Annotated in this window: 41 protein-coding genes and 2 pseudogenes (1 of these 43 running past the window's edge); 26 read left to right on the top strand and 17 right to left on the bottom strand. The window is 74.8% G+C overall.

The window, feature by feature from the left end; translation table 11 throughout:
- Positions 1–543, top strand: partial view of an SDR family NAD(P)-dependent oxidoreductase gene (locus ACFWPI_RS27795; protein ID WP_380373715.1) — the 3' portion only. The gene continues 204 nt to the left of window position 1, outside the view; only the last 543 of its 747 coding nucleotides appear in the window; its start codon lies beyond the left edge, outside the window; its stop codon occupies positions 541–543.
- A gap of 49 nt (positions 544–592) precedes the next feature.
- The gene (locus tag ACFWPI_RS27790) at positions 593–1,246 is read left to right on the top strand and encodes a GntR family transcriptional regulator (protein WP_380373712.1); all 654 of its coding nucleotides are present in this window, start codon (positions 593–595) and stop codon (positions 1,244–1,246) included.
- A gap of 25 nt (positions 1,247–1,271) precedes the next feature.
- Here ACFWPI_RS27790 and ACFWPI_RS27785 read toward each other — a convergent pair whose 3' ends face one another.
- Both ACFWPI_RS27785 and ACFWPI_RS27780 read right to left on the bottom strand, forming a co-directional pair.
- Positions 1,272–2,009, bottom strand: coding sequence for an MgtC/SapB family protein (locus ACFWPI_RS27785; RefSeq protein WP_380373709.1), 738 nt, complete (start codon positions 2,007–2,009; stop codon positions 1,272–1,274).
- A gap of 113 nt (positions 2,010–2,122) precedes the next feature.
- Positions 2,123–2,782, bottom strand: coding sequence for a ScbR family autoregulator-binding transcription factor (locus ACFWPI_RS27780; protein ID WP_380373706.1), 660 nt, complete (start codon positions 2,780–2,782; stop codon positions 2,123–2,125).
- A gap of 114 nt (positions 2,783–2,896) precedes the next feature.
- On the opposite strand from ACFWPI_RS27780, the gene ACFWPI_RS27775 reads away from it, so the two are divergent.
- Both ACFWPI_RS27775 and ACFWPI_RS27770 read left to right on the top strand, forming a co-directional pair.
- Positions 2,897–3,856, top strand: coding sequence for a ScbA/BarX family gamma-butyrolactone biosynthesis protein (locus ACFWPI_RS27775; protein WP_380373703.1), 960 nt, complete (start codon positions 2,897–2,899; stop codon positions 3,854–3,856).
- Positions 3,857–4,106: 250 nt separating this feature from the next.
- Positions 4,107–4,799, top strand: coding sequence for an HAD family phosphatase (locus tag ACFWPI_RS27770; RefSeq protein WP_063345846.1), 693 nt, complete (start codon positions 4,107–4,109; stop codon positions 4,797–4,799).
- Positions 4,800–5,031: 232 nt separating this feature from the next.
- On the opposite strand, the pseudogene dhaL reads toward ACFWPI_RS27770, so the two are convergent.
- Positions 5,032–5,679, bottom strand: a pseudogene (dhaL, locus tag ACFWPI_RS27765) (dihydroxyacetone kinase subunit DhaL); the annotation flags it as partial.
- Positions 5,676–6,713: a dihydroxyacetone kinase subunit DhaK gene (locus ACFWPI_RS27760; RefSeq protein ID WP_063345848.1), complete on the bottom strand. Its 1,038-nt coding sequence runs from the start codon at positions 6,711–6,713 to the stop codon at positions 5,676–5,678. The gene ACFWPI_RS27760 and the pseudogene dhaL, both read right to left, overlap by 4 nt.
- Before the next feature lie 351 nt (positions 6,714–7,064).
- Between ACFWPI_RS27760 and ACFWPI_RS27755 the strand changes: the two genes are divergently transcribed.
- The 5 genes from ACFWPI_RS27755 (at position 7,065) to ACFWPI_RS27735 (ending at position 12,794) form a co-directional block, all read left to right on the top strand.
- Complete coding sequence (locus tag ACFWPI_RS27755) at positions 7,065–7,157, top strand: Ms4533A family Cys-rich leader peptide (RefSeq protein WP_317620150.1); 93 nt, start codon at positions 7,065–7,067, stop codon at positions 7,155–7,157.
- A gap of 144 nt (positions 7,158–7,301) precedes the next feature.
- Positions 7,302–9,020, top strand: coding sequence for an ABC transporter substrate-binding protein (locus ACFWPI_RS27750; protein ID WP_380373698.1), 1,719 nt, complete (start codon positions 7,302–7,304; stop codon positions 9,018–9,020).
- Between the two features lie 32 nt (positions 9,021–9,052).
- Entirely contained in the window at positions 9,053–10,096 is a 1,044-nt protein-coding gene (locus ACFWPI_RS27745; protein ID WP_380373695.1) for an ABC transporter permease, read from the top strand.
- Positions 10,093–11,082 carry an ABC transporter permease gene (locus ACFWPI_RS27740; protein ID WP_363622942.1) on the top strand — a complete coding sequence of 330 codons (990 nt, stop codon included), beginning with the start codon at positions 10,093–10,095 and terminating at the stop codon, positions 11,080–11,082. Before ACFWPI_RS27745 ends, ACFWPI_RS27740 begins: the two co-directional genes overlap by 4 nt.
- A gap of 11 nt (positions 11,083–11,093) precedes the next feature.
- Complete coding sequence (locus tag ACFWPI_RS27735; protein WP_380373753.1) at positions 11,094–12,794, top strand: ABC transporter ATP-binding protein; 1,701 nt, start codon at positions 11,094–11,096, stop codon at positions 12,792–12,794.
- Positions 12,795–12,871: 77 nt separating this feature from the next.
- Here ACFWPI_RS27735 and ACFWPI_RS27730 read toward each other — a convergent pair whose 3' ends face one another.
- Complete coding sequence (locus ACFWPI_RS27730; protein ID WP_063345851.1) at positions 12,872–13,399, bottom strand: NUDIX hydrolase family protein; 528 nt, start codon at positions 13,397–13,399, stop codon at positions 12,872–12,874.
- 286 nt (positions 13,400–13,685) lie between these two features.
- On the opposite strand from ACFWPI_RS27730, the gene ACFWPI_RS27725 reads away from it, so the two are divergent.
- The 4 genes from ACFWPI_RS27725 to ACFWPI_RS27710 all read left to right on the top strand — a co-directional run bounded on the left by ACFWPI_RS27725 (position 13,686) and on the right by ACFWPI_RS27710 (position 18,273).
- Positions 13,686–14,504, top strand: coding sequence for an AfsR/SARP family transcriptional regulator (locus tag ACFWPI_RS27725; RefSeq protein ID WP_363586377.1), 819 nt, complete (start codon positions 13,686–13,688; stop codon positions 14,502–14,504).
- A 91-nt stretch (positions 14,505–14,595) separates the two neighbouring features.
- Positions 14,596–15,384 (top strand): SDR family NAD(P)-dependent oxidoreductase, encoded by a 789-nt coding sequence (locus ACFWPI_RS27720; RefSeq protein WP_063345853.1) that lies wholly within the window; start codon positions 14,596–14,598, stop codon positions 15,382–15,384.
- A 62-nt stretch (positions 15,385–15,446) separates the two neighbouring features.
- Entirely contained in the window at positions 15,447–17,765 is a 2,319-nt protein-coding gene (locus ACFWPI_RS27715) for a condensation domain-containing protein (RefSeq protein ID WP_380373689.1), read from the top strand.
- Between the two features lie 28 nt (positions 17,766–17,793).
- The gene (locus ACFWPI_RS27710) at positions 17,794–18,273 is read left to right on the top strand and encodes an SRPBCC family protein (protein ID WP_380373686.1); all 480 of its coding nucleotides are present in this window, start codon (positions 17,794–17,796) and stop codon (positions 18,271–18,273) included.
- Between the two features lie 138 nt (positions 18,274–18,411).
- Here ACFWPI_RS27710 and ACFWPI_RS27705 read toward each other — a convergent pair whose 3' ends face one another.
- Positions 18,412–19,989 (bottom strand): FAD-dependent monooxygenase, encoded by a 1,578-nt coding sequence (locus ACFWPI_RS27705; RefSeq protein ID WP_380373683.1) that lies wholly within the window; start codon positions 19,987–19,989, stop codon positions 18,412–18,414.
- A gap of 76 nt (positions 19,990–20,065) precedes the next feature.
- Between ACFWPI_RS27705 and ACFWPI_RS27700 the strand changes: the two genes are divergently transcribed.
- Together ACFWPI_RS27700 and ACFWPI_RS27695 are read left to right on the top strand one after the other, a co-directional pair.
- A complete protein-coding gene (locus tag ACFWPI_RS27700; RefSeq protein ID WP_380373680.1) occupies positions 20,066–20,608 on the top strand; it encodes a CGNR zinc finger domain-containing protein in 543 nt (180 codons plus the stop codon).
- Between the two features lie 482 nt (positions 20,609–21,090).
- A complete protein-coding gene (locus tag ACFWPI_RS27695) occupies positions 21,091–22,656 on the top strand; it encodes a glycosyl hydrolase family 18 protein (RefSeq protein WP_380373677.1) in 1,566 nt (521 codons plus the stop codon).
- A gap of 335 nt (positions 22,657–22,991) precedes the next feature.
- Here the strand turns inward: ACFWPI_RS27695 and ACFWPI_RS27690 are convergent, their stop codons facing one another.
- Together ACFWPI_RS27690 and ACFWPI_RS27685 are read right to left on the bottom strand one after the other, a co-directional pair.
- Positions 22,992–23,939, bottom strand: coding sequence for a hypothetical protein (locus tag ACFWPI_RS27690; protein ID WP_380373674.1), 948 nt, complete (start codon positions 23,937–23,939; stop codon positions 22,992–22,994).
- 273 nt (positions 23,940–24,212) lie between these two features.
- A complete protein-coding gene (locus ACFWPI_RS27685; protein WP_380373672.1) occupies positions 24,213–25,598 on the bottom strand; it encodes a rhodanese-like domain-containing protein in 1,386 nt (461 codons plus the stop codon).
- 249 nt (positions 25,599–25,847) lie between these two features.
- Here ACFWPI_RS27685 and ACFWPI_RS27680 point away from each other — a divergent pair, with 249 nt between their 5' ends.
- From ACFWPI_RS27680 to ACFWPI_RS27665, 4 genes are all read left to right on the top strand, one after another.
- Positions 25,848–26,246 carry a rhodanese-like domain-containing protein gene (locus ACFWPI_RS27680; protein WP_380373670.1) on the top strand — a complete coding sequence of 133 codons (399 nt, stop codon included), beginning with the start codon at positions 25,848–25,850 and terminating at the stop codon, positions 26,244–26,246.
- Positions 26,243–26,992: a sulfite exporter TauE/SafE family protein gene (locus tag ACFWPI_RS27675; RefSeq protein WP_380373668.1), complete on the top strand. Its 750-nt coding sequence runs from the start codon at positions 26,243–26,245 to the stop codon at positions 26,990–26,992. The genes ACFWPI_RS27680 and ACFWPI_RS27675 overlap by 4 nt, the downstream gene beginning before the upstream one ends.
- Before the next feature lie 293 nt (positions 26,993–27,285).
- Positions 27,286–29,766 carry an RICIN domain-containing protein gene (locus tag ACFWPI_RS27670; RefSeq protein ID WP_380373666.1) on the top strand — a complete coding sequence of 827 codons (2,481 nt, stop codon included), beginning with the start codon at positions 27,286–27,288 and terminating at the stop codon, positions 29,764–29,766.
- 107 nt (positions 29,767–29,873) lie between these two features.
- Complete coding sequence (locus ACFWPI_RS27665; protein WP_380373663.1) at positions 29,874–31,949, top strand: hypothetical protein; 2,076 nt, start codon at positions 29,874–29,876, stop codon at positions 31,947–31,949.
- Positions 31,950–31,985: 36 nt separating this feature from the next.
- Here the strand turns inward: ACFWPI_RS27665 and ACFWPI_RS27660 are convergent, their stop codons facing one another.
- Entirely contained in the window at positions 31,986–33,173 is a 1,188-nt protein-coding gene (locus ACFWPI_RS27660) for a saccharopine dehydrogenase family protein (RefSeq protein ID WP_380373661.1), read from the bottom strand.
- A gap of 70 nt (positions 33,174–33,243) precedes the next feature.
- Positions 33,244–34,263, bottom strand: a complete 1,020-nt coding sequence (locus tag ACFWPI_RS27655) for an alpha/beta hydrolase family protein (RefSeq protein ID WP_380373659.1) — start codon at positions 34,261–34,263, stop codon at positions 33,244–33,246.
- A gap of 67 nt (positions 34,264–34,330) precedes the next feature.
- Between ACFWPI_RS27655 and ACFWPI_RS27650 the strand changes: the two genes are divergently transcribed.
- A complete protein-coding gene (locus tag ACFWPI_RS27650; protein ID WP_380373657.1) occupies positions 34,331–35,176 on the top strand; it encodes a PaaX family transcriptional regulator C-terminal domain-containing protein in 846 nt (281 codons plus the stop codon).
- Here the strand turns inward: ACFWPI_RS27650 and ACFWPI_RS27645 are convergent.
- Positions 35,166–36,452, bottom strand: a complete 1,287-nt coding sequence (locus tag ACFWPI_RS27645; RefSeq protein WP_380373655.1) for an MFS transporter — start codon at positions 36,450–36,452, stop codon at positions 35,166–35,168. The two genes, ACFWPI_RS27650 and ACFWPI_RS27645, sit on opposite strands and share 11 nt — an antisense overlap.
- Positions 36,453–36,506: 54 nt before the next feature.
- Between ACFWPI_RS27645 and ACFWPI_RS27640 the strand changes: the two genes are divergently transcribed.
- The 6 genes from ACFWPI_RS27640 to ACFWPI_RS27615 all read left to right on the top strand — a co-directional run bounded on the left by ACFWPI_RS27640 (position 36,507) and on the right by ACFWPI_RS27615 (position 48,094).
- A complete protein-coding gene (locus tag ACFWPI_RS27640; RefSeq protein ID WP_380373750.1) occupies positions 36,507–37,247 on the top strand; it encodes an AraC family transcriptional regulator in 741 nt (246 codons plus the stop codon).
- A gap of 62 nt (positions 37,248–37,309) precedes the next feature.
- On the top strand, positions 37,310–38,053 hold the full coding sequence (locus ACFWPI_RS27635) for an SOS response-associated peptidase (protein WP_380373653.1): 744 nt from the start codon (positions 37,310–37,312) through the stop codon (positions 38,051–38,053).
- Positions 38,054–38,255: 202 nt separating this feature from the next.
- Positions 38,256–38,825, top strand: coding sequence for a hypothetical protein (locus ACFWPI_RS27630; RefSeq protein WP_380373650.1), 570 nt, complete (start codon positions 38,256–38,258; stop codon positions 38,823–38,825).
- Positions 38,826–39,121: 296 nt separating this feature from the next.
- A complete protein-coding gene (gene fxsT, locus ACFWPI_RS27625; RefSeq protein WP_380425106.1) occupies positions 39,122–45,808 on the top strand; it encodes an FxSxx-COOH system tetratricopeptide repeat protein in 6,687 nt (2,228 codons plus the stop codon).
- 4 nt (positions 45,809–45,812) lie between these two features.
- A complete protein-coding gene (locus ACFWPI_RS27620; protein ID WP_063345885.1) occupies positions 45,813–47,069 on the top strand; it encodes a CHAT domain-containing protein in 1,257 nt (418 codons plus the stop codon).
- A complete protein-coding gene (locus tag ACFWPI_RS27615; protein WP_363376373.1) occupies positions 47,066–48,094 on the top strand; it encodes a hypothetical protein in 1,029 nt (342 codons plus the stop codon). The genes ACFWPI_RS27620 and ACFWPI_RS27615 overlap by 4 nt, the downstream gene beginning before the upstream one ends.
- 80 nt (positions 48,095–48,174) lie before the next feature.
- Here the strand turns inward: ACFWPI_RS27615 and ACFWPI_RS27610 are convergent, their stop codons facing one another.
- The 6 genes and pseudogenes from ACFWPI_RS27610 to ACFWPI_RS27585 form a co-directional block, all read right to left on the bottom strand.
- Entirely contained in the window at positions 48,175–48,705 is a 531-nt protein-coding gene (locus ACFWPI_RS27610) for a SagB family peptide dehydrogenase (protein WP_380373643.1), read from the bottom strand.
- 329 nt (positions 48,706–49,034) lie between these two features.
- A pseudogene (locus ACFWPI_RS27605) lies at positions 49,035–49,835 on the bottom strand (thiopeptide-type bacteriocin biosynthesis protein); the annotation flags it as partial.
- Between the two features lie 28 nt (positions 49,836–49,863).
- Complete coding sequence (locus ACFWPI_RS27600) at positions 49,864–51,768, bottom strand: TOMM precursor leader peptide-binding protein (RefSeq protein WP_380373640.1); 1,905 nt, start codon at positions 51,766–51,768, stop codon at positions 49,864–49,866.
- Complete coding sequence (locus ACFWPI_RS27595) at positions 51,765–53,531, bottom strand: hypothetical protein (RefSeq protein WP_380425103.1); 1,767 nt, start codon at positions 53,529–53,531, stop codon at positions 51,765–51,767. Before ACFWPI_RS27595 ends, ACFWPI_RS27600 begins: the two co-directional genes overlap by 4 nt.
- A complete protein-coding gene (locus ACFWPI_RS27590; protein ID WP_380380973.1) occupies positions 53,528–54,691 on the bottom strand; it encodes a hypothetical protein in 1,164 nt (387 codons plus the stop codon). The genes ACFWPI_RS27595 and ACFWPI_RS27590 overlap by 4 nt, the downstream gene beginning before the upstream one ends.
- A gap of 94 nt (positions 54,692–54,785) precedes the next feature.
- Entirely contained in the window at positions 54,786–57,503 is a 2,718-nt protein-coding gene (locus ACFWPI_RS27585; RefSeq protein WP_380380975.1) for a lantibiotic dehydratase, read from the bottom strand.
- Positions 57,504–57,671: the final 168 nt, after the last annotated feature.

Raw genomic sequence — 57,671 nt, 5'->3', positions numbered from 1 at the left:
GTGCGCACCGCCGTCGACCTGCACGGTGGCGTCGACGTGCTGTTCAACAACGCCGGGATCATCCGCCGGTCCACCGTCTGCGACATCGCCGACGACGACTGGGACCAGGTGATGGCCGTCAACGTCCGCTCCGTCATGCTGCTCAGCGGGCTGGTCGTGCCGCTGATGGCTGCGAACGGCGGCGGCAGCATCATCAACACCGGCTCCGGCTGGGGCATCCGGGGCGGCGGCCGGGCCGTCTCCTACTGCGCCTCCAAGGGCGCCGTCGTCAACATGACCCGGGCCATGGCCATCGACCACGGCCCCGACAACATCCGCGTCAACTGCGTGTGCCCCGGTGACACCAACACCGGTATGCTCGCCGAGGAGGCCCGCCAGCTCGGCGAGAGCCCGGACGCCTTCTACGCCGACGCCGCCGACCGACCGCTCGGCCGCATCGGCCAGCCTCGGGACATCGCCCAGACGGTCGCCTTCCTCGCCAGTGACGCCTCCACGTTCGTCAGCGGCGCGATCATCGCCGTGGACGGCGCCGGGACCGCCTGACCAGTCGCCCGGCCGGTACGCTACGGACCGAGGAAGAAGGGAAAGCCCGATGGCGATCGAGCGGCGTCCGCTGCGCGAACAGGTGAAGGACGAACTCCTGGAGCGGCTGAGCCACGGCCGGTTCACCCCCGGCGAGTCGATCAACGAGGTCCACCTCGCGGAGGAACTGGGCGTCAGCCGCACCCCGTTGCGCGAGGCGCTGATCAGTCTGGAGCGCGAAGGCATCATCACCAGCGAGCGCGGCAAGGGCTTTCGCTTCGCACCCACCGGCCGACAGGAGTTCCTCGACCTCACGGCCATCCTGATCGCCCTGGAGTCGCTGGCGCTGCGGACCTCCGACCGCGCGCACCTCTCGGCCATCGCGCCCCGGCTGCTGGCGGAGGCCCGCGCCTTCTCCGCGCCCCAGGCCCCGCACGGCACCATAGAGCGCTACGACGACGCCTGGCACGCGCTGTTGCTCTCCGGCTGCTCCAACGCCCGGCTGCGCGAGCTGATCGACTCGCTCAAACTCACCCTCCACCGCTACGAGCGGGTGGTCGTCGGCGACCACGAGATCCTCGAACGCGCCGCCGAGGAGCACGAGCGGATCGCCCAGTGCCTCCTCGACGACGACATGGAGCAGGCCGTCGCCGCCCTGGAGGCGAACTGGACCAGCGGCATGGAACGGATCATGGAGCGCCTGCCGGCCCTCGGCGCCCGCTGACGCGCTCTCCCCCGCGGCCGGGACGTCACTCCTCGTCGGACCGGCCGCGGACGCAGGTCAGCACTCCCGCCACGGCCGCGAGCTGCGCGGTGAGCCCGCCGGCGTCGCCCTGCCCCTGCACCGACAGGGCGACCTCGACGGGCTTCTCGGAGACCTCGCCGGGGAGTTCCCCGTCCGTGCCGGACAGCGTGCGCAGCTCGAAGACGGCGAAGCCGGCCCGGGTGCACTGGTCCAGCACGTCCCGCAGCACCCCCCTGCCGGGACGGTAGACGATGCGGTACGAGACCGCGGGCCGGTGCAGCGCGGGCAGGCGGTTGAGCAACGGCCTGATCGCGTAGGACGCGAGGAAGTACGCCGCGACGGTCAGCGCCGCGAGCAGCGGCAGGCCCGCGGCCGCGGCGGAGCCCACCGCCGCGGTGAGCCAGATGGTGGCCGCCGTCGTCAGCCCCTGCACCCAGCCCCGGTGCACGAAGATCACCCCGGCGCCGATGAAACCCAGCCCCGACACGATCTGCGCGGCCATCCGCGACGGGTCCAGCTCGACGGTGCCCGCGCGCATCACGTCGGCGAAACCGTACTTGCTCACCAGGGTGAACAGCGCCGCGCCGCTGCCCACCGTCGTGTACGTCCGCAGGCCCGCGGACTTCTGGCGGATCTGCCGCTCGACCCCGATCAGGCCGGAGAGCAGGAAGGCGAACAGGAACTCCAGTACCTGGACCGACCCCTGACCGGACGGCCCGGCCGCCCATTGAACCGCTGCCATAGCCCTGACGCCTCTTCTCCGCCGCACCGCCGGCCCCGGACGTGGTGATTCATGCTAGGGCCCGGTGCGCAGCGGCGCGGCCTCCTCCCGGAAGGCGGGGGGTCGATTCCGCGTCAATTCCCGCCGGTTTCCCACCCGTCGGCGCGCGCGGACGGCCTGGGCCGGACCGAGGCGAGCAGGGCGGCCGGGTCGGGGTTCTTCTGGAGCCCCGGCAGCAGCAGTTCCCACAGGTCGCACAGGCGCTCCTCGATGGTGCGCCGTCCGTCGATCGCGTCGGAGACGGTGTGCAGCCCGAAGAAGGCGCAGATCACGCCGTGGGCCGTGGTCGACGGGTTGACCCGGGCGGCGAGCTCGCCCTCGCTGCCCGCCCGTTCGAGCAGGACCCGGACGGTGTCGATCCACCCCACGAACGGCACCGGGAGGTCGGCGTCGATGGCCGCGCGCTCGGACCAGAGCCGGGCGCCGGCCCTGACCACGACGTCGTCGCGGAAGGCCCGCGCCACCGCGAAGCTCAGCCGGACGAGTTGCTCCAGCGCCGGCACCGGAGTGCGGGTGTGGCGCGCGACGAGCTCCGGCCAGGTGGCGAAGTGCGCTTCGATCACGGCGCGGGCCAGGTTCTCCTTGCTGGTGTAGTGGAAGTAGATGGCCCCGCTCGTCCTGCCGGAGGCCGCGCTGATGTCGCTGATGCTGGTGCCCGCGTACCCGCGTTCGTCGAACAATCGCGCAGCTGATTCGAGGACTGACCTCCGTGTCGTCTCCGCCCGATTCTGCACGCGCCTCTGCCTTTTCAAGATCACCCCGGCTTTTCGCACGCACTGTAGTGATCCGCGGGCCGGAGCGCCAACTGACGACATGCGAAACCAAGGAGATTGATATTTTCTGTAAATATGAAGATGCTGGATTTCCTCCCCTCCTCGGCGGCCCGGCATCCTGCCCGACCGCTCAGCTGGTCCCGCACGGTCCCCCGCGAACTGGTCCACCGCGCCGCCGTGGCGGAGGTGCTGCTGACCGACGTCCGGGCCCGAGGCGGCGACCGCTTCGAGGCGGCGGCCCAGTGGCCCCGCTCCCACCCCACCTTCCCGCGCGGACGCGGAGAGCGGCACGACCCGCTGATCGCCGTGGAGACCGCCCGCCAGCTGGGCATCTACCTGCCGCTGCGCCACTACGGCGTGCCGGCCGACACGCACCTGCTGATCACCGACGTGTCCTGCCGGGTCGACCCGGCGGCCGAGCCGCGCGGCGACGGCCCGGCGGCGGTCCTCTGCCGGGCCCAGGTGCACGGCCTGCGGACCTCGGCCGAAAACCACCGGCCCACCGGCATGCGGCTGCGGGTCGACTGCTCCGCGCGGGGAGTGGTGTTCGCCCGGATCGAGGGCGGCACGCGCTTCGTCGAACGGCCCGCCTACCCGGCCCTGCGCGGCACCGCGCTGGCCGGGGATCCCGCGGACTCCGGCCCGCCCCCCGACCCCCCGTCACCGGCGGAGGTCGGCGTCTCCCTGCCCTCCGACGTGCTGGTGACGCGCGCGGGCGGCGGTTCGCGGGCGAGTGACGGTTCGCGGGCGGACGACGCGCTCCTGATCTGCCCGGCCGACCCGGCACACCCGTTCTTCTTCGACCACTCGTCCGACCACATGCCCGGCATGGTGCTGCTGGAGGCGGCCCGGCAGGCCGCGGCGCTGCGCAGCGCGGGGCGGCTGTCGCACCCCGTCGACTACCGCATGAAGGCCGTGCGGTTCACCGAGTTCGCCCCCCTCCCGGAAGTCGACATCACCGAGTACGAGCATTTGTGCGTTTTTCATATTCGTCAGAACGGTCATATCACCGCCGCGGGGTCGTTGGGCTATTGAAGTAAAGACCCGGCAAATCTAGGGCCGCCAAGTTTGACCGCGAAACATATCGATCGTAACGTTGCGATCGTTATGTTCCGGATCGTTTTCTCCGATCCGGACGCCGAGGCGCGTCGTTCCGCCGCACTCCAGATTCCGGCCCCGGACAGGTCGGCAAGCGGCCACGGCCCCGGGCCGTGGCCGGCCCCCCTCGTCCCGACGCACACTCCGGCGAATCCCACAAAGCCAATCCCACCTGAAGGGCGTAGGCATGACCGTGGAGAGAATCAACGACTGGACCCCTGCAGCCGTCGTCTTCGACTGCGACGGCACGCTGATGGACAGCGAGTCGCACTGGCACCAGGCCCGTGCGGAGGTGCTGCGAGGCTACGGACTCACGGCCGGACCGGAGTTCACGGCGCGCGCGGCCGGGTTGCACTACTCCGACTGCGGGCGGCTGATGGCCGAGACCGCCGGCGACCCCTCGCTGGCGCCGGAGCTGACCGACCGGCTGCTGGTGAGCTTCCGGGCGCTCGTCGACGCCGACCCGGTCCCGATGCCGGGCGCGGCCGAACTGGTCGGCCGGCTCAGCGGGTTCGTCCCGCTGGCGGTCGCCAGCAACTGCCCGCGCGACGTGATCGAGGCCGGACTCGGCGGCGCCGGACTGCTCGAACACTTCGAGCACATCGTGGTCCCGGCCGAGGGGATCGGGCCCAAGCCGGCGCCGGACGTCTACCTGACCGCCGCCCGGCTGTGCGGCGCCGAGCCCACCGACTGCCTCGCCGTGGAGGACACCTTCTGCGGCATCCGCTCGGCCGTCCTGGCGGGGCTGCGGGTGATCGGTGTCGGACCGAACCCCTCGGCCGAGGCGCGGGAGGCGGTCGACCTGTGGGTCGCCACCCTGGGCGAGCCGGGACTGCTCGACTGGGTCCGGCGCCGGAGCGCTCTCGCCCTCACCAGCTGAGCAGCCCTCGGCGGGGCGGCCCCCGGCCGAGCAGCGCCCGGCGGAGCGCAAGCCGGCCGGGGAGCCGGCTGGGCGCCACCCGGCCGGGGCCGGGCGGTCACGGGCCGGCGGGGGCCGGCTCGGGCCCGCACAGCGGATCGGGCCCGTCGAACGCGGTGTCGGTGGACGCGGTGTCGGTCGGCACGGTGTCGGCGGACGCGCTGTCAGCAGCGCTGTCACCGAGCAGCACGCCGTCCAGCGTCCGCGGCACCGCGTGCGCGGAGGCGAACAGCAGCGCGATGCCCACGGCGCCCGGGTCGGGCACTCCCGAGGCCCGTTCGCCGAGGTAGCTGGCCCGGCCGCGGCGGGCCCGCAGGGCCCTGGTCCGGCGGACGCCCGCCGCGGCCGCGGCGGCGGCCGCGGCGAGGCAGTCGTCCGGGCGGGCATCGGGAGTGCAGCCGCGCAGGGCCAGTGCGGCCGGGTGCAGGGCGTCGACGAGCGTCTTGTCACCCGGCCGCGCCTCTCCCACCCGCTGGACGGCCTCCAGCGCCGCCGTCGCTCCCCGGGCGAGGGCCGGGCCGGTCAGCGGGCCGGCGCCGACGGCCGCCGCCAGCTCCTGGAGCACCAGGCCGAACAGCGGCCCGCTCGTCCCGCCGACCTCGTCCAGGAAGGCGCCCGCCGCCGCGCCCAGCGGTACCGCGGCGGCCTGGCGCCCCGGCGGCAGCCGGTCCAGCGCGGCCAGGGCGCACCGCACGCCGGTGAGCAGGTTGACGCCGAAGTCGCCGTCCCCGGCGGCCTGGTCGAGCCGGGTGAGCTCCTCCTCGGTGACCGCGACGGTCTCGGCGAACCGTCGCATCCAGCCCGCCGTGAAGACGCCGTCGAAGGCCTTCGTGCCCGTCATCTCCTGACCTCCTGGTGACCGGGGGCCGGCGCCGATTGCGCGACCGGCCAGGCCGCCGTGTACGCGGGGGCGTCGAGCAGCGCGAGCGTCTGTTCGTCGGCGGCGAGCAGGGTGATCGAGAACCCCCGCATGTCGAGGGCGGTGACGTAGTCGCCGACCAGGCTGCGCGCCAGGCGGCGCCCGCCGGCGTCCAGGACGGCGGCCAGTTCGTACAGGACCGCGTACAGCTCCAGGCCGGTGGTCGCGCCCAGCCCGTTGACCAGCGCGACGAGGGGGGCGCGGGCCGGGCGCAGCGCCTCCAGCAGGCGCAGCGCCATCCGGCCCACCAGGACGGCCAGCGGTTCGCACTCCAGGGAGAGTTCGGCCCGTTCGCCGTGGATGCCGACGCCGAACTCGACCGTCCGGTCCGACACCTCGAAGGCCGGCCGGCCGGTGGCCGGGGAGGTGTGTGCGGCGCCGGCCACCGCGATGCTGCGGCAGCGCCCGGCCAACTCGGCTCCCAGCAGGGAGAGTTCCGCCAGTCCGAGGCCGAGGTCGGCGGCCGCTCCGAGGATCTTCTGCACCAGGACGGTGGCCGCCGTCCCGCGCCGGCCGGCGGCGACGGACTCGGACTCGGAGGCGAGGTCGTCGTCCACCAGGACCCTGGCGCACGGTATGCCCTGGCGGTGCAGCCGTTCGGCCGCGATGCCGAAGTTGATCCGGTCGCCGGTGTAGTTCTTCACGATGTGCAGGACGCCGTCCTCGCCGGCGACCGCGCGCGAGGCCTCGAAGATCTGCCGGTTGTGCGGTGAGGCGAAGATCCGGCCCGGGCAGGCGGCGTCGAGCATGCCCCGGCCGACGAATCCGACGTGCAGGGGCTCGTGCCCGGAGCCGCCGCCGGAGAGCAGTCCGACCCGGCGCCCGGGGGCCCGGTCACGGGCGCGGACGAATCCGAGGTCGGGGTCGTGGACGACGAGCGATGGGTGGGCCCGGGCGAATCCGGCGAGTGCGCTCGCCACCAGGGCGTCCTGATCGGTTTCGAGGTAAGGGGCCACGTCCGGCTCCGCTCGGTAGGGCGGCCGCGCTGCGCGCGATCGCCGATCACGTTCACCCATGCTTGGGCAGGCGCCCGCGCGCGGCAACCCGCAGACGGAAGTGCGCGAGGGCCCGGGACGGCCGCCCGGCGGGCGGTTCGGGGCCTTCGGGGCGCCGGCGCTTCGCAGGGGCGCGGCACCCACTCGGGTGATGTCGCGCCCGCCGGTCCGGCGGGCCCGGGCCCCGGGTTTCCCCCCGCTTCCGCACGGTCTCCCGGTGTCCGGGCCGTAATCCGTTCCCGGAGTTCCGGTGGCGGCCGGATGGTATCCGGAGTTTTGACATTCCGCTTAAAGTCATACAGTCTTCTCGGCATGTCTGACCGTCACCCGATCGAGTGCGCCGCCATCGAGCTGGCGCTGATCGGCGTGGCCGCGCACTGCGTTTCCGACAATCTCTGTCGCTGAATCCGCCTGTCCCGACGCGTAGCGGTGATCGCCGCCCCGGGACATCGCCCCTCCCTGCGGGCGCGGTGCCGCTCACTCTCCTCACGGCCTCACTGTCGCCCGCCTTCCTCCGTACACCATCGGTAGCGAAAGGCCCCCTTTCCGATGTCTCGAACCACCTTCACCCCCCGCCGCCTCGCCGCGGCGACCGTCACCGTCGCCCTGGCCGTCGGAGTCGCGGCGTGCGGACCGAAGGGCGACGGCGGTGGAAGCACCGGCAAGGACGCCGCACCGCAGCAGGGCGGCACCCTCACCGTCCTCAACCAGAACCCGCAGGACCAGTTCGACCCCGCACGGCTCTACACCTCCGGCGGCGGCAACGTGCCCTCCCTGGTCTTCCGCACCCTCACCACCCGCAACCGGGCCGACGGCGCGGCCGGCACCAAGGTCGTCCCGGACCTCGCCACCGACACCGGCACCCCCTCGGAGGGCGCGACGGTGTGGACGTACCACCTCAAGGACGGCCTGAAGTACGAGGACGGCTCGGCGATCACCACCGCCGATATCAAGTACGGCATCGAAAGGTCATTCGCCCCCGAACTCTCCGGCGGGGCGCCATTCCTGAGGGACTGGCTGGTCGGCGCCGCCGACTACCAGGGCCCGTACAAGGACGGCCGCGGTCTGGACGCGATCGAGACGCCGGACGAGAAGACCATCACCTTCCGCCTCAACAAGCCCGAGGGCGACTTCCCGTACCTGGCCACCCAGACGCAGTTCGCCCCCGTCCCGAAGGCCAAGGACACCGGGACGAAGTACCAGGAGCACCCCGTCTCCTCCGGCCCCTACCAGGTCGTCAAGAACGAGAACGACGGCGCACACCTCGTCCTCAAGCGCAACCCCAACTGGTCGGCGGCCAACGACGACCAGCGCAAGGCGTACCCGGACACCGTCGACGTGCAGTCCGGGCTCGACCCGGCGGTGATCAACCAGCGGCTCTCCGCCGGCACCGGCGCCGACGCGGCCGCCGTCACCACCGACACCAACCTCGGCCCCTCCGAGCTCGCCCAGGTGAAGGACGACAAGGCGCTCGCCGCCCGCGTCGGCACCGGCCACTTCGGCTACGTCAACTACCTGGCGTTCAACCCCAAGGTCAAGCCCTTCGACAACCCCAAGGTCCGGCAGGCCGTCGCCTACGCGCTCAACCGCACCTCGGTCGTCAACGCCGCCGGCGGCTCCTCGCTCGCCGAGGCCGCCACCACCTACCTGCCCACCCAGGAGACCTTCGGGTACACGCCGTACGACCCGTTCCCGGCCGGCGCCACCGGCAACCCGGAGAAGGCCAAGGAGCTGCTGAAGGAGGCCGGCTACCCGGACGGCCTGACCATCACGCTCACCCACTCCACCGAATCGGGCAAGGGCTACGGCCCGAACCTGGCCACCGCCGTCCAGGACGGCCTGAAGGCGGCCGGGATCACCGTCCAGCTCGACGCCCTGGACTCCACCAGGTACTCCAAGACGATCCACACCGTCAGCACCGAACCCGGCCTCTTCCTCTCCGGCTGGGGCGCCGACTGGCCCTCCGGCGGCCCGTTCCTCGCGCCGATCTTCGACGGCCGGCAGATCGTCACCGACGGCTACAACTTCAACTCCGCGCAGCTGGACGACCCGTCGGTGAACGACGAGATCGACCAGATCAACAAGATCACCGACCACGCCGAGGCCGCCAAGCGCTGGGGCGCCCTGGACAAGCGGATCGGCGACCAGGCCCTCACCGTCCCGCTGTTCCACCCCGTCTACAAGCGGCTGTCGGGCAAGGACGTCCGCAACATCGTCATCAGCGACTGGACCGGCGTGCTCGACATCTCCCAGGTCGCGGTCAAGTAGCGGGCGGGATCGGACGGATCGGTCAGACAACCATGGCTCCACAGGAACCCCAGGCCGGGGAGGCCCTCGCGGCCGCCCCGGCCGCCGGGGGCCGGACGGTGTGGCGGCGGCTGCTCGCACGGCGCGCCGTCCTCGCCGCCGGCCTCGTCATCGCCCTGCTCGCCCTGATCGCGGCAGCGGCACCGCTGCTCAGCGCGATCGAGGGCCAGGACCCCACCAGCTACCACAACGACCTGCTCGACTCGGCGGCCGGCGGAGTGCCCACCGGCTCCTTCGGCGGCGTCAGCGCCGAGCACTGGCTCGGCGTCGAACCCGGCACCGGGCGCGACGTGTTCGCCCGACTGGTCCACGGCGCCCGGATCTCGCTGCTCGTCGCCGTCGGCGCCACCCTCGTCCAGGTCACCATCGGTGTCCTGCTCGGCCTCGCCGCGGGCCTCGGCAGCCGGCTGCTCGACCAGCTGATCGGCAACACCACCGAGGTGATGCTCGCGCTGCCCTCGCTGGTCTTCGCCATCTCGCTGATGGCGGTCGTGCCCTCCGACTTCCCCCGCCCGCTCCTGCTGACCCTGGTCATCGGGCTGCTCGGCTGGGCCGGCACCGCCCGGCTGGTCCGGGCGCAGACGCTCAGCCTCCGCCAGCTCGACTACGTGGCCGCGGCCCGGCTCGCCGGCGCCACCCGCTGGCAGATCGCCCGCCGGGAGCTGTTGCCGTCCCTGGCCGCGCCGGTCATCACCTACGCCGCGGTGCTGCTGCCGTCCAACGTGATCGCCGAGGCCGGGCTGTCCTTCCTCGGCGTGGGCGTCAAGCCGCCGACCTCGTCGTGGGGCCAGATGCTCTCCGGCGCGACCACCTGGTTCCGCGCCGACCCGATGTACGTGCTGCTCCCGTCCGCACTGCTGTTCGCCACGGTGCTCGCCTTCACCGTGCTCGGCGACGCCGTCCGCACCGAGCTCGACCCCCGCGCGGCCTCCCGGCTGCGGGTCGGAACGGCGCGCGGCGCCGGCTCGTCGGGCAACAGCTCGCCGGACTCCGCCCGCCCCGGCCCGTCGGCCGCCGCCGAGGAGGCCCCCGCATGACCCGCTTCCTGCTCCGCAGGGCCATCGGCATGGTCGGCGTCCTGCTCGCCATCTCGCTGATCGTCTACGCGGTCTTCTACATCGCCCCCGGCGACCCCGCCCAGCTGGCCTGCGGCGAGAAGTGCAGCCCCGCCCAGGTCCTCCAGGTGCGCGAACGCCTCGGCCTCGACGCACCGGTCTACCTCCAGTACGCCCACTTCCTCCAGGGCGTCGTCGCCGGCCGCGACTTCAGCGCCGGAACGGGCCTGCTGCACTGCCCGGCGCCGTGCCTGGGCGTCTCCTACCGCAGCGGCGAGCAGGTCACCGACATGATCGCCGCCCGGCTCCCGGTGACGGCCTCGCTGGCGCTCGGCGCGATGGTGCTCTGGCTGGCCCTCGGGGTCGGCACCGGGCTGCTCTCCGCGCTGCGCCGGGGCCGGCTCAGCGAGCGGCTGCTGACCGCGCTGACGCTGGCCGGCAACTCCATCCCGGTCTTCGTCATCGGCCTGGTGCTGCTCATCGTCCTGTGCGCCCAGCTCCAGTGGCTGCCGTTCCCGAGCTACGTACCGCTCACCGAGGACCCGCAGCAGTGGTTCTGGGGCCTGCTGCTGCCCTGGGTTTCGCTCGCGCTCATCGAGTCCGCCAAGTACGCCCGGCTGACCCGCTCGTCCATGCTGGAGACCCTCGCCGACGACCACATCCGGACCTTCCGGGCGTACGGCGTCAGCGAGCGGCGCCTGGTGACCAGGCACGCGCTGCGCGGCGCGCTCACCCCGGTGATCGCGCTCACCGCCATGGACCTCGGGACGATGTTCGGGTCCGCCGTGCTGACGGAGTCGCTGTTCGGGCTCCCGGGGCTCGGCAAGCTGCTGGTCAGCTCGGTCAGCCTGATCGACCTGCCGACCGTCGTCGGCCTCACCCTCGTCACCGGGTTCGCCGTGGTCCTCGCCAACGTCGTCGCGGACGTGCTCTACGCGGTGACCGATCGAAGGGTGGTCCTGACGTGAGCGCCGAACCCCTGGCTCCTCCCCTGGTCGACGTCCGGGACCTGGTCGTCGACTTCCCGGTCGGCGACGGGCACGTACGCGCCGTCGACGGCGTGGGCTTCACCCTGGAGGCCGGGCAGGCGCTCGGCATCGTCGGCGAGTCCGGGTCGGGCAAGAGCACCGTCGCCTACGGACTGCTCGGCCTGCACCGCGGCACCGGCGCCCGGGTCGGCGGCTCCGTCCGGGTCGCCGGCGTCGACGCCGTCACCGCCGAGGGCGACGAACTGCGGCGGCTGCGCGGCGGGTTGGCGGCCATGGTGTTCCAGGACCCGCTCTCCGCCCTCGACCCGTACTACGCGGTGGGCGACCAGATCGCCGAGGTCGTACGCGTCCACCGGGCCGTCTCCCGCCGGGCCGCCAGGGCCCGGGCCGTCGAGGTGCTCGGCCGCGTCGGCATCCCCGATCCGGCGCGTCGCTCGCGGTCGCGCCCGCACGAGTTCAGCGGCGGCATGCGCCAGCGGGTGCTGATCGCGATGGCCCTGGCCTGCGAGCCGCGGCTGCTGGTCGCCGACGAGCCCACGACCGCGCTGGACGTCACCGTCCAGGCCCAGATCCTCGACCTGCTGCACGAGTTGCGGGCCGAGACCGGGGCCGGGCTGGTCCTGGTCACCCACGACCTCGGGGTGGTCGCCGGGAGCGTCGACCGGGTGCTGGTGATGAAGGACGGCCGGGCGGTGGAACACGGCCCGGTCACCGAGGTGCTGGGCGCGCCGCGCGAGCCGTACACCCGCGCGCTGCTGTCGGCGGTGCCCCGGGTCGACGCTCCGGGCGCTGCTGGCGCTGCGCACACCGGGTCTGCCGGGCCTGCCGGAGGCGCCGCCGCCGGGCGCACCGACGGCGACGTCCTGCTCGAAGCCACCGACCTGCGCCGGGAGTTCGCGACCCGCGGCGGCCTCACCCGCCGCACGGCCCCCGTGGCCGCCGTGGACGGCGTCTCGCTCACCGTGCGTGCGGGCGAGACGCTGGGCATCGTCGGCGAGTCCGGCTCCGGCAAGACCACGCTCGGGCGGATGCTGGTCCGGCTGCTGGAGCCGACCGGCGGCCGGCTGCACTACCGCGGCCGGGACATCGGAGCGCTCGGGGAGAATGAACTGCGCCCGCTCCGGCGGGAGTTGCAGATGGTCTTCCAGGACCCGGTGTCCTCGCTCAACCCGCGCCGCAGCATCGGGGAGTCCATCGCCGACCCGCTGCGCATCGCCGGTGAGAGCGACGATCGCCGCATCCGCGCCCGGGTCGGCGAGCTCCTCGAACGGGTGGGCCTCGACGCCAGCTGGTACCACCGCTACCCGCACGAGTTCTCCGGCGGACAGCGCCAGCGGGTCGGCATCGCGCGGGCGCTCGCGCCGCAGCCGCGACTGATCGTCTGCGACGAACCGGTCTCCGCACTGGACGTCACCACCCAGGCCCAGGTGGTCGCGTTGCTGGGCGAGTTGCAGCGCGACCTCGGCCTCGCGCTGGTCTTCATCGCCCACGACCTGGCCGTGGTCCGGCAGGTGAGCGACCGGGTCGCGGTGATGCGGGCCGGGCGGATCGTCGAGCAGGGCGACGCCGACGCCGTGTACGACTCCCCCCAGCACGCGTACACCAAGGGCCTGCTGGCGGCCGTGCCGGTGCTGGACCCCGTCGAGGCGACCGCCCGGCGCACCGCCCGGCTGGCATCCGCCGGGGCCTGACCGGCTCCCTGACCGATCCCCTGACCGGCTCCCGGCCGGGGCCCGCACCTCGCCGGTGCGGGCCCCGGCCGGAGTGCTCAGCTCAGGCAGCCGACGTGCGCCAGGGCCCGCTTGAGCAGCGCCCCCTGACCGCCGGGCATGTCCTGCTGCACCAGCGGGGAGGCGGCCTCCTGCGGGCTGAACCAGACCAGGTCGAGCGCGTCCTGGCGCGGCCGGCAGTCGCCGACCACCGGCACGACGTACGCCAGCGACACCGCGTGCTGGCGCGGGTCGTGGAACTCGGTGATCCCCAGGGTCGGGAAGTACTCGGCGACCGTGAACGGTTGCAGCGAGGCGGGGATCCGGGGCAGCGCCACCGGGCCGAGGTCCTTCTCCAGGTGCCGCAGCAGGGCGTCGCGGATCCGCTCGTGGTGCAGCACCCGGCCGGAGACCAGCGTGCGGCTGACCGTCCCGTCCGGTCCGATCCGCAGCAGGAGACCGACCTGGGTGACCTCGCCGGCGTCGTCGACGCGGACCGGCACGGCCTCGACGTACAGGATCGGCATCTTGGCGCGGGTGGTCTCCAGCTCCTCGGGGGCGAGCCAGCCTGGCGTGGTTTCCGTCATGTCAGCCATTCGCCGATGGTACGTTCCCGGGCCCCGTCCGCGCCGGGCGCCCCGCCCGTCACACCGTCGAGCGCCGACCCGCCGCGCCGACCCGCCGCACCGGTCTGCCCGGAGGTGCCCCACCAGAGCGCCCGGAACCGCGCTCGACGGGCACTTGAGGAATCCGGCCCCCGCCCCTCGGCCCAACTAGGGTGCGACGCGTCCGCCCCACCATTCCGTCGACCCGAACAAGCAGCCGAATGACGCCCACCCGAGCGGACGCCCCGCGCCCGAGAGGAGAACCGCCATGCACCTCAAGGTCCTCGGCCCCCTCACCGCCGACCTCAACGGCATCTCCGTCGTCCCCACCGCCGCCAAGCAGCGCCAGATCCTGGCCCTCCTCGCGCTCTACCCGAACCGCATCCTGCCCACCGCCACCCTGATCGAGGAGATCTGGGGCGACGACCCGCCCAGACAGGCGCTCACCACCATGCAGACGTACATCCTGCAACTGCGCCGCCGGATCACCCACGGCCTCGGGCCGACCCCGCACATCACCGCCAAGGACATCCTGACCACCCGGCACGGCGGCTACCAGCTCACCACCCACCCGGACAACCTCGACGTCCACACCTACAGCCTGCTCACCACCCAGGGGCAGCACGCCTTCAACCACGGCCACGACCACCAGGCCGCCACACACTTCCGGCAGGCCCTCGCGCTCTGGCACGGCCCGGCCCTGGTCGACGTGCGGCCCGGACCGATCCTCGCCATCGAGATCATGCGCCTGGAGGAGAGCCGCCTGATCACCCTGGAACGCCGCATCGACACCGACCTGCGGCTCGGCCGGCACAACGAGCTCATCCCCGAACTCACCCACCTCACCCACCAGCACCCGCACCACGAGGGCCTGCACGCCCAGGCCATGGTCGCGCTCTACCGGGCCGGCCGGCAGACCACCGCCCTCGCCACCTACCACCACCTGCGGCACCGCCTCACCACCGAGCTCGGCATCCAGCCCTCCCCGCACCTGCAACACCTGCACCACGCGATCCTCACCCTCGACCCCACCCTCAACACCCCGACCACGGCCCACCCGACCACCTACAACCTCTACCCGGCCTGAGCTCCCGCCCCGACCACCCCACCGACCCCCGACCACCGACCACCCACCACCGGCCCGAGCTCCCAGCCCGCCCTCACCCCCAGGACCCGCCATGACCACCGCACCCGAGCAACCCCTCGCCCTGATCACCGGCGGCACCCGCGGGATCGGCCTCGCCATCGCCCGCGAGCTCGGCAGCCGCGGCCACCGCCTCTTCATCTGCGCCCGCACCGGCCCGCACATCACCGAGGCGCTGGCCACCCTGCGCGGCGAGGGCCACCAGGCCGACGGCACCACCTGCGACGTGCGCGACCCCACCCAGGTCAGCGCGCTGATCCGGCACGTGGTGGCCGAGCACGGTCCGATCACCGTGCTGGTCAACAACGCCGGCCGCACCGGCGGCGGGCCGATCGCCACCACCACGGACGACCTCTGGTACGACGTCATCGACACCAACCTCAACGCCGTCTTCCTCGTCACCCGGGAGACCCTCAAACACGGCCACCTCACCGGCACCGCGCACCCGCGGATCATCAACATCGCCTCCACCGCCGGGAAGCAGGCCGTCACCCTCGGCGCCCCGTACACCGCGAGCAAGCACGCCGTGATCGGCTTCACCCGGGCACTCGCCAAGGAACTGGCCCCGACCGGCACCACCGTCAACGCCATCTGCCCGGGCTACGTGAACACCCCGCACACCACCCGGATCCACCACGAGTACGCCACCGCCTACAACACCACCCCCGAGACCATCCACCAGCACTTCCAGACGCACATCCCGCTCGGCCGCTACACCACCCCGGAGGAGGTCGCCTCGCTGGCCGGCTACCTCACCTCCCCGACCGCCGCCAGCATCACCGCCCAGGCACTGAACGTCTGCGGCGGCCTCGCCACCCAGTAACCCCGGCGCAACCCTGGCCGGCCCACGGGAAGGAACCGGGCTCCGGTGCCCGCTGATCAGCGATGACGAACCGTCACTTCTCCAGCGCACCCGTCACCCTGCTGGTGGCCGGCGCCCCGTCGCCCGAGCCCTGCCTGCCCGCCGCCCGCCCGCCGAGACGGCTCGACACCGGCGCGGTCAACGCCGCGCTGGCCCGCACCGCCACCCGCCGGTGGCGGCCGCCACAGCCGCGCGGGGCCGGCCGGCCCCCGGAGTTCCTGCTGGTCGAACTGCAGCAGACGTACGAGGCCGACGTGCTGCGCGCCGCCCTGCGCGCCGTCGACGCGGCCGGTCCCGCGCCCCAGGACCGGGCGGACGCGCTCTGGGAGCGCACGGTGGACGGCCCCGACGGACTCGACCGGGTCCTGGCCGACCTCGGACGCGCCCTCGCCGCCGGGGCACGGCTGCGCGCCGTCCTGGTCGAGGACCGCCGGGACGGCCTCCGGCGCCTGTTCGTCGGCATCGCCGCCGGACCGTCCGCGCGCGCCGCCGAACTCGTGGAACGGCTGCGGGAGGCACTGGCGCACCCGCCGGAGCCCGTCACGGTGCCGACCAGCGCGCTGCAACGGGAGATGCTGCGCCAGGTCATCGGGCGCGCCGACCACGGCGGGCGACACGTCGAACAGCTGTCCTGGAACTGGCACGGGCCGCTGGACACCGACCGGTTCGCCGCCGCCTGGCAGTCCGTGTTCGACCACGAGACGGTGCTGCGCGCCGCCTTCGACTGGGACGACACCGCCGGCGACCCCTGGATGGTGCTGCACGAACGCGCCGTCCCCGACGTCACCCGGCACCCGCACGGCGCGATCGGCTGGGACGACCTCCTGGAAGCCGACCGGCACCGCGGCTTCGACCTGCGCCGACCCGCTCTGCTGCGCGCCACCCTGCTCGACTCCGGGCCGCAGGACCAGGACGACGGGCCGGTCACCCGGGTCCTGCTCACCTACCACCACGCGATGCTCGACGGCTGGAGCGTGCGGCTGCTCCTCCAGGCCTTCTACCGCGCCTACCTGACCGGCGGCGTCCTGCCCGGCGGCGAGCGCCGCCCCGACGTCCGCGACCACGCCCGCTGGCTCGACGCCCAGGGAAGCGACGCCGCCCGGCAGTTCTGGGCCACCCGGACCGCCGCCAGCGCCGTCCTCCCGCTCGCCCCCGACCCGGCCCGGCACGGCAGCGGACGCGCCCGGCGCCGGCTCACCCCATACGAGGCGGTCCGGCTGCGCGGCTGGGCGGCCACCTGGGGGGCGGGCGAGAGCAGCGCCCTCCAGGCCGCCTGGGCGCTGCTGCTCTACCGCGCGGCGCAGTCCCACGAGCAGCGCCCACCGGCCCGGGCGGTACGGGTCGGCTTCGCGGTGACGGTCTCCGGGCGGGGCATCCCGCTGGACGGCATCGACCGACTGCCCGGCGCGCTGCGCAACCCGCTGCCGATCTCCGTCCGGGTCCACCCGAGCACGACGGTGCCGCAACTGCTCGCGGCCCTGCGCGACGACGTGCTCGACCTCGCCGCCTACGAGTGGATCTCGCCCGGACAGGCCCACCGCTGGAGCGCCACCCCGCGCGGGCAGCGGCCGCACAGCCTGGTCGTCCTGGAACACCAGCCGACCGCCCCGCACCACCTGCGGCTGGAGACCGACCTGGCCGCGCACGGCATCCACGTGGAGAACCCCGTGCCGACCGGCACCTTCACCTCGTACCCGATCACCCTCGCCGCCCACTACGACGCCACCGGCGGACTCGTCCTCACCACCACCCACGACCGCGCCCTGCTCGCCGACCGGGACGCCGTCGAACTCCTCAGCCAGAGCGCCCACCTGCTGCGCACCTTCCCCGACCTGCCGAGCGGCCTCAGCACCTCCGAGTTGCTGCGCTCCACCCTCGCCGGACACCCGGCGCCCCGACCCGGCGGGCCCGCCGACCACCCGCCGGCCCCGGACGCACCGGCGGACGCACCGACGGACGGCCCGGCCGTCCGGCTGGAGGTGCTGCGCCGGGCCGCCCGCCCGGGCGCGGGCTGGGTACTGCTGCTGCCCCCGCCCGACGCCCCGCACACCCGCTACCCCGGCACCGCGCGCGGCTGGCCGGGCCCGCAGGCCCTCGGCGTGCTCCGCCCGGCCGCCGGCCCGCCGTCACCGGCCGCCTACCGCCCGGTCCTCGCCCCGCTGCTGGAGTCCCCGGCCCCGGTCGCCCTGGTCGCCGCGCACGGCAGCGGCGTCACCGCCTACGAGGTCGCCCGGCTCGGCCCGCCGGCCCGCCCCCCGCTGGTCGTCCTGCTCCCCGACGACGCCGCCCCGTCCGACCTGTTCGCCCTGGCCCCCCTCCTCGCCGGCCCGCCCCCGCCGTGACGCGCCGCTGGCAGCCGTACCGTGAGGCATGGCCCGCTTCGTCCTGACCCGCCGTTCGCCCCTGCCCCCGGCCGTCTGCTGGGAGCGGCTGACCGCCTGGCCCCGGCACGGGGACCGGGTGCCGTTCACCCGGGTCACCGTGGTGCGGGGCAGTGGCGGGCGGGCGGGGGACGCCATCCTGGCCCGGACGGTCATCGGGCCGTTCCGGTTCGACGACCCGATGGAGATCGTCGCTCTGACCGCCCCCTCGGCCGGGCGCGACGGGCTGTGCCGGCTGGAGAAGCGGGGCCGGCTGGTGCTCGGCTGGGCCGAACTGCGCGTGCGGGCCCCCGGTCAGGACGCCGGGCAGGCCGGGGAGACCGGCGAATCCCAGGTGAGCTGGACGGAGGAACTCCGGGTCGCTGGCCTGCCCGCGCTGTTCGACCCGCTCGTGGCCCGCGCCGGGCGCCTGGTCTTCGGCCGGGTGCTGGACCAGCTGCTGGAGCCGGAGGCGGCGGCTACGGCCTGACGTCGCGCCAGAGCCGGTCCTGCCGACGGACGTATCCGCGCGGGTCGGCGTCGACCGTGACGCGGTCGTGTTCCGCCGGCGTCTGGTGACGGTCCCGACCAGTGGCGCCGGATCAGCCGATGGCGTCGGGTCGGCCGCCTACGCCGACAGGATCCGCCGCAGGACTTCCCGCAACTCGGTGTCGTCGGCGGGCGGGTGGGGCGCCTGCCAAGCGATGTGGCCGTCGGGGCGGGTGAGGAGAGCGCCCGTGGCGGGGAGGCCGGAGAGGCCGGGCCAGTCGGCGGCGGGCAACGGCCGCAGCGCGACGGGCAGGCCTGACGCTGCGGCGGTGTCGGCCTGGCGTTGCCAGGCGGGGTCGCCGGCGGCTGTGAGCAGGGTGAAGCCGGAGCCGATGAGGTCGAGCGTCGATGCCGCCCCGGGGAGTCCGGCCGGGCGCAGGTGCGGGAACCGGCCGCCGGGCCCGCCGTCGGGGTGCTCGCCGTCCGGGTCCAGCGGCGGGCGGGCGGGGGCGTCGGGGTCGGCGTGGACGGCGGTGGAGCGGTAGGCCGCGGTGAGCAGCAGCTCGTCGTCGATCCGGTAGCCGGTGCGGGCACGGGAGTTGGCGAGGGACAGGTCGATGACCTGTCGGGCGACGGGGCGGCGCTCGGCCTGGTAGGTGTCCAGCAGCGCTTCGCCGGCCGACCCGGCCACGACAGCGGCGAGCTTCCAGGCCAGGTTGTCGGCGTCGCCGATGCCGGTGTTCATGCCGTGCCCGCCGGTGGGGGGCGTCACATGGGCCGCGTCGCCTGCGATCAGGACCCGTGACCGGCGGTAGGTGTCGGCGAGTCGGGCGTCCAGGCGCCAGGTCTGGGTGTCCTGGACGGTGACGTCGAGGTCGGGCAGTCCGGCGGCGTCGCGCACCAGCCGGGCCAGCTGCCGGTGGTCGCCGAGGAGGTCGGCGAGGTCGTCGCGCCTGGGGTCGTAGGGGTGCTGGTAGATCCAGTGCCGGTCGTTGTCCACGGCCAGGAAGCCACCGCGGCCGGGCTCGGTGAGGAAGTAGGACGCGCTGGCCCGGTCGGCGACGACCTCGCCGAGCGGCGCCTCGAAGCGGATGCTGAGGAAGTGGCCGAGGCCGGTCGGCCCTGCCATGGCGATCCCGGCGCCGGTGCGGACGGTGCTCGCCGCGCCGTCGCAGCCGATCAGCCAGTCGGCGCGCACGGTGTGCCGGTCGCCGGTGGCGCGGTCCTCCAGCACCACGTGCACGCCCTCGCCGCCGCCTGCGGCTGTGGTGGCAGCGGCAGTCTCGGCAAACGAGAGCAACCGGGTGGCGAACCTGACCCCGTCCGGCGCGAGTTCACGGGCCCGGCGCAGCAGCACGGCCTCCAGGGCGTCCTGCGAGCAGACGAGCCCCGGCGACGGGGTGCGCTCGGCGCCGCCGTCCGGGGCGGCGGCCACGCCGGTGCGTACGAAGTCCGGGTCGACGAGGTCGCGGCCGCGGTAGAAGAAGACGTGCGAGGCCGGGAGCCCGGCCTGCCGGATGTCGGCCTCCAGTCCGAGCCTGCGGAAGATCTCCATCGAACGCGCGGACACGCCACGGGCCTTGGGGTGGCGGGAGGTGCCCTGGTGCGCCTCGACGAGCAGGTGCGGCACGCCGTACCCGGAGAGCAGGAGCGACATGGTCAGGCCGACCGGGCCTGCGCCGACGATCAGGACGGGCGCCGTTGCCGGGAATCGCATACCACTCCTTCGTAACGCCTAATATTGGATTTCGACGTTACCATGGGGTGCGCAAACGATCGGAAGGGGCACACCCATGACCCAGGACCACGACGGCGGCAACCCCCGCGGCCTCCACTTCGTCACCGAGCTCGCGAACACCGTCCGCGCCGAGCCCGAAGCGGGCGCCGCCGACCTGCAAGCCCTCCTGGAACGCCACGGAGGCCCGCCCTTCCGCCTCACCGACGCCGACGCCCGCGAACTGCGCGAGGCCACCGCCCCGCTGATCGGCATCCTCGCCCTCCACGACGAGGACGAGGCGGCCGAAGCGATCAACACCCTGCTCGACCGCTACCCGGCCCGCCCCCGACTCGTCCGCCTCCCCGGCCGCCCCTGGTCGATGCACACCCAGGCACCCCCGGCCGCCGGCCTCACCCACTGGCTGCTCTCCACCTCCGCCCTGGCCCTCGGCCTGTGGCTCAGCGAGCGCGGCACCTGCGCCTGGGGCGAGTGCGCCGCCCCCGACTGCGACTGGTTCTTCGTCGACACCGGCCGCCGCACCCCGCAGCGCTTCTGCACCCCGCGCTGCGCCACCCGGGTGCGGGTCGCCGCCCACCGGGCCCAGCGCGCCACCGGCTGACGGCCCGCCCGCCAAGGGCACCCTGATCCCAAGCAGTCCGGTCCAGCAGGAAACCAGCAGCTTCCCGACGAAGTCCGACTGTCCGCCGCCGCTTACCCGGCCACGACGCGTGGCGGTGAGTGATCAACGTGGTGCACCGGCCATGGGAACGACAGCCGGGGCCTCACCCGTTCGAGTGAGGCCCGGCGGCCGGTCACGTGGCACGGCTGCACCGTCGGCATGATCGCGGAGGACTACGGACGAGAAGCTGCCCGACGCGCAGCGTGCACCGGCACGTTCCGAAGGTCGACAGCGACGTGCAACGGCGGCTCCTCATCCGAGGCCTTCCCACCGCTGGTGATCGAGCCGATCACGATGAAGTTCCCAGGGGCAGACGCGGGCGGGGACCGGACTGACTCGGGGAACACGGCGCGTACCTCGCGGTCTGCTCGAAGTAGGCGAAGGTCGACCCTCCACATGTCCGCGTCACTACACTCTGCCGCATGACTGAAGATCAGAAAGTCCTTCTGCAGGCAGATCTGTTGACCACGGATACCTACGAGGCTCACGGCTACAAACCGGAGGGGACAGGGACTGCCCTGTCGTACACCTCGACCCGGGTGTGCGTCCCGGCCTACAACGGGTACGACTCCGAATCACCTGAGAGCGCCGGCATGCGGCTCTCGGCGTACCTGGCCTCCGGGTTCCACTACGACGGGCGGCTGGCCCCTGAACGGCTGGGTGACGCGAGCTCGGATGACGAGAGGCCGGATGAGCCGGGCTACGGCTTCGACCTGGTGGGCATCCCCGCGACTGCGTACGACCGCATCGTCTTCGGACACCTGGCGGTACTCGGCGACGTCGAGCCGCAACAGCCGCAGGTAGCCGCGGTCAGGGACGGCTGGAACTCGCAGACCGACGGGCAGGAGCCGATCGGTTCGGGGCACGTCGTACCCGTTGACCCCTTCGGTGACCTCGGCGTGACACGGAACGTGGACCTGCCGGCCTCGGACCGCCGGGACGCTTCCTACAAGACGTTCCTGGCGTACTACAACCAGGAGGCTGCGTCCGGCGTGCTGGGAGGCCTGCGCAACCTGCAGCAGCGTGCGAAGCGTGCGGGCCACAAGCTGGAGCTCGCGTTCAGCATCACCGATGCCGGCCCCTCGGGCACTCTCGCCTCTGTGGCCGGCGACGCGCAGAAGCGGGCCGCCTTCACCGCCGGCGTCGTCGACTTCTTCAACCGGTTCCCCATGTTCAGTGAAGTGGAGCTGGCCTGGGACAGTGTGGACGGGAAGGCTCGCACTCTCCCGGACACGGCCACGCGAGACGCCTACGCCCTCGTCGTGAGGGAACTGCGGCAAGCCTGCGACAGGGCCTTCGGGACAAGGAGGCGCAAGTCGATCAGCATCGCGGTTCCCGCCGCCGAAATCGACGACCTGCGTGCCGCGCGCCTGGGAGACCTCGTGCGTGTTGGCCTGGACTCTGTCTCCCTCAAGGCCGTCGACTTCTTCCAGGGCGGAGAGAAGGAACCGCTGGGCCACCTTGCCAACCTGACGTCCCGAAACACGGACCAGGTGTCGGCGCAGAAGCTGGTCGAGTACCTCGTCCAGGAAGAAGGCATCCACCCAGGGAAGATCCACCTCGGGTATGCGTGCTACGGCCGTGCTGTCACCAACGCGGACCCCGCCACCGGGACGCACGCCGGCACGTCGGCCGCGCTGGGAACGTTCGCCCACGGCGTCGTCGGCTTCTATGACGCCGTCGCCAACTACCTCGACCTGGAGCACGGCCGGGCCGCCGGGAAGAACGGCTTCGCCCTGCTGACCGACCAGGAGGCCGACGCCGACACACTCCTGGCCAACGGCCACTACATCTCGCTCGACACCCCGCGCAGCGTCATGCGCAAGGGCAAGTTCGCCGCCACGACCGGTCTCGGCGGACTGTGCGCATGGTCGGCCCACCAGGACAACGGTCTGCTGGCCAACGCCGCCCGGGAGGGCCTCGGATACGTCGCGGCACCGAGCCGAGAGTTCACCCCCATGGCCCCCCTGTACAACCCCGGCGCCTGAGTCCGGTCGGGAATCTCCGTTCCTTTCCTCTCGACTGCTGCTGTCTGACTGGACGAAGCAGTGCGGTCACGACCTTCTTGTCCGGGAGGCCGGGGCGCCCGTACGGACGCCCCGGCCTCCCGGTCCACCTGCGCCGGCATTCGAAGACGGCAAGGAAGAGCACAGTGCACGCCCGAAGTACGTGCCACAGGGCTTCTTTCCACCAGTACAGGTGTACCTCGACGCGCTCGCCGCCCATGACCCCGGCGTGTTCCGGGCCCGAGCACCGTACCGAGTGGCCCCGCAGCCCGCGCAGGCTCTAGTCGGGTCGCGAGCGCGGGCCGGGTCGGCTGGGCTCAGCTCGTTGTGACGCTGGCGACCTTGTTGACGTTGCCGTAGGTGGTCCACACCTTGTTGTCGGGGCCGGTGGTGAGGTAGCTCGGCCCGGCGTTCGCGGTGGGCGGGCTGTACTGGGTGACGGTGCCTGCGGGGGTGATCTTCCCGACCTTGTTGTTGCCGGGCTCGGTGAACCAGAGGTTGCCGTCCGGGGCGCTGGTGATCTCCCCAGGCGCGCTGACGTTGTACTGGGTGATGGCGCCCGAGGGGGTGATCTTCCCGATCTTGTTGGCGCCGTACGCGGTGAACCACACGTTGCCGTCCGGGCCGCCGGTGATCCCCTGCATGTAGGACTGCCAGGTGATGTTGGGCACGGTGTACTTGGTGGTGACGCCCGCGGTGGTGGTCTTCATGAGGCCGCTGTTGTTGGGAGCGGTCCACCACAGATTGCCGTCCGGACCGGTGGTGATCTCGCCCGGGTAATAGGCGATGGCGTACTCGGTGATGACGCCCGACGGGGTGATCTTCCCGATCTGGTAGTTGTTGCAGTCGATGAACCACATGTTGCCGTCCGGCCCGGCGGTGATGCCGTTGGGCTCGGGCGAGTTCTGGCCCTGGGGCAGGTTGTACTCGGTGATGGCGCCGGCGGGGGTGATCTTCCCGATCTTCTGGCCGTCGTACTCGGTGAACCAGACGTTGCCGTCCGCTCCGCCGGCGATCGCGGTCAGGGTGGCGTTCTGGGTGGGCACCTGGTACTCGGTCACGGTCCCCGCCGTGGTCATCTTGGCGACGTTACCGACACCCGGCTCAAGGAACCACAGGTTGCCGTCCGCCCCCTTGGTGATGGCACCCGGGCTGTTGGGCGTGTTGTGCTCGGTGAAGGTCACCGCCGCGGTGGCGGGCGAAGCGCACAGGACCACCATCGCCACCGCCAACGACCCGACGGTCCGCTTCTTCCCACGCTTCATGGACTCCACGCTCACGGCTGTCTCTCTTCTTCTGGCACTGTTCCCGATCCGGGATCAGCGTCAGCAAAGCGCACCCCAACGCCACGAAACGGCACAACATTCGCATTTCACTCACATGGGCGCCATATCGAACATGCAGCGAAAGCATCGAATCTCCGATTGATGAAGCCCCAGGCCGAGGCCGTTCGCAGCATCCGATGAATGTTGCATCGGATGCGATACCGCTCGTCAGTCCAGGTAGATGCCGGCGAAGGTGCGCCGAGAGGGCTGGGTTCAGTCCAGGGTGGGGTGGGTGAGGGTGTGCCAGGCGGTGTAGCCGCCGAGGAGGTCGGAGACGTCGGTGTGGCCGTGGTGGCGCAGCAGGCTGGCGGCGATGGAGGAGCGGTGGCCGCCGGCACAGTGGACGACCAGGGGGTGGTCGGTGGGGATCTCGTCGAGGCGGCTGGGGAGTTCGGTCAGGGGGATGTGCAGGGATTCTTCGATGGAGCCGGTTTCGCGTTCGCCGCAGGTGCGGACGTCCAGGACGGTGGGGGGCTGTTCGGTGGCGAGGGCGGTCCGGAGTTGGTCGGCGGTGAGGCGGCTGGCGGGGGTGAGGTCGTCGGCGAGGGCGGGCAGGGCGGTGTCGGGGTTGCTCAGGTAGCCGGCGATGTGATCGAAGCCGATGCGGGCGAGGCGGGTGATGACCTCGCCCTCGCGGTCCTGCGGGGCGATGATCGCAAGGTTGCCGTCGGGGGTGAGGACGGTGCCGGCCTGTTCGGCGAAGCGGCCGTCGAGGGGGACGTTGAGGGCGCCGCGGAGGTGTCCGGCGCCGAACTCCTGGGGGCTGCGGGCGTCGAGGACGACGGCGCCTGCGGTACGGGCCTCCTTGAAGCCTCCGGGGCACAGCGGGCGGGCGGGGTTGGTGCGGTCGAGCAGCGGGTGATCCTGCCGGTTGAGGGCGGCGTCGTGGCCGAAGTAGGCGGGGGCCACGGACTGGCCGGCGGTGACGATGCGGACGAAGGTGTCCTGGTCCATGGGCTGGCAGGCGTAGTTGGTGGCGCGCTCGCGGCCGATGGTGGACCGCTTCTCGGTGGAGAGGTTCTTGCCGCAGGCGGAGCCGGCGCCGTGGGCGGGGAAGACGAGGGTCTCGTCGGGCAGAGCGAGCAGCTTGCGGTGGACGCTGTCGTACAGCATGGCGCCGAGTTCGTCGGCGGTGACGCCGGACGAGGCGAGCAGGTCGGGGCGGCCGACGTCGCCGATGAACAGGGCGTCGCCGGTGAGCACGCCGTACGGGACGGTGTCGTCGGGCTGCTCGTAGACCAGGATGCTGATCGATTCCGGGGTGTGGCCGGGGGTCTCCATGATTTGGAGGGCGACGTCGCCGAGTTCGATCCGTTCGCCGTCGGCGAGCTTGCGGATCGGGTACTCGGTCTCGGCCCGGCGGCCGTAGCCGATCCAGGCGCCGGTGCGGTCGGCCAGTTCGAGGTGGCCGGCGAGGAAGTCGGCGTGGAAGTGGGTGTTGATGACGGCCTCGACGGTCAGGCCGCGGGCCTCGGCATCGGCGACGTACTCGTCGACGTCGCGGCGGGGGTCGACCACGACGGCGCGGCCGGTCCGCTCGTCGGCGATCAGGTACGAGGCCTGGGAGAGGCAGTCGAGGTAGAACTGGGCGAAGTACACGGGGAACCTCCTGGGCGGCGTCGGGCGCCTCGGCGTGATCTCAATACCCCCTCCGGTATGAGCGACAGCATACGGCCCCACGGTCGATACGGGGCGGGGTGTCGCCGAACGGAGTCGATAATACCCCCGGGGGTACTATGGTGGACATCGCGCGGGACCGGCCGCCACCGTCGGAGACGGGTGGCGCCGAGGAGGCGCCCACGCCTCCGGGACGCCCGCCCGGCCCACACCGGACCATCGGAGAACCACATGCCCCCGCTGCCGCCCAACCCCGGGCAGACCACCCCCGCTCAGGCCCACCAGCTCGCCCGCGCCGGCGCAGCCGTCCTGCTCGACGTCCGGGAGCGCGGCGAGTTCACGGCCGGCCACGCCCCCGGCGCCCTCCACCTGCCGCTGATCGCCCTGGCCGCCCGCGAACCGCTCCCGCCCGAGGCGGGCGGACGGCTCGTCCTGGCGATCTGCCACTCGGGCAACCGCTCCGCACGGGCGGCGCAGCTGCTCGCCGAGCGCGGCGTCGAGGTGCTGAACGTCGTCGGCGGCATGACCGCCTGGAAGCACGCCGGACTGCCGGTCACCACTCCGGGCGACAGCAGCAGCGGCGACATCGGCAGCGGCGGGAGCTCCAGGGGCGCCGGGGGCGCGATATGACCGCGCTGCTCCTGGCGCTGGCCGCCGGGGCCGTGGTCGGCCTCGCCCTCGGCGGCCTCGGCGGGGGCGGCAGCATGCTCGCCGTCCCCGCGCTGGTCTACCTGCTCGGCTTCAGCCCGGCCCTGGCCACCACGGCCGCCCTGGTGATCGTCGCCGCGACCTCGCTGACCGGCCTGCTCGCGCACGCCCGGGCGGGCCGGGTCCGCTGGCGCACCGGCGCGCTGTTCGCCGCCGCCGGGCTGCCCGCCGCCACGGCCGCCGGGGCGCTCTCGGCGCACCTGCCCGGGGCGCTGCTGACCGGCGCGTTCGCGGTGCTGGCGGGGCTGGCCGCCTGGCGGATGCTGGTGCCGCCGAAGGCCGCCGCGCAGGAACGTTCCGCCGCCGGGTGGGGCCGCTCGACGGCGACCGGCGCTGGGCTCGGCGCGGTCACCGGGCTGCTGGGGGTCGGGGGCGGGTTCCTCGCCGTCCCCGCGCTGGTCTCGGTACTCGCCTTCACCATGGCCGAGGCGGTGGGCACCAGCCTGCTGGTGATCACCGCCAACGCGCTGGCCGCGCTGCTGCCCCGCCTCGGCGCGACCGGCGCCATCGACTGGGCCGTCGCCGCCCCCTTCACCGGGGCCGCAATCCTCGGCGCCTGGGACGGCAAGCGGCTCGCCGACCGGCTCAGCGGGCGCACCCTGCAACGGGCCTTCGCGTTCGCCCTGCTCGGCGTGGCCGCGCTGATGCTGGTCACCGCCCTGCGCTGATGCCGGTCATCTCCCTGCACTGATGCCGTTCACCACCCTGCACTGACGCTGGTCACCGCCCCGCCCTGACGCCGGGCGGGCCCCGGCTCCCGGCGCGCGAACCCGGAGAACGAGCGAGGACGAGTCCGGAGGGCGGCAGCCGACCGTGCGCCGACCGTTGACGCGGCTCGGATGGGCATGTGACATTGCACATGTCACTCAGCGCCGCTCAAGGGATTTGAACGTTCAAACCCCTGCCCGCGCACGCCGCCCCGCCCCTGACGCACCGCCAGCCGTCCGACAGGAGAGCCCCCATGCCCCCCACCCGCGCCCCGCGCCGCCGACCGGTCCGCGCCCTGCCCTCGGGCTCAGCGGTCCTGGCTGCCCTGGCCGTACTCGCCGTCCAGGCCGTCGGCGCGGGACCGGCCCGAGCCGACGGCCCGGCCGCGCTGGTCGACGGCGGCGGCTACGTCCTCGGCTCCGTCCTGGACGGCGGCTGCCTCGGCCCGCAGTACGCGCAGCCGGCGGCCGGCACGCCCGTCGTCGGCGCGGCCTGCCAGGGGCTGCTCAGCCAGCGCTGGCAGCTGCACCGCACCACCGACGGCTACCGGCTGGTCAACGCCGCGAGCGGACGCTGCCTGACCCTCGACGGCACCGGGCGGCATCCCGGCACGGCCGACTGCGGCGCCGATCCCGCCGCCGAGACCTTCGCCATCTCCCCGGCGCCGGGCGGGAGTCACACCCTGGCCGCGCACGGCGCCTGCCTCACCACGGCAGGCGACCACAGGCAGAACAGCGCAGCGGATCGCGAGCAGGACGGCGCCGCCGAGCGCGAGCAGAGCAGCGCAGCGGACCACGAGCCGAGCAGCGCCGCCGACCGCCGGCGCTGCGACGCCCGGCCCGCCCACCGCTGGACCCTCACCCGCAGCGAACCGCTCACCCTCGCCGACCCCGGCTTCGAACAGGGCACGAACGGCTGGACGTTCACCGAGCACACCGGCGTCGCCACCAACAACCCGCACGGCGGCACCCGCCTCGCCTACCTCGACGCCGGCTCCGGCCACCGGATCGCCCAGCAGGTCACCGCCGTCACCGCCGGCAGCTACGACCTGTCCGCCTGGATCGCCACCGGCGGCGCCGGCGGCACCTTCTCGGTCAGCGTCAACGGCACCGTGGTCCGCTCGCTGACCCTGCCCGAGCAGCCCGTCTACGCGAAGTACACCCTGCCCCGGGTGCACGTCGCGGCCGGCGACCGGCTCACCCTCGGCATCGGCTCCTCCCCCACCGGCTGGGTCAACGCGGACGACGCCGCCGTCGCCCCGTCCGCCCCCAGCGACCCGAGGATCAGTTCCTCGGACCCGGAGGTCGTCGCCCTGTTCGACTGGGCCAAGACCAAGGCCAACAGCTGGGTGCAGCAGGCCGGCACCACCGGCGTGCTCAACCAGGACGAGAACAACCCCGGCGGCACCGGCACCACCACCTACGACACCACCTACTGGGCCGGCTACCCGTTCCGCTCCGACTTCTACAGCCGCGACTTCGCCCACCAGCTGGTCGGCGCCCACCTGCTCGGCCTGGACGCCGAGAACAAGACCATGCTGCGCGGGTTCGCCGCCTCCGCCACCGAGACCAACAAGCTCTACCCGGTCTGGGCGCTCAACTTCGACGCCAGGACGTACGGCAGCATCGACTACCGGAGCCCCGACCGCTTCGTGCGCGAGCTGCCCGCGCCGTTCGAGCTGGTCGAGAAGGCCGGCGAGGCCTACCGGTGGACCGGGGACCGCGACTACGCCGACGACCCCGCGCTGAGCGGCTACGTCCGCAACACCCTCGGCCCCTTCATCGCCCAGCACCCCGGCCCGGTCGACAACGGCGGCCTCCCCATCCCCCAGGCCACCAGCCGCAGCATCTTTTCCGGCACCGCGAGCTACGCCGAGAACGCCACCAGCACCTACGCCGAGGCCGGTGACGCGATCGGCGCCCAGTACCAGGCGTACCTCGCCGCCGCGACCCTGGCCACCGCCCAGGGCGACACCGCCGCCGCCACCGGCTACCGGCAGGCCGCCACCGCGCTGCGCGACTACGTCAACACCACCTGGAGCGTGGACCGGCAGCAGCCCGGCGAGGTCGTGCACGGCTACGACACCACCGGCAAGCCGGTGACCGGCTGGGGCTACGAGTCCAGCGTGCTGATGCCGGTCAAGCAGCTGCTCGACCCCGGCCCGCGCCGGGACGCCCTCCTCGCCGCCATCGACGCCGCCGACTCCGGCCCGCAGCGCTCGACCAACCTGGAGGCCTACACCTACCTGCCCGACGCCTTCTTCGCCAACCATGACGGCGACACCGCCTGGAAGTGGATGCGGCAGATCTACCAGGGCGTCGACCAGCTCCACGCCACCGGACGGCTGCTCAACGGCGACTACCCCGAGGTCCCGTTCACGCTGCTGAGCCAGACCGTGCAGGGCCTGCTCGGCGTCGAGCCCGACGCCGCCGCGCACACCCTCGTGATCGCCTCCCGGCTGCCCGCCTCGATGGGCTGGCTGGAGGTCGCCGACATCCCGGTCGGCGCGGGCTCGGTCACCGTCCGGCACGACGGCCACCGCAGCAGCACCGTCACCAACACCGGCCGTACGCCGCTCACCTGGGAGGCCCGCTTCGCCGGCCCGCACGGCGGGATCACCGTCGACGGCAAGGCCCGGCCCACCCGCACCAGGACCGTCGACGGCGTGAGCTACACCTACGCCACCGTCACCGTCGCCCCCGGGCGCACCGCGAGCGCCGCCGTCACGGACTGACCCCCCCCAGCGCACCACCCTTCCGGCCGACCGGCCCCCAACCGGTCGGCCGCACACCCCGCTCCACCCGACGCACCGTCACCACCCCCACACCCTCAGGAGCGCGCATGCGCCACATCCCCCACCGCCTCGCGGCACCCGTGCTCGCGCTGGCCCTCGCCGCCACCGGCCTCGGCGCCCTCACGCTCGGCACGGCCGCCCCCGCCGCCGCCCTGGGCAACGGCAACGCCCTCACCCCGCCGATGGGGTGGAACTCCTGGAACTCCCTCGGCACCGAGGTCACCGAGGACCAGGTCGTCCAGACCATCGACTTCATGGCCGCCAACGGCCTGGTGGCGGCCGGCTACGACACCGTCACCATCGACGACGGCTGGTCGCTCTGGCACCGCGACGGCCAGACCACCGACCTGGTCCGCAACGCCGACGGCGGCCTCCAGCTCCAGGACGCCGCCGGGAACCCCGTCAGCGGCACCGACGGCACCGGCAACGACCCCACCACCGGCCACCTCCTCCCCCGCCCGGACCACTTCCCCGCGCAGACCGTCAACGGGCGGACCGTCAACGGCATCGAGTACCTCGCCCAGTACGCGCACGGCAAGGGCATGAAGTTCGGGCTCTACGCCACCGACACCTACCTCACCTGCCAGATGCACCCCGGCAGCCTCGGCCACGAGAGCACCGACGCGAGCGACTTCGTCTCCTGGGGCGTCGACTACGTCAAGTACGACGACTGCCCCTACGGCCCGCAGATCACCGGCCCGGACGGCCACAACTACTACACCCAGGGCGAGGGAAAGGAACTCACCCGCTCGATCTACGCCCGCGTCCAGACCTTCCAGCGCGCCCTCGACGCCGCCTCCGCCGCGCAGGGCCGGCCCAAGGTCACCCTCAGCGTCTCCGCCCAGCCCGCCCACACCGGCGTCCCGTACCTGCTCGCGGCCGACGACCCGGCGCGCACCGACCCGGTCGTGCAGGCCGCCGGCACCGCGCCGTTCCAGGCGCCCGGCTACGCGCCGACCGGCGTCTGGTGCGGCCAGGTCGCCAACCTCTGCCGGATCGGCGGCGACCGCGACAGCGAGCTCGACGGGGTGCTCTGGAACGGGCAGTTGCAGACCGCGCTGCAGTACCCCGGCAACGTGCGCCCGGGCAGCTGGAACGACCTCGACATGATGTTCACCGGCTGGCAGGACGTCTACGGCGCCTGGGGCACCACCGACACCTGCACCTGCCACAAGCCGTTCACCGACGACGAGTCCCGCACCGAGACCTCCGTCCTCGCGATGCTCGCCGCCCCGCTGGTCTCCGGCGCCGACCTGCGCACCGCCGCACAGTCCCAGCACAGCGCGGACGGCCACACCTGGTCCACCGGGATCGACGCCGCTAGCCTGGCGGTCCTGAAGAACCGCGACGTCATAGCGATCGACCAGGACGCCCTGGCCAAGCCCGCCACCCTGGTCGGCGCCAAGCCCGCGAACGCCACCGCGCCGGTCGTCCTCCAGCGGCGGCTGGCGAACGGCGACACCGCCGTGCTGCTCGTCAACCAGGACCCGGCCGCGAGCCGCACGGTGAGCACCAGCCTCGGCGAACTCGGCCTCACCGGGCCCGGCTACACCGCCAAGGAGCTGTGGACGGGCGCGAGTTCGACCGTCACCGGCACGCTCGGCGCCTCGGTGGCCCCGCACGGCGTGGCGCTGTACCGGCTCAGCGCCCGGCCGGCCACCGGGCCGGCCGCGGTGGTCGACGACGGCCGCTACCACGCGATCGGCGCCGGCGGCGGTGGCGGCCTGGTCCTGGAAGTGGCGGGGACCTGCAGCTCGCCGCTCGGCGCCGTCGCCGACGTCAACACCTGGTGGCCCACGCACACCTCCGAGCAGTGGACCTTCACCAGCAACCCGGACGGCACCGTGCGGATCGCCGACAACTGCGCCACCGCCACCCACGCGCACACCGTGCTCGCCGCCGGCACCGACCCCGGCAACAGCGCCTACCTGCTCGGCTACTCGCCCGGCAACCGCTGGCAGGAGTGGCGGGTCACCCAGGACGGCGCCACCGGCAAGCTCACCATCACCAACGTCGCCACCGGCCTGGTCCTCAACGCCCGCACCGGCACGGCGGGTTCGACCGTGACCACGGACGCGGCCGACGGCGCCGCCCCCGGACAGGGCTGGGGCGTCGTGTCCTGACCTCCCGGGTGCCCGCGTCCTGACCGCATCACCTGATCACGCTCCCGGGCGCTCCTCCTCCACCACGACGCCGACGCCCGGCCAGTGGCGCGCCAGGTCGGCGAAGAAGCGCTCGGCGTCGATCGCCGCCTCGGGCGGGTGGACGCCCGGGGCGCGGACGCCGCCGTCCAGGAGCTGGGCGAGGCCGAGGGCCGCCGGCACGCCGGTGCTCTCGGCCATGTCGCCGAGCAGGGCCTCGGCGCCGGTGAGCCGGGCGAGGACGGTGACCGGCCGGCCCTCGCGGCCGCCTGTGGCGGCGGCGAAGAAGCCGGGGAGGCTGCCGGGGCCGGGGAAGCGGGCCGCGCGGGCGGCGGCCCGCAGGGTGCGGCGCAGCGTGGGGCGGTCGAGGTCGACGGCGGCGGTCTCGTTGCCGAGGCGCCCGGCGTCGAGGTCGTCCCGCAGGACGTCCAGGTAGGCGGCCGTCCTGGCGGTGACGACCATGAGGTTGGCGGCCGCGCCGCCGGGCCGCAGGCTGCGGTGCAGGGTGACCGGTTCGGGGTGGCCGACGGTGTACGCGGTGCCGCGGTGGCCGCCGGGCAGGTCGAGGGCGACCGGCCGCAGCGGGGGCCGCTGGACGATCCGGCCGCCGTCGACCACCGCGACCGTGCCGCTGATCTGTTGCATCCAGTGGACGGCGGCCGCCAGCGGGGCACCGTCCGGTCCGCGCAGGGAGGTGTCGTCGGGTTCGGCGCCCGCGTCGACGGGCCAGGCGGTGTAGAGGTCGGTCAGGCTGTCGAGGCGGGCGGCGGCCCGGACGGCGAGCAGGTTGCTGACGCCGGGGCTGGCGCCCATGCCGATCACGGCGCGGACGCCGGCGGCGCGGGCCTCGCCGTCGAGTTCCAGCATGGCGACGGTGGGTTCCCAGTCGTCGCAGATGTCCAGGTAGTGGGTGCCGGTGCGGATCGCCGCGCGCAGCACGCCCAGGCCGAAGCGGTAGTACGGGCCGACGGTGTTGAGGACGGCGTCGGCTTCCGCGAGGGCGGCGTGCAGCTGCGCCCCGTCGGTGACGTCGACCTGGCGGGCCCGGACCGGCACCGGGCCGCCGGCGAGGGCGGCGGCGGTGCGGCGGGCGGCGTCCGGGTCGCGGTCGGCGATCACGAGTTCGTGGACGCCGGGCAGTCGGGCGGCGACCCGGGCGGCGACGCGGCCCATCGCTCCCGCTCCGCCGAGGGCGAGCACTCTCATCGTCGTTTCTCCTTTCGCCGGCTGCGTCCACCGGCTTTGCGGCTGGGCCGTCAGCGCTGCCCGAGCGAGGTCAGGAAGCCAGCGAGGTCAGGAAGCTGCGGTGCTCGTCGAGGTAGCCGGGGCTGAAGAGCGAGCGGGGTGCGGCGATCGCGAGGAGGGTGCTCTCCAGTTCCGAGTCCTCGACGGATTCGGGGACGATGTTGTGCGTGGCGTCCGGGTAGCGCTTGACCCGGAGCTGGCCGGGCGCGGTGAGGATCCTGCGGTAGCCGGCCTCGGTGTCGTCGCTGTCGACGTTGATGTCGCGCCCGCCGAGGAAGAGCAGGACCGGCACCCGGAGGGCGGCGAGGTCGTCGCTGGCGTCGGAGGTGTGGTTGCGGCGGTTGAAGTCCCAGCGCTGCGGGGTGAGGCCGTCGACGTCGCCGCCGCCGGCCCGGTACTGCTCGAAGGTCTGGCCGGCCCGGAGGGCGGCGAGGTTCCGGTCGCTGCGCGCGATGGCGGCCGCGGTCTCGGCCGGGGTGGCGTGCTTCTTCCTGAGTTCGGCGAGCAGGTTGTAGCGGCCCTGCTGGAGCCAGTTGAGGGCGGGGGCGACGGCGATCACGAACCTGACGTCCGGGGACTGCCGGGCGGCCTTGGGCATCACCCAGCCGGCCTGGCTGGCGCCCCAGAGGCCGATCCGGGCGGGGTCGATGCCGGGCCGCTTCTTTGCCCAGTCGATCGCGGCGACGGTCTCGTCGGCGCGGTCCTGGATGCTCTGGTCGAGCCAGTTGCCGGGGGCGCCGTCGACGCCGGGCTTGTCCCAGGAGAGGGAGGCGTAGCCGGCCTTGGCGATCGCCTCCCAGATCGGCCGGTAGAAGGTGTCGTGGGTGGCGTTGGTGGGGCCGTCCCCGTGGACGAAGACGACCAGGCCGGCGGGGGTGCGGCCGCCGGTCGGGCGGGCGAGGACGCCGTGCAGCGGCTGTTTGCCGCCGGTGATGGTGACGCGTTCCTCCTTGAGGTCGTACTCGTTCTGGTAGACCACCCAGCCGCCCGCGCCGAGCAGGAGCACCACCACGGACAGCAGTGATCCCCAGAGCAACCATCGCCTGCGCATCTTCACTCCACCAATCTATCGTTCTAAAAACGAACGTATCAGATGTGAACGTATTAGGATGGTCGCCATGGTGGAGATTCCGACCCGGGTGCTGGTCGAGGCGATGGTCCGTACGGACGGCACGGTCGACTGCGGCGACCTGTACACCGTGGCCGGCCTGCTCGGGATGACCGACCAGCAGGTCCGGCTGACCGTCAAGCGCCTCACCGGCGACGGGCGGTTCATCCAGGAGGGGCGCGGCCGCCGGGCTCTGCTGCGGGCCACCGCCGAGACCCGGCGCTCGATCGACCCCGACGTCGAGTACGTGGCGCTGATGTACGCCCAGGACCGCGGCCGGGCCCCCTGGGACGGCGTCTGGCACCTCGCGGGATTCGCCGTCCCCGAGCACGCCCGGCCCGCCCGCGACGCGCTGCGCGAGGCGATCCTCCGACTCGGCGGCGCCCCGGTGCAGAACGGCCTCTACGTCTCGCCGCACCCCTGGGAGGAGGACGTCCTCGCCGAGGCCGCCGCCCTCGACGTGCGCGGCCACCTCACCCTCCTCACCAGCCGCGACCTGCGCACCGGCGAGACCGACGACCCCCGCGCGCTCGCCCGGCGCTGGTGGCCGCTGGACCAGGTCGCCGAGGGCCACCAGCGGCTCACCGAGGTCGCGGCCGACCGCCTCGCCCGGCTGGAGAAGGGCCTCACCGGCTCCGAACTGCTCACCGTCGCCCTGGAGTTGGCCGCCGCCTTCACCGAGGCCATGGAGCCCGACCCGCTGCTGCCGCCGGAACTCCTGCCACAGCCCTGGGCCGGCACCGCGGCCCGCGAACTCGTCGCCCGCTGCTGGGCGCTGCTGCTCGCCGACCCCGGGCCGGGCGCGCCCCGGCTGTTCGACGCCTACGCCGAGGTCGTCGCGGCCGTCACCGCGTAGCCGCCGGACCCGGCTCGGGCGCGGCCGCGCCAAAGGCTTCGGGCGCGACCGGCTCCGGCAGGGTGCGGAACAGCAGCCAGCTCAGCACCGGCATCAGCACCAGCGGAAACAGGGCGGTGCGCAGCGAGGTCGCGTCGGCGAGGCCGCCGATCACCGGGCTCGCCAGGCCGCCGATGCTGACGGTCAGGCCCAGCGTGATCCCGCTGGCGGTGCCGATCCGCGAGGGCAGGTAGTCCTGCCCCAGCGTGACCTGCAACGAGAACGGCACGTACAGGCCCGCCGAGGTCAACGCCACGAAGACGTACAGCGCCGGGCCCGGCACCAGCACCACGCCCGCCACGGCCACCGCCGCCACCAGGTACGACCAGCGCGCCACCGCGACCCGGCCCCAGCGGTCCGCCAGCGCGCCGCCCAGCACCGAACCCACCGCGCCGCCCGCGTACAGCACCACCAGCGCTGCGGTGCCCGCCGCCGTACCGCCGCCGACCCGCTGGGTGGCGAACAGCGCGAGGAAGGTGCTCAGGCCGGTGAAGGCGATCGAGCGGCACACCACGGCCAGCGACAGCCGCACGAACGAGGCCCGGTCGTCGGCCCCGGCCACCGGCGCCGAAGCCGCCCCGGCGGCCCGCCGGCGCTCCAGTTCGCGCAGCACCGGCAGGCACAGGACGGCGCCCGCGAGCGCCGGCAGCACCAGCAGCGGGGTCAGCCGCAGGCCGCCGCCCGAGACCACCACGGAGACCAGCAGCGGGGCCGCCGCGAAGCCCAGGTTGCCGCCCAGCGAGAACCAGGCCATCCCCCGGTGGCCGTCCCGCGCGGCCAGCCGGGCCACCCGGGCGGACTCCGGGTGGTACGCGGCCACCCCGACCCCGGACAGCGCCACGAAGGCCAGCGTCAGCGGGTACGAGCCGCTCACCCCGCTGAGCGCGATGCCCACGCCGCCCACCAGCGTGCTGACCGGCAGCAGCCAGGGCAGCGGGCGGCGGTCGGTGATCGCGCCGAACAGCGGCTGCGCCACCGAGGAGAGCAGCGAGGCGGCGAGCACCACGCCCGAGACGGCGGCGTAGCCGTAGCCGCGCTCGGCCACGAAGAACGGGACCAGGGCGGCCACCGCGCCCTGGTAGACGTCCACGCAGGCGTGTCCGAGGGACAGCAGGGTGATCGAGGAGTCCCGTTTGCCGGGTGTGCTCTTCGGATTGTCAGGCGTGCTCGACGTACTGGATGTACTGGACGTAGGGGGCATAGCGATCGGCAGATTGTCCGGCGTTGTCTTCGGCATGCCGACATGCTCGGCGCAGCGGCACCTGTCGGGCTTCCGACAATCTGCCAGGTGATGCCGAACATCCGCCATGACCCCGTCGCCCCGACCCGCGCCCAGCGGCTGGCCTCCGGCACCGGGATCGACGCCCACCGCCACGACGACCACCAGATCGCCTACGCGGCCAGCGGCGTGCTCGCCATCACCACCGACGCCGGCTCCTGGGTCGCCCCCGGCACCCGCGCCATCTGGGTCCCGGCCGGCACCGTGCACGCCCACCAGGCCCATGGCGAACTGGACCTCCACCTGGTCGGGCTGCCCGCCGCCGAGAACCCGCTCGGCCTGGACCGGCCGACCGTGCTCGCCGTCGGGCCGCTGCTGCGCGAACTGATCGTCGCCTACACCCGCACCCCCGAGGACGACAGCCCCGAACGGGCCCGGCTGCGCGCCGTCCTGCTCGACCAGCTGCGCGCCTCCCCGCAGCAGCCACTGCACCTGCCCGCCCCCGCCACGCCGCTGCTGCGCGCGGTCTGCGACCGGCTGCGGGCCGACCCGGCCGACCAGCGCACCCTCGCCGAGCTGGGCCGGGCGGTCGGCGCCAGCGACCGCACGCTCTCCCGGCTCTTCCGCGCCGACCTCGGCATGACCTTCCCCCAGTGGCGCACCCAGCTGCGGCTGCACCACGCGCTGGTGCTGCTCGCCGAGGGCCTGCCCGTCACGGCGGTCGCGCACCGCTGCGGCTGGTCCTCCGCGAGCGCCTTCATCGACGTCTTCCGCCGCACCTTCGGCCACACCCCGGGCAGCCACCCCACATAGGTCCCGTCCGGCCGGTCTTGCCAGGCCCCGCATTGTCCGCCGCTGGTGGCAGGGTGGGGGGCATGTGCGGTCGCTTCGTCTCCACCACCACGCCCCAGGACCTCGTCGCCCTGCTCGGGGAACTGCGCTGGGATCCGGCCGAGTCGTTCGCGCCGAGCTGGAACGTGGCGCCCACCGACCCGGTGCCCGCCGTCCTGGAACGCGTCGACCGGGAGAGCGGCGAGCTGCTGCGGCAGCTGCGCCCGCTGCGCTGGGGCCTGGTGCCGTCCTGGTCCAAGGACCCCTCCGGCGGCGCCCGCATGATCAACGCCCGCTCGGAGACCGTCCACCTCAAGCCCGCCTTCCGCAAGGCCTTCACCACCCGGCGCTGCGTCATCCCCGCCGACGGCTACTTCGAGTGGCGCGAGGTGCCCGCCGCCGCCGACCGGAAGAAGTACAAGCAGCCGTACTTCCTCAGCACCGGCTCGGTCATGCTGATGGCCGGCCTGTACGAGTTCTGGCGCGACCGCACCCGGCCCGAGGACGACCCGGCGGCCTGGCTCGCCACCGCCACCGTCATCACCACCGACGCCACCGACAGCGCCGGGCGCGTCCACGACCGGATGCCGCTCACCATCGCCCCCGCCGACCTGGCCGCCTGGCTCGCCCCCGACCTCACGGACTCCGACGAACTCCACCACCTGCTGCGCCGCCCCGCCGACGGCGCCCTGCGGGTGCGGGCCGTCTCCCCCGCCGTCAACAGCGCCCGCTCCAACGGTCCGGAACTGCTCGCCCCCGCCCCGGACCCGCTGGGGCTGGCGGACTGACGGTGGGTCCGACCCATGTCCCATGCCCCGGCACCACCATCGCCTCCACCGGGACCATCACCCTCGACGCGGCCGTGCCTGCTCCGGAGCTCTGATCCGTCTGCCGGGGGCGGGTGACTGGCCACCACGGACAGTCAGCTTCCCGTGGTGTACTACGTGTTCACCGTTCAGGCACAAGTCCCCATCAGGAGCGAACCGTTCGATGAGTGCCACCTGCCCCCAGTGCACCGCACCGGACCAGTCCGTCCTCATGGCGCACGCCCTGGCGGACACCACCGCGCCACTCGACGACTCGACGCGTGCGCTGCTGTACCCGCCGCCCGAGCCGCAGCCCGCTCCTGCCGAGCTGAGCACGGGGGCGATCGTGCTCTTCGTCCTCGCCGCGGTCTTCGGCCTGCTCGGGGTCCTCTCGCAGCTCCGCGACGACGAGGACCTGAGCGGCTACGACTCCGCCTACCAGCTCGGCTACCACATAGGCCCGTTCATCCTGCCCGCCGTCCTGCTGGTCATCGGCCTGATCGTGCGGACCGTGTCGCGAAGCCGCCACAGGCGAGCGGTCGAACAAGGACTGCCCGAGCAGCGGGCGCTCTGGCAGCGGCATCTCCACGTGTGGCAGGCAGGGTGGCTGTGCCGGCGCTGCCAGGTCGCGTTCTTCCCTGATGCGTCGATCCGGCCCGACTTCCCGGCCTCGCCTGCGATTCCCGTGGAGCAGTTCCCGCTCTGGGTGATGACCGCCGCCGAACGGGCTTTCGCCGGGCAGGGCCAGGCCTGACGCCGGCGCCGGGGCGCACCGGCTCGGCCGTCGAAGCGTTCCTCGACACCCGCGACCGCGCCGCCGAGGGCCCGGCCCGCATCAACCTCGGTGTGGCTCTGGCCGCAGCGGGCCGCCCGTCCCGGTGGCGTGCCAGGTGGGGGCGGTATGCATGATCATCCGGGTACGCTACCGTCCGGTACCGACAGTGGTGCGCCCGGCTCCGGGTGACCGGCGGAATCCGGTGACACGGCGCCCGCCCGCGACTACGGTGGGCGGGCGGAACCGTACGTGGGGGTGAGGGCGCCGAAGTGTTGATGTCCAGGACGACGCATGTCCGGCCCGAGGGCGGCCTGCCCGACCACGAGGCCTTCGACCAGCGCCGCCGCCCGGTCTCACCCGCCACCGCCGGGAACCCGCATGCCGAGCAGCGGGCGGCCGTGCTGCCGCCCGAGGCGGCGCGGGCCGCGCTGACCGTCGAGGCGAGCGCCCCCACTCCCAACCTGCCGCCCCGCGCCGCGGACCGACTCGTGGGCCGCGACGGCGCGTTGCGGGCGATCGCCGAGGCGCTGTCGGACGGCGACGGCAGCGGGCTGGTCACCCAGGCCACCACGCTGCACGGCCTCGGCGGGGTCGGCAAGACCACCCTCGCGCTGCACTACGCCTACGCCGAGGCCACGCACTACCGGCTGATCTGGTGGATCACCGCCGAGTCCGAGGAGCAGCTCGCCGAGGCCTTCGCCGACCTCGCCGTCCACCTCCACCCCACCTGGGCCCTCACCGCCCCGCCCGGCCAGCAGGTCGAGTGGGCGCTCGCCTGGCTGCGCGCCCACGACCGCTGGCTGCTCGTCTACGACAACGCCGAGGACCCGGTCCATCTCACCCCCTATCTCGGCCGCCTGCTCGGCCGCGGCCACCAGTTGGTCACCAGCCGCCGCGCCGGCGGCTGGCACCCCGGCATCCGCCCGGTGCGGATCGACGTCCTCGACGCCCCCGAGGCCACCCGGCTGCTCTGCGGCGCCGCCTACCCCGGGGCGCGGGCCGAACAGGCCGAGGTGCTCGCCCTCGCCGACGAACTCGGCCATCTCCCGCTCGCCCTCGCCCAGGCCGGCGCCTACGTGCAGCAGACCGGCACGACCTTCGCCGCCTACCGCGAGCTGCTGCGCACCAGCAGCCCGGCCGGCCCTGACTCCGACTCCGGCTCCGGCTCCGACTCCGGTACCGGCTCCGGCGCGGTGGCCACCGTCTCCCGGCTCTGGCACACCACCCTGCGCACCGTCCAGGCCACCACCCCGTTCGCCGTCGAGCTGCTGCGCACGCTCGCCTGGTACGCCCCCGAGGCGCTGCCGCGCGAAGCCCTGACGCCCTTCGGCGCGCGCCGCCCGGCCGAGGTCGACTCCGCGCTGCGGCTGCTCGCCGACTACAACCTGATCACCCTCGGCGACACCGTCACCGTGCACCGCCTGCTCCAGGGCGTGCTGCGCCGTTCCGACGGCGCCCGCCCGCTGCGCCGGCGCGCCGAACAGCAGCTCGCCGAGGCCGCCGCCCGGCTCTGGCCGACCGCCGGGCCCCGGCTGCGCCGGGCGCTGCTGCCGCACATCCGCGAGCTGGCCGCCGGCGGCCCGTCCGAGCAGCCCACCCCGCAGACCGTCGCGCTGTACCGGCTGGCCGCCGGCGAGCTGACCGACCGGGCCCAGCGGGTGTTCGCCATCCCGCTGGTCACCGCGATGGCCGACGACCAGACCCGCCTGCTGGGCGCCGACCACCCCGACACCCTGGCCACCCGGGGCCGGCTCGCCGAACTCCACGCCCGGGCCGGCGATCCGGCCCGGGCCGTCGCGCTCTGCCGGGCGGTGGTGGCCGACCGCACCCGCCTCCAGGGCCACGACCACCCGGCCACCCTCGCCGACCGCAGCACCCTCGCCCACGCCTACCGCAAGGCGGGTGAACACCGCTGCGCCGTCGAGGAGTTCCGCGCGGTGGCGGCCGACCGGGCGCGGGTGCTCGGCGCCGACAGCCGGGAGACCCTCACCAGCCGCGCGGGCCTGGCCTACGCCCTCCAGGTGGCCGGTCAACACCAGGCGGCGGTGGCGGAGTTCGAGCGGCTGCTGGCCGACGCCGGCCGGGTCCTGGACGACCCCGACCACCCGGACATCCTGGCCCACCGCAACGGGCTCGCGTACGCCCAACTCACCGCCGGCCAGCACCGGTTGGCCATCACCCTGTACGAGCAGGCGGTGGCCGACCGGGCCCGGGTGCTCGGCGCCGACCACCCCGACACCCTGACCAGCCGCGACTGGCTCGCGGCCGCCCACGTCGTCGCGGGAGACCACCGGGCCGCGGTCGCCGGGTACGAGGCGCTGGTCGCCGACCACGTCCGGGTGCAGGGGCCGGACCATCCGCAGACCCTCTTCGCACGCGGCCGACTGGCGACGGCCTACTGCGAGGCCGGGCACCCGGCTTCGGCGGTCGCCCGGTTCACCGATCTGGTCCGCGACTACACCCGCGTCCTCGGGCCCGACCACCCCCACACCCTGGACGTGCGCAGCGGTCTCGCCCACGCCCACCGCGAGGCGGGCCAACTCCGGACGGCGGTGGACGAACACCGGGCGCTGGTCCGCAGCCGCTCCCGCGTCCAGGGGGCGGACCACCCCGGCACCCTGGAGGAGCGCAGCGACCTCGCCTACGCGCTGCGCGTCGCGGGCCGGACCGACCATGAACTGGCCGAGTTCGAAGACCTGGTGGCCCACCGCGCCCGCATCCAGGGCCCGGACCACCCGGACACCCTGGACGAACGGTCCAACCTCACCCGCACCCTGCTGCTGGCCGGGCGCCCCCGCGCGGCGCTCGCCGAATGCCGACGGCTCCTCGCCGACCGCGAGCGGGTCCACGGCCCCGACCACCACGAGACCTTCGAGGCCCGGCTGAGCCTGGCCCGGGCCCTCGGCGACGCCGGCGACCACCGGCACGCGGCGGAGCTGTGCGACCGACTCGTCGCCGACCGGCTGCGGGTGCTCGGCGCCGACCACCCCGCCGTCCTCCACACCCGCGGCTGGCAGGCCTGGCTGCACGGCGCGGCGGAGCACCACCGGCAGGCCGTGGAACTGCGCACACGGCTGGTGGCCGACTACGACCGGGTCCACGGCCCCGACCACCCGCAGACCCTCAACGCCCGCACCGGCCTGGCCTACGCCCTCCAGTGCGCGGGGCGGATCCGGGAGGCACTCGCCGAACGCGAACGGGTGCTGGCCGACCTGACCCTGACGCTCGGCGCCGGGCACCCCACCACCCTCAGCGCCCGCCTCCAGCTGGCGCGGACCCACGACGAGAGCGGCGACCACCCGCGCGCCGTGGAGCTGTACGCGGAACTGGTCGCCGACTGCGTCCTGCTGTACGGCGAGGAGCACCCCCGCACCCTCAGCGCCCGGTGGTGGCTCGCCTCCGCGCACGGGGACGCCGGGGAGCACCGGCGCGCGGCGGAACTGTACGAAGCGCTGGCGGCCGACCGCGCCCGGCTCCAGGGCCCCGACCACCCGGAGACGCTCAACACCCGCTGGTGGCACGCCGACAGCTGCCGGGAGGCGGGCGACCACCGACAGGCCGTCACGCTGTCCGAAGCCCTGGTGGCCGACCACGCCCGCGTCCACGGACCGGAACACCCCGACACCCTGGGCGCCCGTCTGGCGCTGGCGCAGGCACTCACCGCCGCCGGCCGGCACCGCCGGGCGCTGGAGCTCCACCAGGAGCTCGTCGCGGACCGGGCCCGGCTCCAGGGCCCCGACCACCCGGACACCCTCAACGCCCGCTGGTGGCTGGCACACGACTGCCAGCAGGCCGGCGAGCACCGCCGCGCGGTGGAGCTGTACGACGCGCTGGCGGCCGACCGCAGCCGGATCCTCGGCGCCGACCACCCCCAGACCCTCACCGCCCGCTGGTGGCAGGCGAACGGCCACCAGCGGGCCGGCCACCACCGCCGCGCGGTGGAGCTGTTCGACGCACTGGTGACCGACGACACCCGGATCCGCGGTGCCGACCACCCCGAGACCCTGGCCACGCGCGCCGGACTGGCCTGGGCCACCTCCGCCGCGAAGGACCACCGCCGCGCCATCGCCCGCTACGAGGCCCTGGCCGCCGACCGCACCCGGCTCCACGGCGCCGACCACCCGCTGGCCCTGGACGCCCGCGGCTCCCTGGCCTGGGCGCACGGCGAGGCGGGCGAGCACCGCCGCGCCGCAGAGCTGCACTCCGCGCTGGTGGCCGACCGCACCCGGCTCCAGGGCCCCGACCACCCCGAGACCCTCGACACCCGGCGCTCGCAGGCGGCGGGCCACCGCGAGGTCGGCGAACTCGACCGCGCCCTGGAGCTGTACGAGGCACTGGTCGCGGACCTGGCCCGGGTCCTGGGCGCCGACCACCCCACCACCCTGGACACCCGGCTCGGCCTGGCCCGGACCTGCCGCGACGCGGCCGAGCACGACCGCTCGGTGGACCTGTTCCGGGCCCTGGTCGCCGACTACGAACGGGTGCTCGGACCGGACCACCCCGACACCCTCGACGCGCGGCTCGGCCTCGCGCGGTCGGTGGTGGCGGCGGGCGACCACCCCGCCGCCGCCGAGCTGTACACGGCGCTGCTGGCCGACCAGGAGCGGGCGCAGGGCCCGGACCACCCGGACACGCTCACCACCCGGTGGTGGCAGGCCGCCGCCCACCGCGACGCGGACGACCAGCGCCGCGCGGCCGAGGCCTTCGGCGCCGTCGCCGCCGACCGGGCCCGGGTGCTCGGCGCCGACCACCCGGACACCCTCAACGCCCGCTGGTGGCAGGCCTCCTCGTACCGCGCGGGCTACGACCTCCAACGCGCGCTCGACCTGGCCGCGCCCCTGGTCGCCGACACCGAGCGGGTGCTCGGACCGGACCACCCCGACGCCCTCGGCGCCCGGTTCCTGCTGGCCTGGACGTACCGGTCGGGCGGCGACCACCGCCCCGCGACGGAACTCGACGAGGCGCTGCTGCGGGACCGGATCCGGCTCCAGGGCCCGGACCACCCCGGCACCCTCGCCTGTCGCGGCAGCCTCGCCCAGGACCGCCGACTCGCGGGCCTCCTGCACCAGGCCGAGGCCGAACGGGAGGCACTGGCCGCCGACCGTGCGCGCATCCACGGCCCCGACCACCCGGACACCCTCCACCAGCTCTCCCAACTCGCCGAGGCCGTCCTCGCCACCGGCGAACTCGACCGCGCCACAGCCCTGTTCACCGAGCTGATCGCCCACCGGAGCCGGGTCCAGGGCGCGGACCACCCGGACACCCTCGGCGAGCGCTCCAGCCTCGCCTCCACCCACGCCCGCGCCGGCCGGCAGCGGCAGGAGATCGTCGAACGGCTGATGCTGCTCGCCGACCACGAGCGCGTACACGGCCAGGACCACCCCGACGCCCTCACCGCGCGCGCCGACCTCGCCCACGCCCACCGCCGCCGCTGGGAGCACGACCGCGCCGACGCGCTCTACCGCGCCCTGCTGGCCGACCGCACCCGGATCCTCGGTGCCGAACACCCCGGCGCCCTCGACTCCCTCAACGCCCTCGACACCCTCGACGCTCTCGACGACCGGGACAGCATCGCGCTCAACCTCGTCGAGGCCGGCCGGTACGCGGAGGGCGCCGACTGCTACCGGGAGGTGCTGGCCGCCGTCGAATCGGCCCTCGGTCCGGAGCACCTCCTCGCCCACGCCGTGCGGTACGGCCTCGCCCAGGCCCTGGTGCTCGCCGGGGACCACGCCGGCGCGATCGCCGAACTGTCGCCCCTGACGCCGGACTGGACCCGACCCGCCGGCCCCGCCCTGCCCGGCCTCGTCCGGTCCGGGTGCGTCCTCGCCCTCGCCCGCCACCTCAACGGGGAGCACGACGCGGCGGTGCGCCTGGCCGCCACCCTCGCCGCCTGCGCGGACGACGCCCTCGGCAGCACCGACGACGCCACCCTCACCGCCCGCGAGGCCCACGCGCTGCTGCTGGCCTGCGGCCCGCGGCCGCTGCGCGCCGTCGTCCGGCTGGAGGAACTCGCCGAGGAGTGCGCCGCGAGCCACGGCCCCCGCAACTCCCTCACCCTGAGCATCCGCCAGAGCCTCGCCCACGCGCGGCTGCGGGCCGGCGACGCCGTCGGGGCGGTGCGGGTGTACGAAGGCATCGTCGCCGACCGGATCCCGGCCGGGGCACTGCTGACCGGGCACCGGCAGGCCGACGACGTCGCCGTCAGCCTCGGCACCCTGCGCCCCGGGCTGCTCCCGGTGTTCCCCACGCTGGCCGTCGGCCTGGCCGCCGCGCTCGCCGCGAGCGGGCGCCGGGACGCCGCCCAGGGCCTGCTGGCGGCCGTCCACACCGCGCGCCGGACCCTGATGGGCCCCGGCCATCCGCTGGCGGTGGAGAGCCGGACGGCCCTGGCCCGACTCGACGGCGGCGCAGCCGAGTCGCCGGCCCGACTCGACGGCGGCGGGCCGCAGTCGCTGCCGGCCGCACCCGTCCGCGCGGAGCTCGGCCCGGAACCGTCCGAGCCGGCCGCGCTGATCCGGCGCTCGCGCGGGTCGCGGCACCGCCCCCCGGCGCCCGCGCCGGCCAGGACGGCCTGGCGGCCCCGGCTCACCCTGCTCGACGAGCCGGCGGTGGGAGCCACCGTGCACCTGGAACTGCGGCTGGAACCCGAGGTGCCGCAGACCGACCCCGGCGCGCTGCCGGGCCTGCGCCTGGTGGCCGTCGCCGCCTCGGACGCCGTGCTCGATCCGCCCGTCGCCGACTACAGCCCCGCCGGGGAGCCCGTCCGCTTCGCGCTGACCCCGTCCGTGCCGGGGCCGCACACCGTCCGGATCACCGTCTACGACCGGGGGCACGGCGCCGTGCTCCAGGACCTGTGCGCCGTCGTCGACGTCCCGCCCGTCGCGCAAGCCGCCACCGTCGCCGCCCAAGCCGTCACCTCTCAAGCCATCACCGTCGCCGACATCGCCCAGGACGAGGAGTAATCGCGTGGCCCGGGACCTCCTCGTCGAGATCCGCCAGAACCCCTCCGCCGACTTCACCCGGCTCCCCCGGCAGCAGGCGCCGGACGCCCCGCAGGCCAAGGAGCCGGCCCCGCTGGACCTCGTGGTCTCGCTGCGCCGCCACCGCGACGACCTGTTCGTCTCCGCCTTCCGGCCCGGCGAGCGCACGCCCTGGTCCCGCCCCCACCGCGCGGAGCTGAAGGTGTCCGCCCCCGCCCTGCTCGCCCGGGCCTCCCGGCTGCGGACCGTCTGGCGCGACCGCCTGGTCCAGTACGACCCGGAGCCGATCGGCGGCTACCCCTTCGCCCAGGCCGTCGACTTCAACCGGCTGGCCGGCGTCGCCGAGCGGCAGGTCGCCGAACTGGCCGAGGAGGGACGGTACTTCCTGGAGGTGATGCTCGACGGGCCGGAGCGCGAGCTCACCGTCTTCCGCGAGTACCTCACCCGGACGCTCACCGAGCACGGCTCGCTGCGGATCAGCTTCGACTCCGACCTCCACCTGCCCTGGCCGATGCTCGCCGTCGACGGCGGCCACGCCGACCCGTGGGCGGACTTCCTCGGCCACCGCCACCAGGTCGAGCAGACCGGCGCCGGCTACCCGCCGATCCAGCCGCCGTACCCGGCCCGCACCAGGCCCGTCACCAGCCTCAACACCGACGACCAGCTCACCGACGTCGGCCGGGCCCCCGAGGTCCGCAAGCTGCTGGAGGACCGCTCCCAGCTGACCGTGCGCACCGAGTCCGAGCCGCTGCTCAAGGCGCTGTCCTCCGCCGTGCTGGACGAGGACGTCATGTACTTCTGGTGCCACGGCCAGTTCGTCGCCGGCGACTCCCCGTACGAGCAGCTCGCCGTCCGGCTCTCCGACGACCGCCAGATCGACGCCGACCTGGTGCGCCGCCACCGCCGCCGGCACGCCGAGGCGCCGGACGCCATGTTCCGGCCGTTCGTGCTGCTGAACGCGTGCCACACCGGGCAGTCCACGGCCGCCGAACTGGAGCACCTCGGCCGGGCGCTGGTCGACCTCGGCGCCAACGGCGTGCTCGGCCCGCAGATCGAGATCCCGCAGGTCTTCGCCGCCGAGTACGCCTTCGCCTTCCTCGACCTCTACCTGACCGGGGAGTTCACGGCGGGCGAGATCACCCAGCAGCTGGTCCGGCGGTTCGCCCGCGAGTACCGCAACCCGCTGGCGCTCACCTACTCCCTGCACTGCGGCCTCGACAGCATCCTGGAGCTGACCCCGTGACGGCGCCCACGCCCATCGCCACCGCCACCGTCGACCTGGACGAGGAGGGCCGGCTGCTCGTCCCCGGCACCCGCACGCCGGTGCCCGAGGCCCGGATCGCCCAACACCTCGCCCGGCACCTGCGCATCCCCCCGCGGGCGACCGACGTCTACGTCTACGTCCACGGCTGGCAGACCAGCCCCGCCGCCGCCGACCGCTCGGCCGCCGCCCTGCTCACCGAGGCCGCCGCCCTGCACCGGTCCGCGCCGACCGCCTACCCCGGGCTGACCAGGGGGTTCCGCCCGTGGTGCGTGGTGGTGCGCTGGCCGTCCTCCAGCCTGCCGTCGCCGGCCGGCTACCGCCGGATCCGGGCCCGGGCGCACGCCATGAGCGCCCAGGGGCAGGCCGGGCGCGTCCTGGGCCACCTGCTCGGCTACCTGGACGCCGACCGCGGCGACCCGGCCTCGCCCCGCGTCCTGGCCAACCGCAACGGCCAGTACCTGCACCTGGTCGGCCACTCCTTCGGCGGCCGCTTCCTCTGCGAGGCCGTCCAGTACGCGGCCGACCGGCCCGCCGGGCCGCCGGTGCTGGGCTGGAGCCGGCCGGGCGACCCCACCCGGCCGTTCACCGTCGACAGCGCGCTGGTCTTCCAGATGGCCGCGCCCCGCGACGCCTTCACCCACCTCTTCCCCCGGCTGTTCCTCGGCCCCGGCCGCCCCGGCGCCCCGCTGCGCGGCCCGCTGGTGCTCACCCACTCCCGCTGGGACCGCGCCACCGGCTTCTGGCACCTGCGCGCCGAGGGCCGCCCGGGCATCGGCCACTCCGGCACCGGCGTCGCCCCCGTCCCCCAGTTCAGCACCCGGCTGCGCCCCACCGCCTCCCCGTACCCGCGCACCGAGTTGGACCACCCGATCGTCAACATCGACGCCGCCCGGGTCTACCGCGGCGGCCTGGCCACCCGCCTCAACCCGGCAGGCGCCCACTCCGACTTCCACCACCCCGAATCCGCCCACCTGCTGCTCAGCCTCGCCGCCCACTCACGCTGACCGCCCGGGCCCCCGGCCCGGGGCGGGCCCGGCAACTCCCGCCGGGCGCCCGAGGCCGCGCGTTGATCCGACGCGAGGTGTCAGACCCGCCCCAGCGGCAGGAGGTACTGCACGGGCTCGTCCAGGTCGTCCAGGCCGAGGAGTTCGTGGGCGAGGTCGTCGTGGACCCCGCCGAGGGGAATCGTGCCGAGGCCGAAGGCCGTGGCGGCGAGCAGCAGGTTCTGGGTCAGGTGGCCGGCCTCCAGCAGGCCCAGGCGCAGCGCCCGCAGGCCGTAGCGGCTGCGCAGCAGGGCGAGGTCGACGTAGACCGCGAGGACCGCGGGGGCCTCGTCGATGCCGACGGCGTCCGGATCCGCGGCCGGGCGGGAGAGGTAGGAGGAGAGGGCCTTGAGGTCGTCGAGGGCGGGGGCCGGGCCGATCGGGCGCAGCGCGCGGCGCTCCGGCAGGCACTGGTAGGTGCCGGCGGGCAGGCCGTCCACGGCGAGGGCGAGCAGGCGCAGACGGACGCTGTACAGCGCGCCCGCGCTCGGGTACGGGCGGTGGGCGGGGTCGGTGCCGTCGGCGATCGGCCGGCGCAGTTCCGGGCCCGGTGCGCACGCGGACCAGAGCACCCGCCGAGGGTGGCGGCAGTGAGCGGGCCGGTCAGCGGGCCGCGGGCGGAGCGACGGGTGCCCAGGACCTCGGCGAGGGTGAGCTCCGGCAGGGGCTCGGCGGGCAGCCGGACGTCGTCGGGCTGTTCCTGCGGGGCCGGGCGGGGCGCCAGGTCGCGCAGCGCGGTGTCCTCGCTGCGGCCGATCTGGAACTTGCTGCGCTCCAGGTACTGGTAGTCGGGGGCGTGCCGGTCGGCGGGGAAGAAGGCGAACGGCCGGTCGGTCTCCAGCAGCGTGCGGGCGGCGAGCCGGCAGACCGCGCGCTCCTCGTCGGGACCGACGCCGAGGCGGTTGAACAGCATGTGCAGCTGGGAGGCCCAGGCCCAGGACAGCCGCTCGGCGGCCTCGGGCGGCGAGGCCGCGCGCATCCGGTCGGCCGCGGCCGCCACCTGCCCGGACCAGTCGGTCAGCCAAGGTGCGGCGGCGCCGGTGTCGAGTGCCTCGCGCAGGGCCCGGGCACGCCGGGCCAGCGCGTCCCGCTGCCGGGCGAACACCGTGTTGACCCTGGTGTGGACGGCCGCGCCGGGCAGCGGCCGGTACTCGGTGACCCAGCGCCAGGAGGCGGCGTGGCGGCGCAGCCAGCGGGCGGCGGAGAGGTCGTCGAGGCCGAGCGCGTGGGCGGTGGTGTGGGCGAGGTCGAGGGCGAGCGGCAGGCGGGCGGCGGTTGCGGAGGCGGCCCGCAGGGCACGGACGGCCGTGCGGGAGGAGTGGCCGAAGAGGTCCTCGGCGATCGGCAGCAGGGCCGGGCCTCCGTAGCGTTCGGTCTCGGGCCGGTAGGGCACCGCCGTCACCTCGCCGTGGCGGGGCGCCCAGGGGCCGGCGGGCGGGGTGCGGCGGGCGGCGAGGCGGGCGAGGTCGGCGGCGAGTCCTTCGGCCTGCTCCGGCGCGCCCGGGCCGTGGAAGCGGATCCGCAGGTGGGGGCCGCCCTCGCCGTAGCGGATGAAGAACCAGTCGGCGTCCGGGTCCGTCGTCAGCCCGTCCATCAGCGGGGCGAGGTCGTCGGTGACGAAGGCGTCGGCGTCCCGGGCGGTCAGGGGAAGCGCGAGGTGCAGGCTCTGCCAGTGGGTGGTCGGCCGGTGGTGGGTGGTCATCGGGTCCTCGGGGAGGGGGTCGGGGCCGTCACGGGAACGGGTGCGGGTGGAGGGCCAGGTCGTCGTGGTGCAGCGGGCGGGGGCTGCGGCCGAGCCGGTGCGGGACGGCCAGCAGGCGGGGCAGGCCGCGGGTGCGGCGGTTGACGTGCCCGAAGGTCATCGGGAGGGTCCCGGGGATGACGACCTTGGCGCAGTGCAGGCCGAGCCGTTCGCGGACCCCGGGCTCGTCCTGGGTGACCACCACGACGTCGAGGCCCTCCTCGGCGAGCCGGGCCACCGTCCGCTCCAGCAGCAGGGTCAGGTCGGTGACCGGCTCGGGGGCGCCGGGCCAGCGTTCGGGCCAGGGCACCGGGGGCGGGCCGGCGAAGAGGAAGTCCAGGCGGGGCTGCGCCTCGGGCAGGGTGTTGAGGCCGACGTGGTCCTCCAGGCCGACCACCAGCTCGGGGCGTTCCAGCATCGGCCGCAGCCGGTTCGGGTCGCGCGGCCCGCCCGGGGTGGCCGGGCGGTGCGCCGCCTCCTGCACGTTGGTGACCACTTCGGCGACGGCCGAGCGGATCGCCGCCCGCGGGTCGTGGTGGGCGCCGGCCGCCAGGAAGGTGCGCGGGGCGTCCGGGTGGCTCCCCCGGTAGCGGCAGAGGGCGATCACGGCGGGAACGCCGAGGTCGTTGGTGGCGTCGAGCAGGGTGAGCCGGTAGCCGAGCAGGCGCGCGCGGTCGGCGAGGTCGGCGACGGCCGGATCCTCGACGGGGACGGCGACGCCGGGCAGCGGGGTCCGCGCGTACCAGGCCATCAGGAAGGCGTCCCGCTCGGCGACCTCGAACAGCCCGTAGAGGGCGGCCTCCTGGGGGCTGTTGCCGAGCCCGCAGCCGTTCGAGGACTCGTAGACCACCCTGGGACGGTCCCGGTCCGGGAGCTCCCAGTAGGCGACGTGCTCCGGCACGGCGAGCGGGCGCGCGTGGGTGAGGGACCAGCCGTGGACCCAGTCCAGCACGAGGTCGGGGGTGTACGGGACGGTGGCCCGGTTCGGGTGCCCGTGGTGCGCGGGATCGGGCAGCCCCAGCCGGACGGGGTCGAGGACGGCCTCGGGCCCCAGGTCGCGCGCGAGGTCGCCGTAGGAGCCCCGCAGGACGGTCCTGCGGCCGAGCGGCCGCATGCCCGCGAAGCGCTCGACGCTCTCGAACAGCGCCACCCGCTCGCTGGACCGGAAGTCCACGGCCCGCCCGTAGCCGCCGTCGTCGAGCAGCCGGCCGTCGGTGACCCAGGCGGTGGTGAGGGCGAACGCCGAGTCCTCGGTGCGGAACAGGCGCCGGACCGGGCCGAAACGCTCGTCGTACAGCTCGGCGCGCAGCCGGTCGTTGGCCCTGCCGTCGGTGCCCGTCAGGTCGTTCGCGCCGCGCAGCACGGCCGGATCGGGCAGCGGGCGGGGTGTCAGGGGCAGCCGGGCGGCGGCGGGCGAGTCGGCGGGCAGCGGGCGGCAGACCGGGCAGCCGCCGACCGGGCGGACCAGGTGGGTGGACCAGGTGGCGCGGTCGCCGTGGACGAGGTGGACGGTGGCGTGCGGCCCGGACTCCGCCCGGTCGGCGGCGAGGTCGGCGGCGAGCGCGGCGACCGCCTCGGTGAAGGCCGGGGTGCCGGTGCCCGCGAGCGCCAGTGCGGGGCTGTGCCAGGGCACCCGGCCGCCCGCGGTGGCCAGGCGCTGGTACTCGGTGCAGCTCAGACAGGCCGACGCCCCCGGCTCCAGGACCGGCCCGACGACCGTCAGCGCGCCGTCCTCCCGTACCGGCACCAGTCGCACCGGGTGCTCCAGCGCGTGGCGGCTGAGTCGGGCGGCCAGGTCGAGGGTCCAGCTGGTGAGGTGGACGACGGCGGTGCCGCTCGTGGTCGCCAGCGCCCGCTCGGGGTCGAGGACCGGCAGGTCGGTGGCGGTGGTCATGGGTGGCCTCCGGTGGTCACGAGAACCGTGAAACCGCAGCCGTCCAGGGCGTTCGCCAGGGGGCGGGCGGCGGCGGTGGCAGGCTGCCAGGGGTCGGCGCGCAGCCCGGTCAGGTGGCCCAGGGAGTCCCGCAACGCCGGCTCCCGGCCCGCGAGTTCGGCGATCCAGCGGTCCGTCCAGCCCTCGTCCGTCCAGCCCGGGTCCGTCCAGCCTGGCTCCGGGCGGCCTGGGTCCGGGCGGCCGGGCGGCTGCCGCCGGGCGGCGAGCGGGGCGGCGGCGCCGGTGAAGATGGTGTGGTGGGCGGCGGACAGGCCGTGGCCGGCGGCCATGAGGCGGGTCAGGGCGGACAGGGCGGCGACGGCGACCGCGTCGGCGGGGGTGGCCTCGACGGCCCGGCCGAGGACGGTACCGGCGGTGGCCACGACGGCCAGGAAGGCCTGCTCGTCGGCCAGTTGGCCGAGTTCCAGCTCGGGAGCGTGGCCGAGGCGCCGGGCCAGCGCCGCCCACCAGTGCGCCGCCTGGGGGTGCTCCCGCCAGGCAGCCCACGCGAGGGGGCGGCCCTCGGACGGACGGGCTTGGGCCGCGCGACGCAGGGCCCGGCCGAGTGCGTGGTCCGGGTCGGCGCCCACGACCGGGGCGGTCGGGTCGAGTGCGGCCAGCCGGAGTTCGGCGGCCCGGCAGGCGGCGGCCAGCCGGGCCAGGTCCGTCCGGGCCGCACCGGCCACCAGGGTTCCGGCGGGTGTGCGGCAGGAGACCAGGGCCGCCGGCAGTTGCGGCAGGCCACCGGGCGAGGGCGCGTCGAGTACGCCGAGGCGCGGATCGCCGAGTGCGGTGACCCTGCGCAGGGCCTCGGCCAGTCCGTCGGGCGGCCCGGCGGTACGGCCCGGGCCCGCCGCCCACGGGTGGTAGTCGGCGCGCGGCGGGCGGGCCTCGGCCACCAGCACCGCCGGGCGGCCGACGAGCAGCCGCGGATCGCCGTCCGGATCGCCCGGGTCCGGCAGGCCGGCGACCGCGCAGAGCAGCCGCTGCGCCGTCGCGGCGGCGAGCAGGGCGGGGAGCGTCGCGGGTGGTGGACCCGCACCCGCCGGCGTGGCGTCCGCCCGCAGGCGGGCCGAGACGGCGGCGGCGTCCGCGCGGACGCGGGCCGGGTCGGCGGGCGCGGTCACGAAGCCGCCGTCCGCGTCGCACTGCATGGCGACCGCCACCGGCGGATCGCTCACGGCGGCCACCACCCGCCCGACGGGCAGGCCGGCCTCGGCGAGGACGGTCGGCTCCGCCCCGCCCCGGGCGAGGGCCCGCGCCACCGCCCGGGCACCCGGCCCGTCGGGGTCCGCGGCGGACACCACCGGGCGGGCCGCGGCCAGGGCCGCCGCGGCTGCCGCGGGCCGGGCGGCCACCGAGGCGGGCCACAGCGGGAGTTCGCGGCCATCGGGGCGGCCCGGCCGGTCGGCGCCGTCGGGGTGGTCAGCGCGGTCGGGGTGGTCTGCGTTCCCGGGGCGGCCCGGCTGGTCGACCAGCAGGTCGTACTCGCGCAGGCGTGCGGTCACCGTGGCGAGCGCCGCCTCCACCCGGGCCGGAACGGCTTCCGGGTGCCCGTCCGCCTCGGATCCCAGCCGGGCCTCCAGCAGCTTCCACAGGGCCGGCAGCGCCCGACTGCCCTCCAGGGTGAGGCTGGTGCCGCGCCCCCGCAGGTGCAGCCCGTCGCGCAGCGGCGTCACCGCCACGCCCGGGCGCAGCCGGGGACGGGGCTCCGGGGCCGTCACGCCGCCCCCTCGACCACGGCGATCACCTCGTCGACCCGGTCCCGCCACTGGTGCCCGGTGAGCTCCGGCACGCTGCGCACCACCAGATGGGCGGCGAGGTAGCGTTCCACCGGCCGGACGTCACAGATCGCGAGCAGCCTGTACAGGCCGTTGGTGCAGGCCCGGTAGATCAGGTAGTCGGGGCGGCTCCACATCGTGCCCGCCGGGTCCGACCGGTGCAGCAGCTGGTGGAACTCGCTGTAGACGGTACGCAGTTCGGGGTTCCACCGTTCGGCGGTGGCCCGGTCCCCGAGCGCGGCGGCGCGGTCCCGGTACTCCGACCGGTCGCCGCCGAGGTCGGCCCCGGCCGCCAGCAGTTCCTCCGCCCGGCGCCAGGCCGTCGCCGACCAGCGCGCCCAGTCCCGCTCCCAGCCCTTCGCCCCGCCGTCGACGATCCGGCCGACCAGTGCCGTGACGGCCCGGCCGCTCCCCTCCCAGTGCCGCTCGAACGCGTCCCGCAGCCGCCCGTCCGGATCCTCGTGGACGAGGAAGTCCTCCAGGTGCGAGAGGAAGGAGTAGTGACCGCCGATCAGCCCGTCCGGGTGGGCGGCCGCGTGCGCCGCCAGCGCCGCCGCCACCAGCTGGACCCTGGCCTGCGGCGTGTCGCCGTGCGCCCCGAGGAAGTCGCAGGCGGAGCCGACGGCGGGCAGTCCGAGTCGCAGCAGTTCGTCCCGCAGGGCCGCCGCGTCGGGCCCGAGCAGCGCGTCCAGGGAGGTCGCGGCCCCGGCCTCGACGGGCTCCACCCGGACGGTGTTGTCCGGCACCAGCGGACCGTAGGGCGGCGCGACCAGCTCGACCCGCCCGGCGACGGCCGCCTCCGCCAGCACCTGGGCGTCGGTCCGGTCCGCGACGGACGGATGGGCGGCCGTCCACGCCCGCAGCGCCGCCGCGGAACGCTCGGCCGCGGCGGCCACCCGGGCGGCCGGGCCGGACAGCCGCAGGCGCAGGTGCGGTCCGAACCGCCAGTGCCGCTCGACGTGCACGCCCAGGCCGTCCCCCGCCGCCTGCCGGGCCAACGGCAGCACGGCCTCGCGCAACGCCCGGGCTTTGGTGGGCTGGTAGTAGTACAGGACCACGTCACACGCCGTCACGGCCCGCGGGCCACCGGCCGGATCACTCATCGAACGCCTCCTCGACGCTGCACGGATGGACCTCTACGGATGGGCCTGCGCGGATGGGACTTCGTCTCCACTGCGGCCCCGGTGCGGCGGCCGCTCACCACTGGCTGCCGCCGGGCCCTGTCCGGGCGGTCACCCCACGCGTCGACCGGCCGCCCTCCCCACGCCCCGCCGGGACGGCGGTGGGCCGGGCAGGGCGGTACGTCTCGGCGACGAGTTCCACGGCCCCGGTCGGCCGGGGCCGGCCACCGAGCGCCGGCAGGGCCTCTTCGAGGACGACGCCGCGGGGGTGGCGGGTGAGCCATTTGGCGAGGTGGTGCAGGTGGAGGGGGTTGCCGAGGTCGACCGGCTGCGGTTTGGGAGCGCGCAGCCGGGCGATGAAGGCGTCGACGGCGTGACCCGCTGCGGGGCCGGCTGCGGGGCCGTCCGGCACGGGGTGCAGGAACAGCTGCTCGGGGAGGTCGAGGAGGGCCCGCCAGCGGGCGGCGGTGGCCGCGGGCACGTCGCCGGGGCCGGTCTCGGCGGCGAGGTCGGCGCGCAGGGCGTCGAGGACGGCCGCGGGCAGGTGCCAGCGGCGGCGGGCGAGGACGACGTGACCGTAGCGCAACCGGGGTGTGCGGGTGACGGTGCCGCCGGGAGCGGGCAGGGTGGTGCGGGGCAGCAGCGGGCGGAAGTCGACGATGCCGTTGGGGTGGTCGGCGAGGAGGGGTGCGAGCCGTTGCGGCAGCATGATCGGCGCGAGGAAGCCCAGGTAGAGCACGTCGAGGGCTTCACCGGTGGTGCGCAGCCGGAACCGGAGCTGATCGGTGGCGGGGTCGTGGACGAGGTCGAGGTCCGGTTCGGCGAGGTTGGTCCAGCGGCGGTCGGGGCCGATCTCGTCGGCGAGCAGCCGGGGGTGGAGGTTGGCGTTGAAGCCGCCGACCGGGCGGATCTGGGCGGCGCGGGGGCCGTCTCCGAGGCCGCGGCGGATCTGCCGGGCGACGTCGGCGGCCTGTGGCGTGCCGGCGTCGAGGAAGCGGCTGGTGAAGCGCCCCCAGCCGCCGTAGACGTGGTTGACGCACAACAGGCCGTCGGCGAGGTCGTGTTGGACGAACCAGGAGTAGCTGAGCGGCCGGGCGGCGGTCCAGTCCGGCAGGCGGGCGGCCAGGGCGCGGATCCGGTCGGTGGGCAGCAGCAGCTCGCCGTCGACCACGGGTGTGGCGGTGAACTCCTCCCGCAGGAGGCGCAGTTCCGGCGGTCCGGCGGTCCGTCCTGCGTCCGCCCAGGCTTCGCCGGCATCGGCGCCGAACTCCCACGGGGTGGCGCAGACGCCGCCGACGCCGTAGCGGGCGACGAAGCGGTCCCGGGCCGCCCGGCGCATCAGGTGGCCGAGGTCGAACAGCTCTGCCAGGGCGGTGAGTTCGCCGAGCGCGGCCCGGTCGGCGCCGTCCAGGTCGTGTCCGGTCGACCGCGGGCCGGGCTGGATCGGCCGGGCAGGCTCCAGCCGGGGCCGCGGCGGCGCTGCGGCGTGGACGTCCTCGGTGAGCACCGTGAGGGGCGCGGCGTCGGGCGGGACGGGCCGACCGGCGTCGGCGAGCAGCCGGCGCCAGTCGGCGGCGAGAGCGGCGAGCAGCGCCGGGCGCCGCTCCGCCCGGGTCGTATGGAACTGGGCTGTGTGATCGGCGAGTTGGTGGAGGCGTCGGCTCAGGTCGGCGTCCTCGGGCCACTGCCGCAGCCAGTCGCCGAGGCGTCGCAGCGGGTCCTGGTCCTGCGGATCGACGGGGTCGGCGGGCACGAGCAGCCGGGCGTCGAGGAGTTGTCCGACGAACCGGTGCACGGCCGGGTCGCCGTCGGCGCGGCCGAGGGCGGCGGTGAGGCGCTCGGTGAGCCGGGCCGGAGTGTCCGGGGTGTCGGAGAGCGCGCCGAGGAGCGCCAGTTCGGAGCGGGCCGCGAGTTCGACCTCCTCCTCGCGGGTGACCAGGTAGCGGCCGCCCGCGAACACCACCCGGGTGCGGGCGTAGCGGGCGCGGTCACCGTCGATCCGGGCGGCGCTGGCCATCCGGTGCGGCAGGGTGCGACTGCGACGGGGTTCGTCGAGCAGGGCCTGGACGAGGGCTCCGACCAGCGTCCGGTTCTCCTTGACGACCGCGCGCGGGGCGGTGTCGCCGCCCGCCGCCCAGCCGACGGCGGTGAACCAGGAGAGCGGGCTGGTCTTGCTGGTGGCCCGCAGGGCGTGGCGCAGCACCGCGGCCTCCTCCTTGCGCGCCCGGCCCCGCCGCTCTCCCGCCGCACCGCCGTCGCGCGCCGTGTTGCCGACCGCGCGCAGCAGGTCGGCGCTGGTGAGGGCGACGGCACGGGTGAACGCGGGTGAGCGGCAGAGTTCGGCGAGGGCGGCGCGTTCGGCGGCCAGTGCGGGCGCGACGGCGGCGGCGAGGTCGTCGAGCAGGCTGGTGCGCCGCGCGCGCAGCTCCAGCCACTCGGCGAGGCGCGGGGTTCGGGCGGGGAGGTCGGCGAGCCGGGCGAGCAGGGCGGCGCGCGGCGGGCGCCCGTTGTGCAGGTCGCGGCGCAAGGGGAGCACGACCTGCCGGTGGAACGCCTCGCCGTGGCCGGCGCGGCCGGCGTGGAGGTCGTCGCAGAGGGCGGGCCGCAGGGCGGCGTCCGCGGCTTCGACGGCGGTGAGCCGGGCCAGCAGGGCCCGGACGACGGCGGCCGGGGCCGACTGGGCGGGGCGGGCGAGGACGGTGGCGCGCACCAGGGTGTACGGCGCGGTGCTGACGGGTGGCGGCGCCGGGGCCTCCTGCGGCCGGGCGGGGTGGGTCAGGGCTCGGTGCGGCATGGCGGGCTCCCTCCGACGGACCCGTGGGGCGGACAGACCTGGGTGCTGCTCGTCTCGGCCGTGGGGGGGGGGGGGGCCGGCCGGGGGGGGGGGGGGGGGCGCCCCCCCCCCCGGGGGGCGGGCGCGCGCGGGGGCGGGGACGAGGGGGGGGCGGGCCGGCGGGGGGGC

Origin of the sequence: Kitasatospora sp. NPDC058492 (assembly GCF_042720685.1) — a bacterium.
GTDB lineage: Bacteria > Actinomycetota > Actinomycetes > Streptomycetales > Streptomycetaceae > Kitasatospora.
Note: the sequence above shows the minus strand (reverse complement) of the source record. Positions and strands in the feature narration are given on the sequence as shown.

Bases quoted from the DNA above. Each gene is read 5' to 3' on its own strand.
- ACFWPI_RS27725 (WP_363586377.1), top strand. From the start codon at position 13,686: ATGCACCTCAAGGTCCTCGGCCCCCTCACCGCCGACCTCAACGGCATC.
- ACFWPI_RS27755 (WP_317620150.1), top strand. From the start codon at position 7,065: ATGTCTGACCGTCACCCGATCGAGTGCGCCGCCATCGAGCTGGCGCTG.
- ACFWPI_RS27585 (WP_380380975.1), bottom strand. From the start codon at position 57,503: ATGCCGCACCGAGCCCTGACCCACCCCGCCCGGCCGCAGGAGGCCCCG.
- ACFWPI_RS27660 (WP_380373661.1), bottom strand. From the start codon at position 33,173: ATGAGAGTGCTCGCCCTCGGCGGAGCGGGAGCGATGGGCCGCGTCGCC.
- ACFWPI_RS27645 (WP_380373655.1), bottom strand. From the start codon at position 36,452: ATGCCGAAGACAACGCCGGACAATCTGCCGATCGCTATGCCCCCTACG.
- ACFWPI_RS27705 (WP_380373683.1), bottom strand. From the start codon at position 19,989: ATGCGATTCCCGGCAACGGCGCCCGTCCTGATCGTCGGCGCAGGCCCG.
- ACFWPI_RS27710 (WP_380373686.1), top strand. From the start codon at position 17,794: ATGGCCCGCTTCGTCCTGACCCGCCGTTCGCCCCTGCCCCCGGCCGTC.
- ACFWPI_RS27635 (WP_380373653.1), top strand. From the start codon at position 37,310: ATGTGCGGTCGCTTCGTCTCCACCACCACGCCCCAGGACCTCGTCGCC.
- ACFWPI_RS27690 (WP_380373674.1), bottom strand. From the start codon at position 23,939: ATGAAGCGTGGGAAGAAGCGGACCGTCGGGTCGTTGGCGGTGGCGATG.
- ACFWPI_RS27695 (WP_380373677.1), top strand. From the start codon at position 21,091: ATGACTGAAGATCAGAAAGTCCTTCTGCAGGCAGATCTGTTGACCACG.
- ACFWPI_RS27675 (WP_380373668.1), top strand. From the start codon at position 26,243: ATGACCGCGCTGCTCCTGGCGCTGGCCGCCGGGGCCGTGGTCGGCCTC.
- ACFWPI_RS27730 (WP_063345851.1), bottom strand. From the start codon at position 13,399: ATGACGGAAACCACGCCAGGCTGGCTCGCCCCCGAGGAGCTGGAGACC.
- ACFWPI_RS27715 (WP_380373689.1), top strand. From the start codon at position 15,447: ATGACGAACCGTCACTTCTCCAGCGCACCCGTCACCCTGCTGGTGGCC.
- ACFWPI_RS27600 (WP_380373640.1), bottom strand. From the start codon at position 51,768: ATGACCACCGCCACCGACCTGCCGGTCCTCGACCCCGAGCGGGCGCTG.
- ACFWPI_RS27785 (WP_380373709.1), bottom strand. From the start codon at position 2,009: ATGGCAGCGGTTCAATGGGCGGCCGGGCCGTCCGGTCAGGGGTCGGTC.
- ACFWPI_RS27790 (WP_380373712.1), top strand. From the start codon at position 593: ATGGCGATCGAGCGGCGTCCGCTGCGCGAACAGGTGAAGGACGAACTC.
- ACFWPI_RS27775 (WP_380373703.1), top strand. From the start codon at position 2,897: ATGAAGATGCTGGATTTCCTCCCCTCCTCGGCGGCCCGGCATCCTGCC.
- ACFWPI_RS27740 (WP_363622942.1), top strand. From the start codon at position 10,093: ATGACCCGCTTCCTGCTCCGCAGGGCCATCGGCATGGTCGGCGTCCTG.
- ACFWPI_RS27590 (WP_380380973.1), bottom strand. From the start codon at position 54,691: ATGAGTGATCCGGCCGGTGGCCCGCGGGCCGTGACGGCGTGTGACGTG.
- ACFWPI_RS27665 (WP_380373663.1), top strand. From the start codon at position 29,874: ATGCGCCACATCCCCCACCGCCTCGCGGCACCCGTGCTCGCGCTGGCC.
- ACFWPI_RS27655 (WP_380373659.1), bottom strand. From the start codon at position 34,263: ATGCGCAGGCGATGGTTGCTCTGGGGATCACTGCTGTCCGTGGTGGTG.
- ACFWPI_RS27650 (WP_380373657.1), top strand. From the start codon at position 34,331: ATGGTGGAGATTCCGACCCGGGTGCTGGTCGAGGCGATGGTCCGTACG.
- ACFWPI_RS27750 (WP_380373698.1), top strand. From the start codon at position 7,302: ATGTCTCGAACCACCTTCACCCCCCGCCGCCTCGCCGCGGCGACCGTC.
- ACFWPI_RS27670 (WP_380373666.1), top strand. From the start codon at position 27,286: ATGCCCCCCACCCGCGCCCCGCGCCGCCGACCGGTCCGCGCCCTGCCC.
- ACFWPI_RS27720 (WP_063345853.1), top strand. From the start codon at position 14,596: ATGACCACCGCACCCGAGCAACCCCTCGCCCTGATCACCGGCGGCACC.
- ACFWPI_RS27680 (WP_380373670.1), top strand. From the start codon at position 25,848: ATGCCCCCGCTGCCGCCCAACCCCGGGCAGACCACCCCCGCTCAGGCC.
- fxsT (WP_380425106.1), top strand. From the start codon at position 39,122: ATGTCCAGGACGACGCATGTCCGGCCCGAGGGCGGCCTGCCCGACCAC.
- ACFWPI_RS27640 (WP_380373750.1), top strand. From the start codon at position 36,507: ATGCCGAACATCCGCCATGACCCCGTCGCCCCGACCCGCGCCCAGCGG.
- ACFWPI_RS27745 (WP_380373695.1), top strand. From the start codon at position 9,053: ATGGCTCCACAGGAACCCCAGGCCGGGGAGGCCCTCGCGGCCGCCCCG.
- ACFWPI_RS27700 (WP_380373680.1), top strand. From the start codon at position 20,066: ATGACCCAGGACCACGACGGCGGCAACCCCCGCGGCCTCCACTTCGTC.
- ACFWPI_RS27770 (WP_063345846.1), top strand. From the start codon at position 4,107: ATGACCGTGGAGAGAATCAACGACTGGACCCCTGCAGCCGTCGTCTTC.
- ACFWPI_RS27630 (WP_380373650.1), top strand. From the start codon at position 38,256: ATGAGTGCCACCTGCCCCCAGTGCACCGCACCGGACCAGTCCGTCCTC.